Origin of the sequence: Tistlia sp. (assembly GCF_040905785.1) — a bacterium.
Lineage (GTDB): Bacteria > Pseudomonadota > Alphaproteobacteria > Kiloniellales > DSM-21159 > Tistlia.
The window spans coordinates 1-57671 of record NZ_JBBDQW010000073.1; the positions used below are offsets into that span (position 1 = coordinate 1).

Here is a 57671-nt window from a genome sequence, read left to right on the forward strand (position 1 = left end):
GCATCTCGATGGTGACGAACAGCACCTTGTAGAGCGCGAAGAAGACCGGGATCTGGATGATCACCGGCAGGCAGCCGCTGATCGGGTTGGCGCCCTCGCGCTTGTAGAGGGCCATGACCTCCTGGTTGAGGCGCTGCTTGTCGTCGCTGAAACGCTCGCGCAGCTTCATGATCTCCGGCTGCAGCTTCCGCATCCGCGCCATCGACTTGTAGGACTTGTTGGCGAGCGGGAAGAACAGCAGCTTGATGCCGACCGTCAGGATCAGGATCGCCACGCCGAAGTTGCCGATCACGCCGTACAGCCAGTGCAGCGCCAGGAAGATCGGCTTGGTCAGGAAGTAGAACCAGCCGAAGTCGACGGCCAGGTCGAACTTCTCGATGCCGTAGCGCTCGGCGTAGTCGTCGAGCAGCGTCGCCCGCTTGGCGCCGGCGTAAAGGCGGCTGGTCGTCTCCAGCGTGCCGCCCTCGACGAGGGAGTCGGTCTCGTAGAGGAAATCCGACTGGTACTTGTCGCGGCCGTTGGCGGCGCTGTGCACGAAGCGGCCGGTGACGGCGCGGCGCTGGTCGGGCACCAGGGTCGCCATCCAGTACTTGTCCGTGATGCCGAGCCAGCCGCCGGTGCTCTGGTAGGTCACCGTGCCCTCGTCCTGGGCGTCGTCGTAGTCGACCTCCTTCAGGGTCTCGTCGAGCACGCCGACCATGCCCTCGTGCAGCAGGTAGAAGCCCGCCGTCTCGGGGGTGCCGCTGCGCGAGACGAGGCCGAAGGGCGCGACCTGGAGCGTCGCGCCACTGCCGTTGCTGACCCGCTGGGTGACGGTGAAGAGGTAGTCCCGGTCGACCTCGAAGGTCTGCTCGAAGACCAGGCCCTGGCCGTTGTCCCAGCTGAGCGTCACCGGGCTCTCGGGCGTCAGCGTCTCGCCATCGGCCCGCCAGCGGGTATCGGGGCCGGGGAGCGCCGCCCCGCCGCCGCTCGCGGCCCAGCCGAACTCGGCGAAATAGGCGTCGGCCGTGCCGCTCGGATTGAGCAGGACGATGTTCGGGCTCTGAGGCTCGACGGTCTCGCGGTAGCGCTTCAGCACCAGGTCGTCGAGCTTGGCCCCGACCAGCGAGATCGAGCCGCGCAGCGTCGGCGTGTCGATCGCCACGCGCGGCGCCGCCTCCAGCGCCTGCTCGCGGCTCTGCACCGCGCCGGCCTCCGCGCCGATCGCAGCGTCGAGCGACCGGCTGGTCGCCGGCTCGCCGGTACCAACGTCGCCGGCGACGCCGGGTCGGGTGTCGAGCTCGCCGCTCTGCTGCGTCTCGACCGGCTGCTCGCGCTGCGGGCCTTCGAAGAAGACGTTGAATCCGACCAGAATGGCTACGGAGAGAGCGATCGCCAGAAGCAGATTGCGCTGGTTGCCACCGTCCATGGTTCGTCTCTCAAGCCTTCTGTTCGTGTACGGGCCGCGCCTCTGCGCCCCGGTCGGCGTGCCGAGGCGGGGTACCCTCCGGCGCGGGGTCGTGGCGAGGCGCGGGAACGGGATCGTAGCCGCTGCCCCCCAGGGGATGGCAGCGGGCGATCCGACGCAGCCCCAGGGCGAGCCCGACGACCGGGCCGCGCAGCCGGATCGCCTCGATCGTGTACTCCGAGCAGCTCGGCAGGAAACGGCAGCGCGGTCCGAGCAGCGGCGACAGGGTGTAGCGGTAGACCTGGATCGGGCCGATCAGCAGCCACTCCAGGGCCTGGCCGAGCAGGCCGGAGCCCCGCTTTTCGCCGCCCCTCACGACGACCGGGTCCGGGCGTCGTCCCGGCGGTCCGGCCGGCTGTCCGGGCCCCGGCGTTCCGGACGCGGCCGCGCGACCCGCTCCAGCGCGACCATGAGGTCCCGTTCCAGCGCATCGAACGGACGGGCCACCGTGGCCGCGCGCGCGATCAGGACGTAGTCGGTGTCACCCCTGCCGGCCTCCGGCAGCAGCCGCTCGGCGAGCGCCCGCAAGCGGCGCCGGGCGCGATTGCGCACCACTGCGCCGCCGACCTTTCGGCTGGCGGTCAGGCCGTAACGCAGGCCTTCGCGCGCCTCGGGACGATGCAGCGCCTGCAGCACCAAGCCGGGCGTGGCCCACTTGCGACCCTGCCCGGCGACCGTAAGGAACTCGCGCCGCTGCTTCAGCCGCTCGATGCCGGGCACCGGCCGGATTCCTCAGGCAGACAGACGCTTGCGGCCCCTGGCGCGGCGGCGTGCGATGACCCGTCGGCCGGCGACCGTCGCCATGCGGCTGCGGAAGCCGTGGCGACGCTTGCGGACGAGCACGCTGGGCTGATACGTGCGCTTCACGTTGTTTTCTCCGAAATTCAACCGTTTCGCGGAATGCGCGGCTGTATAGAAGTGGCGGGGGCCGCTGTCAACGCAAAGCGGCCCGTACGCCCGGCACCGGGCCGGCAAGGGACCGGGGCGGCGCCCCTGCCGACACCCGGCCGCACCGTACCACATGGGGACCGGCAAGCGCGCCGGAAAGCAGAGGATGGCCGAGAGCACCGAGAGGACGCCGAAGCGGGCGAGCGCCGAGACGGGCCGGGAGCCCGCGCGGGCCGACCTCTGCGTGATCGGCGCCGGCTCGGCCGGCCTCTCGATCGCCGCCGGCGCCAGCCAGCTCGGCGCCCGGGTCGTGCTGGTCGAACAGGGCGCGATGGGCGGCGACTGCCTGAACGTCGGCTGCGTGCCCTCGAAGGCCCTGCTGGCGGCGGCCCGCGCCGCCAGCCTGGGTGCCAGGGCGGCGCCCCTGGGCGTCGCCTACGCGGCACCGGAGATCGACTTCGCCGCGGTGATGCGCCACGTCCGCGGCGTCGTCGCCGGCATCGCGCCGATGGATTCCGAGGAGCGCTACGCCGCCCTGGGCCTGCGGGTGCTGCGCGGCCACGCCCGCTTCCTCGACCCGGGCAGCCTGGTCGTCGAGGGCGGGGAGGCCGGCCCTGCCCCGCGCGTCGCCGCCCGGCGCTTCGTGCTGGCGACCGGCTCCCGCCCCGCGATACCGCCGGTGCCGGGCCTGGAGGGCGTCGCCTACCTGACCAACGAGACGGTCTTCCAGCTGAGCGCCCTGCCCCGCCGCCTTCTGGTGCTCGGCGGCGGCGCGGTCGGCTGCGAGCTCGGCCAGGCCTTCCGCCGACTCGGCGCCGAGGTCACCCTGGTCGAGCGCGACCGCCTCCTGACCGGCGAGGATCCCGAACTGGTCGAGCCGCTGCGCCGGCAGCTGCTGGCCGAGGGCGCCGGGCTGGTCGAGGGCGCCCGGGTCGTGCGGGTCGAACCGGACGGCGAGGGCCTGGCCCTGCTGCTGGACGGCGGGGCGAGGCTGGTCGGCAGCCACCTGCTGGTCGCGACCGCCCGCACCACGGACTTCGCCGGCCTCGGGCTGGAGGCCGCGGGCGTTGCGCTGGACGGCGGGCGCCTGCGTCTCGACGGCCGGCTGCGCACCACCAACCGCCGCATCTTCGCCGCCGGCGACGCGGCCGGCGGGCCCTGTCTCACGCACCTGGCCGGCCATCACGCCGGCGTGGTCCTGAAGAACGCGCTGTTCCGCCTGCCGGCGCGGCCCGAGCGCAGCGCCCTGCCGCGCGTCATCTACGGCGAGCCGGAGCTCGCCCAGGTCGGCCCGACCGAGGCGGAGGCGCGCGCGCGGAACCTGCGCTTCGAGATCCTGCGCGCGCCCTTCTTCGAGAACGACCGCGCCCGCTGCGAGGGCGAGACCGGCGGCCTGGTCAAGGCGCTGGTCTCGCCCAGTGGGCGTGTCCTGGGGGCCGGCATCGTCGGGGCCCAGGCCGGCGAGCTGATCCTGCCCTGGGTGCTGGCCGTCGGCGGCCGCCGCAGGATCGGCGAGCTGGCCCAGGCGATCGTGCCCTACCCGACCCGCTCCGAGGCGAGCAAGCGGGCGGCGGCCGGCTATTTGCTGCCGCGCCTCTTCTCGGAGCGCACGCGGCGCCTGGTGCGGCTGCTGTCCCGGCTGGGCTGAGACCTCGGCCCGCTGCGGGCGTCGCTTTCGGCTTTCTCGGTTTCGCCCTAGACTGACGCGCGATGCTACGCGCCAAAGTCGCCATGCCCTCACCGCTGCGCAGCCTCTCCGCGAAGCTGCTGCTGCTCACCGTGGCCTTCGTCATGGTGGCCGAGGTGCTGATCTTCGCGCCCTCGATCGGCCGCTTCCGCGAAGCCTTCCTGACCCAGCGCCTGGCCAGCGCGCACCTCGCGATCCTGGCGCTGCAGGGCGCGCCCGACCAGAACGTCGGCGCCGACCTGGAGGCCGAGCTGCTGAGGCACGTCGGTGCCTACCTGGTCGCGCTCGAGGACCCGCGGGTCGGCCGCCGCCTGCTGCTGACCCTGGACATGCCGCCGGCGATCGACTCGGTCAGCACCTTGGAGGAGGAGGACTTCCTCGATTCCATCGGCGCCGCCTTCGGCACGCTCCTGAGCTCCGGCGATCGCGTCCTGCGCATCATCGGCACCTCGCCCGAGGACGGGGTATCGACCGTCGATCTGCTGATCAACGAGGCGCCGATGCGCCGCGAGATGGTTAACTTCGGTTACCGGGTCCTGGCGCTGTCCCTGGCCATCTCCCTCTTCACCGCGGCCCTGATCTATCTCAGCCTGCACCTGCTGCTGGTCCGCCCGCTGCGCCGCATGACCGAGAGCATGGTCGCCTTCCGCGACGAGCCCGAGAACGCCGAGCGGCTGATCACGCCCTCGGGGCGCAGCGACGAGGTCGGCCTCGCCGAGGCCCAGCTGCGCGAGATGCAGGAGGCGCTCTGGGCCTCGCTGCACCAGAAGACCCGCCTCGCCGCGGTCGGCGTCGCCGTGACCAAGATAAGCCACGACCTGCGCAACATGCTGGCCACCGCCTCGCTGATCTCCGACCGCCTGGCCGCGAGCCAGGACCCTGACGTGCAGCGCTCCGCCGGCACCCTGATGACGACGCTGGACCGGGCGATCAACCTCTGCCGCCAGACCCTCAGCTTCACCCGCGAGGGGCCGGCGGTCCTGGAGCTGTCGAGCGTCGACCTCCACGCCCTCCTGAAGGAGGTCGGCGAGGAGCTGCCGGCCTCCCTGGCCGGCGCCGCGGAGTGGCACAACGCCGTGCCGCCGGGCACGCTGGTCGAGGCCGACCGCTCGCAGCTCTACCGGGTCTTCCACAACCTCGGCCTCAACGCGCTGCAGGCCGGCGCCGGCACCATCTGGATCGCCGCCGAGCGGCTCGACGGCAGCCTTGCGATTGAGCTGAGCGACAATGGGCCGGGACTGTCGCCGCGGGCGCGGGAGCGGCTGTTCCAGCCCTTCGTCGGCAGCGTCAAGAGCGGCGGCACCGGCCTCGGCCTGGCCATCGCCCGAGAGCTGGCCCGCGCCCACGGCGGCGAGCTGGAGCTGCGCCGCAGCGACGCCCAGGGCACCTGCTTCGGCCTCGTCCTGCCGGTCAGCCAGGCGCGGCCGAGACGACGCGGCGAGGCAGCCGAATGAGCGCCCGCGAGCGCCCCGCGGGATCGGCCGGATTGAGCCAGGTCAATGCCGCGACGGCGGCCGCCCTGGTAGCGACACCGCCGAGGGGACCGGGTCGGCCCGGCACCGGCACCGGCGCCGTTCGACGAGCGAGGAAGAGGGTGGAATGAGCGGTTCTGCGAGATTGATCATCGGCGCCGCGATCGGCGTGCTCGGCTTGGTCGGCCTGTTCCTGGCGGCGCGCGCGCCCCAGGCCGACGGCCTGCACGCCGCCGGCCTCTTCATGTTCGGCTTCGCCGTGCTCTACATCTACCTGCTGATGAAGCGCGCCTTCGATCTGGCCGACGAGGAGCGCCATCGGCGCTGAGCCCTTTCGGCGGCGACAAAAGGGTCGGCCGCGCTCAGCCTTCCGGGCCGAGCGCGCTGCGCAGCGAGTCGAGCTTGTGCAGGAAGTGGCTCTTCATGACCGCGCCCAGGCGCGCACCGTCGCGGGCTTCCAGCGCCTCGATGATCGAATCGTGCTCCTCGAGCGCCTCCTGCCAGCGCTCCAGCGCCAGGTTCGCCTGGTAGCGCGCCCAGCGGACCCGGTTGGCGACGGTCTGGTGCTGCTGGCGCAGCGTCGGGTTGCGCGAAGCGGCCAGGATCGCCCCGTGGATCTGCTGGTTCAGCTCGAAGTAGCGCGGGCGGTCGCCGGACCGGAAGGCCTCGCGCATCGCCTCGTGCAGCCGGCGCACGCTCGCGATCTCCTGGTCGCTGGCGCGCTGGGCGGCGAGCTCGCCGGCGATGCCCTCGAGCGCCGCGATCACCGGGAAGACCTCCTCGAGCTCGGCCAGGGTCGGTTCGGCGACGACCGCGCCGCGGTTCGGCACCAGCCGGACGTAGCCCTCGGCCGCCAACACCTTCAGGGCCTCGCGGACGGGCGTGCGCGAGACGCCGAAGCGCAGCGTCAGCGCCTTCTCCGGAACCTTGGCGCCGGGCCTCAGCTCGCCTTCCATGATCAGGCCGCGGATCAGGCCGGTCAGTTCGACCGCCAGCGCGGGCCGCGTCAGGGCCTCCGGTTGATCGACTGCGAACAAAGCTCCGCTCCACGCGACGCCATGAGCGCGGCAGGCACCCGGCCGAGGGTTCAGACGGTGCTTGACGCAATTATGAATTCATAATTCAATCGCTGCTCGATGAAAAGCGCTCCCGGCGCGCGCAGGCGGCGCGGCGGACATCCGCCGTCCCCCAGCTTCGCTTCGCAGCGGCCGGGCCGGCGGCGCCAGAGCTCAGGGAGATCGGCCGATGGCCACGTTGCAGGGACGCCATTTCCTCCAGATCCCGGGGCCGACCAATGTGCCGGACCGGGTGCTGCGGGCGATGGACCGGCCGACCATCGACCATCGCGGGCCGGAATTCCAGGCGCTGGCGACGCGCGTGCTGGCCGGCATCCGGACGATCTTCCAGACCGAGCAACCGGTCGTCATCTACCCGGCCTCCGGCACCGGGGCCTGGGAGGCGGCGCTGGTCAACACGCTCTCGCCGGGCGACCGCGTGCTGATGTTCGAGACCGGCCACTTCGCCAGCCTCTGGAAGACGCTCGCCGAGAAACTCGGGCTCCGGCCGGAGTTCCTCGAGGGCGACTGGCGCCAGGGCGCCGATCCGGCGGCCATCGAGGCGCGGCTGCGCGCCGACGAGGCCCACGAGATCAAGGCCGTCTGCATCGTCCACAACGAGACCTCGACGGGCTGCGTCTCCCCAATCGCTGACGTGCGCAAGGCGATCGACGCCGCCGGGCATCCCGCGCTGTACCTGGTCGACACCATCTCCTCCCTGGCCTCGCTCGACTACCGCCACGACGCCTGGGGCGTCGACGTCACGGTCGGCGGCTCCCAGAAAGGCCTGATGCTGCCCCCGGGCCTGTCCTTCAACGCGATATCGCAGAAGGCGCTGGCGGCCTCCAAGAGCGCCGGCCTGGCGCGCGCCTACTGGGACTGGGGCGAGATGCTGGCAATCAACGCCAAAGGCTTCTTCCCCTACACGCCGGCGACCAACCTGCTGTTCGGCCTCGAGGCGGCGCTCGAGATGCTGCACGAGGAGGGGCTGGAGCGGGTCTTCGAGCGCCACGCCCGCCACGGCGAGGCGACGCGCCGCGCGGTGCGGGCCTGGGGCCTTGAGGTGCTGTGCCGCGAGCCGGCGCACGCCTCCGGCTCGCTGACCGCGGTGATGATGCCGGACGGCCACGACGCCGACGGCTTCCGCGCGACGGTGCTGCAGAGCTTCAACATGTCGCTCGGCAACGGCCTTTCCAAGCTGGCCGGCCGGGTGTTCCGCATCGGCCATCTCGGCTTCTTCAACGACCTCTCGCTGATCGGCACCCTGGCCGGCGTCGAGATGGGCCTGAAGGCCGCGGGGGTGCCGCACGAGGCCGGGGGCGTCCAGGCGGCCATGGACGTCCTGGCGAAGCGCGGGGAGGCACCGGCCGCCTCGCACGCCGCCGAGTAGCAGGCGGACGGCCGTCCGGCGTGCAACGCCGGGCGGAACAACGAATGACGGGAGGATCGACACCATGAAGGCCACAGCACACCTGACCGGTATCGCGCTCGCGGCGCTCTGTGCGACCGCCGCAGCAACAGGCGCGCCGGGCGCCCAGGCACAGACCACCTTCAAGTTCGGCCACGTCGGCGAGCCGGGCTCGCTCTTCGAGACCTCGGCCAAGGAGTTCGCCCGCTGCGCCAACGAGGCCTTCGGCGACAAGGCGGAGGTCCAGGTGTTCGGGTCCTCGCAGCTCGGCAACGACCAGGAGCTGCTTCAGAAGCTGAAGCTGGGCCAGGTCCAGTTCTCGCTGCCCTCCTCGGTCATGAGCTCGGTTTCCGACACCTTCGGCGTCTTCGAGATGCCCTACATCATCCAGAACCGCGACCACATCCGGCGGGTCAGCCAGCAGATGGGCGACGTCTTCCAGGAAGCGGCTGGCTCGAAGGGTTACCGCATCCTGGCGTTCTGGGAGAACGGCTTCCGCAACATCACCAACAACACCCGCCCGATCGTGAAGCCCGAGGACCTGGAGGGGCTGAAGCTGCGCACGCCCAAGGGCGCCTGGCGCGTCAAGATGTTCCAGGCCTACGGCGCAAACCCCAGCCCGATGGCCTTCTCGGAGGTCTTCACGGCGCTTCAGACCGGCGTCATGGACGGCCAGGAGAACCCCCTGGCGCAGATCTGGTCGGCGAAGTTCCCGGAGGTGCAGAAGTACCTCTCGATGACCGGCCACGTTTACACGCCCGGCTACATCCTGACCACCCAGCAGCAGTACGACAGCTGGTCGGAGGAGCTGCGCGGCGCCATCGACGACTGCGCCGTCAGCACCCAGGAGTTCGTCTACGAGACCGCCGCCCAGCTCGACCGCGACCTGGTCGGCAAGATCGAGGAGATGGGCACCGAGGTGAACGAGGCCGACAAGCAGGCCTTCATCGACGCCTCGACCTCGATCTACGACGAGTTCGCCGCCTCGGTCGAGGGCGGCGAGGAGCTCGTCGAGAAGATCCAGGCGCTCGCCCAGGGTTCCTGAACCGACGGGGTTCCTGAACCGACGGGGCTCCTGAACCGACAGGGCTCCTGAACCGACAGGGGCCGCGGCGGCCGCCGCGGCCTCTTCTTCCTTGAACGACCGCTGACGGACCGGGCTCGGTCCGGGGGGAGCAGAGCTTGGGCAAGATCGGCCGGGTCCTCGGGGACCTGCTGTCCTGGGCGGTGATCGCGCTGATGATCGCGCTGACCGTCGTCGTGGTCGTCGCCGTGATCTACCGCAAGGCCGGCGCCTCCCTGTCCTGGTACGACGAGATCGCCTCGATCCTGCTGGCCTGGATCACCTACTACGGCTCGGCGCTCGCCGCGCTCAAGCGCAGCCATATCGGCGTCGACGACGTCCTGCGGCGGCTGCCCCTGGGCGCCCGCAAGGCGGCGGTGCTCGTCTCGGAGGTCCTGGTGGTCGGCTTCTTCCTGCTGCTCGCCTGGGCCGGCTGGAAGGTCCTCGTGGTGCTCGAGGGCATGTCCCTGATCAGCCTGACCTGGGTGCCGGTGCAGCTGACCCAGTCGGTGATCCCGATCGGCGCCCTGCTGTTCATCCTGACCGAGCTGCTCAGCCTGCCCCAGTACTGGCGCGACGTGATGGCCGGGCGCTCGACCGAGCACGCCGCCCTGGCCCACGGCGCCGTGCCCCAGGGCCCCGTTCCCCAGGGCCCCGTTCCCCAGGGCGCCGTCCCCAAGGGCGCTGACGACGACCGCAAGGGAGAGCGCTGAGCCATGGACCTGCTGGCGATCTTCCTGGCCCTGGTGGCGATGGTCCTGATCAACGTGCCGATCGCCATCGCCCTGGCGCTCTCGGCGGTGCTCGGGCTGTTCCTCTCCGAAGGCTTCTCGAGCCTGGTGACCGTCGCGCTCGACATGTACGACGGCGCCAACAAGTTCTCGCTGATCGCGATCCCGATGTTCGTGCTCGCCGGCGCGATCATGAACGCGACCGGCATCACCCGGCGCCTGATCGCCTTCGTCACGGCACTGGTCGGCTTCGTGCGCGGCGGGCTGGCCATGGTCTCGATCGGGGTCTCGCTGTTCTTCGCCGAGATCTCGGGCTCGGCGGTCGCCGACGTCGCGGCGACCGGCTCGATCCTAATCCCCGAGATGAAGAAGCGCGGCTACAGCGCGCCGCTGGCCGCCGCCGTCACCTCCTCCTCGGCCTCGCTGGCGATCATCATCCCGCCCTCGATCCCGATGATCCTCTACGCCGTCTCCGCCGGCACCTCGGTCGAGCAGCTGTTCGTCGCGGGCGTCGTGCCCGGCCTGATCGGCGCCGCCGGGCTGATGGGCGTCGCCTGGTGGCTGGCGCGCCGCTACAACCTGCCGGTCGAGGAGGCCTTCCGGTTCTCCCGGCTGCGCCGGACGCTCTTCGACTCGCTGCCGGCCTTCAGCCTGCCGGTGATCATCCTGGGCGGCATCTTCGGCGGCCTCGTCACGGCCACCGAGGGCGCCGGGCTGGCCGTCGTCGTGGCGATCGGCGTCGGCGTCTGGTACCGCGAGATCGACTGGCCGCAGCTCAAGGAGGCGATGCTGGAGGGCGGCATCCAGACCGCCGTGGTCATGCTGCTGGTCGCCGCCTCGGTGCTGATGGGCGGCTTCCTGACGCGCGCGCAGATCCCCCAGGAGATCGCCGCCGCGATCCTGGAGCTGACCGGCAACAAGTACGCGATCCTGCTGATCCTCAACGTCTTCTTCCTGATCATCGGGTTCTTCCTGCACTCGGCCGCGGCGATCATCCTGGTCGTGCCGATCGTCGTGCCGCTGATCCAGCAGGCCGGCATCGACCCGATCCACTTCGGCCTGGTCGTCACGCTCAACCTGGCGATCGGGCAGCAGACGCCGCCGGTCGCCAGCGTCCTGATCACCGCCTGCTCGATCGCCAAGGCGAACATCTGGGAGACCTCGAAGGTCAACCTGCCCTTCATCGCCGTGCTGCTCGTGGTATTGCTGCTCTGCACCTACGTGCCCGCGATCCCCCTGTTCCTGGTCGAACTCTTCTACAGATGAGCCGCCGATGACCGACGACAGCGACACCAAGGACGAGCTGCTCTACGAGGTGCGCGGCAGCACCGGCTGGGTCACGCTCAACCGGCCCGAGGCGCGCAACGCCCTGACCTTCGGCATGTACCGACGGCTGGCCGAGCTCTGCGCCGGCCTGCCCGCCCCCGGCGAGGCGCCGGACGCGGTCCGGGTGCTGGTGATCGCCGGCGCCGGCGGCCGGGCCTTCGCCGCCGGCACCGACATGCGCCAGTTCCGCGCCTTCGAGACGCCGCGCGACGCGCTCGACTACGAGCACAAGATCGACGAGGTGCTCGGCGCCGTCGAGGCCTGCCGCGTGCCCACCGTCGCGGCCCTGGCCGGCGCCTGCACCGGCGGCGGCGCCGGCATCGCCACGGCCTGCGACCTGCGGCTGGCGACCGCCGACCTGAAGTTCGGCTTCCCGATCGCGCGCACCCTGGGCAACACGCTCTCGATCGCCTCCCTGGCGCGGCTGTCGGCGCTGGCCGGCGCGGGGCGCGTCAAGGAGATGATCTTCACCGCCCGCCTGCTCGGCGCCGAGGAGGCGCTGGCCGCCGGCCTGGTCTCCGAGATCCTGCCCGACCAGGTGGCGCTGATGGCGCGCGCCGAGGCCCTGGCCGAGCAGCTCGCCGGGTACGCCCCGATCACCCTGCGCACGACCAAGGAGGCGCTGCGCCGCCTGCGCGTCGAGGGCGCGACGGCGAAGGACGAGGACCTCATCGTCGAGGCCTACATGAGCGCCGACTTCAAGGAGGGCATCGAGGCCTTCCTGGGCAAGCGCAAGCCGCAATGGAAGGGCCGCTGAGCGGGGCCCCGGAGGAGAGGACAGCGCCATGACCGAAGCCCTGACCCTGGACGCGGCGCGCCGCATCGTCGCCGCCGCCGCGCGCAAGGCCGGCGAGCTTGAGCTCAAGCCGCTGACCATCGCGGTGCTCGACGCCGGCGGCGCGATCCGGCTGCTGGAGCGCGCCGACGGCGCCAGCCCGATGCGCCCCGAGGTCGCCGTCGGCAAGGCCCACGGCGCCGTCGCCCTCGGCCTCGGCAGCCGGGCGCTGTTCAAGCGCGCCCAGGAGCAGCCCTACTTCATCCAGTCGATGAACGCGCTCGCCAAGGGCTCGCTGGTGCCGGTCCCGGGCGGCGTGCTGATCCGCGACGGCGCCGGCGGCGCGATCCTGGGCGCCGTCGGAATCACCGGCGACAGCTCGGACAACGACGAGGCCTGCGCGGTCGCCGGCATCGAGGCCGTGGGCCTGACCGCCGATCCGGGCTGATCCCTCGGCCGGCCCGCGGCCTGGGTCGCCGGAGGCTCAGTCCAGGGCGTAGAACAGGGCTTTGAGGTAGGCGCTCTCGGGCAGTGCCGGGTGGACCGGGTGGTCGGGCGCGGCACCGGCGGCGCGCAGCTGGCGGGCGTCGCGGCCGGCGTCGAACAGGCCGCGCCGGCACTGCTCGGCGAAGGCCGCCGCCTCGACGTGATGCGAGCAGGAGCAGAGCGTCAGGTAGCCGCCGGGCGCGACCACGCCGGCGGCGAGGCGCGCCAGCTTGCGGTAGGCGCGCAGCGCCTGGGGCAGGTCCTTCTTGCTCTTGGCGAAGGCCGGCGGGTCGGCGATCACCAGATCGAAGAGCTGCCCCTTGCGCTCCAGGAACTCCAGCGAAGCGAAGGCGTCAGACTTGCGGAACTCGATGCGGCCCTCGACGCCGTTCAGCGCCGCCGCCTGCTGGGCCAGGCGCAGGGCCGGGGCCGAGCGGTCGACCGCGACCACCTCGGCGGCGCCGGCCCGCGCCGCCTGGATCGCGAAGCCGCCGGCGAAGCTGTAGAGGTCGAGCACGCGCGCGCCCTTGCCGTCCGCCCCCTCGACGCCCCGCAGCAGGGCCGCGGCGAACTGCCGGTTGTCGCGCTGGTCGTAGAACCAGCCGGTCTTCTGGCCCTCGCCGAGGTCGGCCAGGAAGCGCGCGCCGTGCTCGTGGATCTCGACCGGCCCCTCGAGCCGCCCCTTGGCGGTGCGGCTGTAGCTCTCGACGCCCTCGAGCTGGCGCGCCGAGGAATCGTTGCGCAGCAGGATCACCCGCGGCGCCAGCAGCTCGTCGAGCGCGCCGAGCAGCAGGTCGAGGTGGGCGTCGATGCCTGCGACATTGACCTGCAGCACCAGATGGTCGCCGAAGCGGTCGATCACCGTGCCCGGCAGGCCGTCGGCCTCGGCGTGGACCAGGCGATAGAAGGGTCCCTCGACCAGGCTCTCGCGGATCGCCAGGGCGCGCCGCAGCCGGTCGCGGAACCAGCCGCCGTCGAGCACCACCTCCGGATCGCGCGACAGGCGGCGCGCCGCGATCAACGGATGGCGGTTGTAGAGAAAGGCGCCGAGGCGCTCGCCGTTGGCCGTGGCGAAGCGCACGACGCTGCCCGGCGGCAAGGTCTTGGCCTCGCCCTCCATGACGATCTCGTTGGAATAGATCCAGGGGTGGCCGCCGCGCACCCGCTTCTCGGCCTGGGGCTTGAGCCGCAGGGTCGGGCGTTCGGCCAGGGACGGACCGCCGGTTGCTTCTGATGTCATCGGGCGCGGAGCATAGTCGCTGCCGCGCGCCTGTCTACAGCCGGCTAGGCCAGGCGCCAGACGATTTGGCGGCCAGGCGCCAGGCGATCAGGCGGCGGGCAGGCGCCGGACGATCAGGCGGTGGGCCAGCACGGCGACCAGGCCGGCGCCCGCGATCGCCGCCATCATGACCAGCGGGCCGCCGTCCTGGAAGCGCCCGACCAGGGCGCCAAGCACCGCCGCGCCGGCCATCTGCAGGAAGCCCATCAGCCCCGAGGCGGCGCCGGCCATGCGCGGGAAGGGGTTGATCGCGCCGGCCGTGGCGTTGGGCAGGGCGAAGCCGCTGCCGAAGAAGAAGAGCGCCGCCGGCGCGACGACGCTGGCGACGGTGAAGACGCCGGCCAGGGCGAGCGCCAGCCCGGCCAGGCCGCCGGCCAGCTGGAAAACGTTGCCGAGCGCGATGGTGCGGTCGATGCCGAGGCGGGTCGTCACCCGTCCGCCGCCGAAGCTGCCCGACATGTAGCCGAGCACCGCCGCGCTGAAGCAGTAACCGTACTGGTCGGGCCGCAGGCCCAGGCCGTCGATCAGGGCGAAGGAGGAACCGGAGATGAAGGCGAAGAGGCCGCCGTAGCTGCCGGCGATGACCAGCACGTAGCCGCGGAAACGCACCTCGCCCAGCAGGTGCCGGTAGTTCGAGGCCAGGCCGCGCGGCCGGATCGCCTGGAGGTCTGGGGCGAGATTGGTCTCGGGCAGCACCAGGACCACGCCGGCCAGGGCGACCAGGCCGAAGACGAGCAGCGCCAGGAAGGTCGCCTGCCAGCCGAAGTGGGTGGTCAGCCAGCCACCGAGGATCGGCGCCAGGGCCGGCGCGACCGCCATGGCCATGGCCAGGAAGGACATCACCCGCGCCGCCTCCTGCGGCCGGTAGACGTCGCGCACGATGGCCCGTCCGATCACGGCGCCCGCGCAGGCGCCGAGCGCCTGCAGGAAGCGGGCGAGGATCAGCAGCTCCATACTGGGCGCGAAGGCGCAGGCTAGGCTCGCCGCCAGGTAGACCGCCAGGGCGCCGAACAGCACCGGCCGGCGGCCGAAGCGGTCGCTGAGCGGCCCGTGCGCCAGCATCGCCAGCGCGAAGCCGAGCAGGAACACCGAGAGCGTCAGCTGGGCGGCGCCGGAATCGGCGCCGAAGGCGCGCGCGATCGACGGCAGCGCCGGCAGGTAGAGGTCGGTCGAGGCGGGGCCGAAGGCGACCAGCAGGATCAGCAGGATCGTCACCGGCCGCGAGCGCGGAGCGAAGGCCATCGCCGGCTTATAGAGGATCGGCGGCGCGTCGCCAGTGGGTCGCGTCCACGGCGTTGCGGTCGGACTGGGAGGGGGCTGGGGGGTGGGCTGGCGCGGAGCCGCCGGCGACACCATACCTATGGCCATGAGCGACTCCGCCGAGCTGCCCCCGGCCACGGACTTCGCGGCGATCCCGCCGCCGAACCTGCCCGTCGACGCCTCGCTGGCACGCCGGGCGGTGCGCGGCGGCATCGAGCGCTACTGCGCCGAGCGGCGCGCCGCGATCGACCCCTTCGTTAAGCGCACCTTCGGGCTGCGCGGCGCCCTGGCGCTGCATCGCCACGCCTTCGGCTGGGACCTGCTGCGCGCGCCCGCGAACATGCTCCTGGCGATCCCGGTGCTGGCCGCGCGCAGCGGCGCCCACGCCGCGCGGCGCGGCGGCCTGGAGGGCCTGGCCGGGCGTCTGGAGCGCAATCCCAGCTTCCTGCGCACGGCCGTCGCCGGCGAGCTGGAGTGGCGCCTCTTCACCGAGTTCCTGGAGCTGCCCTATGCGCAGCACGGGCCCGACGGCGCGCCGCTGCGGAGCAGCGACAAGGATGCCCTGGCGCTGGCGATCCTCGCCGACGCCGACCTGGCGGCGGCACTCGAGGCGATGCTGAAGTCGATCGGCCGCAAGGCCGACGACCCCGCCTTCCGCGGCTGGCTGACCGACTCGCTGGAGACCTACGTCGACAGCCGCACCGCGGCGGCGGAGCTGACCAACGCGCTGCTGTCGGCCGGCATCGGCGCGCTGGTCGCCAAGCAGTGGACGCCGGGCGCCCTGACCCTGGGGCCGGTGCTCGCCCACATGGTGGCGCAGCAGATGGCGATCGCCAGCTTCCCCCTCGGCGCCTGGGCCGGCGGCCTGTGGTACGGCCTGTTCCCGGCGGCCGCGCCCTTTGTCGCCGGCGCCTCGGCGGTCGGCGGCGTACTGGTGCTCGGCGCCGCCGCGACAGCCTTCTCCGGCGTTGTCGCCGACCCCCTGCAGGCCCGGCTCGGCCTGCACCAGCGCCGCCTGCGCCGCTTCGTCGATGCCCTGGAGGGGCGCCTGACCGAGGAGCGCGGCGACTTCGCCCTGCGCGACCACTATCTCGCGCGCCTGTTCGACCTGCTCGACCTGATCGGCGCCGCGGCCAAGTTCGCCCGCTGACCTCCCTTAACGGCCTGAAATCCCGACTCTTTCTTAACCTACGTTAGACGCTCGGCTCGCCGGCGTGGGATACAAACCGGTTTTCGCCGCAACGGTGGGGACCGGATGCCACGCTATCTGATCCGCAAGCTCGAGCAGGTCGCCCTGCTGTCGCCGGAGGACAGGCGGCTGATCGAGGAGCTCGCCCACAGGCGCACCTTCAGGCTTGCCGCCGGCGAGGAGCTGGCCGCCGAAGGCGATCGGCCGGCCGCCCCTCGCCTGTTCCTCGAGGGCTGGGCCTGCCGCAGCAAGTCCTTCGCCGACGGACGGCGCCAGATCGTCGGCCTGCTGCTGCCGGGCGACTTCTTCGACCTGAACCTGGACTTGCTCCAGGCGATGGACCACTCGGTGGCCGCGGTGACCCCGGTCCTGCTGGCCGAGATCCGGCGCGACGCGCTGGAGGGGCTGGCCGAGCGGCGGCCCGCCCTCGCCCGCGCCCTCGCCTGGGACACCCTGGTCCAGGCCTCGATCCAGCGCGAGTGGACGCTGAACGTCGGCCGGCGCACGGCGCTCGAGCGGGTCGCCCACCTGCTCTGCGAGATATTCCGGCGCCTCGAGGCGGTCGGCCTGACCGAGGGCGCGGCCTGCGAGCTGCCGCTGAACCAGACCGAGCTGGCCGACGCGACCGGCCTGTCGGTGGTCCACGTCAACCGCGTGCTGCGGCGGCTGCGCATCGCCGGCCTGCTGCGCCTGCGCGGCCGACAGATGGAGCTGCCGGACCTGCCGGCGCTGAACCGCCTCGCCCTGTTCAGCCCGGGCTACCTGCACCTGGCGCGTCCGAAACCGGAGGCCTCGATCCGCTGATTCGGCGGGCCGCCGGCGCCGAGCGGGCGCTCGCCGGCGGCTGGACCAGCGACGCGTTCGGCCTCGAGGCCGTCGGGCGGACCGCCGCCCTGCTCGCCGGACTCAGCCTGCTGCTGGCCCTCGCCCTGGCCCGTGGCGGCGGGCGCGGCGGCGGGCGCGGCGACGGCCGAACCCTGGTTACCGCCCCGACGAAGCGCTATATGCGCTCGGTGACCCAGCAGCCTCCCTCCTCCACGCCCGCGACCGCCGGGCCGCCCGCGATCGAGGTCCGCGACCTGTCGAAGCGCTTCGGCGATGCCCTGGCGGTCGACGGGCTGAGCTTCTCGGTCGTCGCCGGCGAAACCGTCGCCCTGCTCGGCGGCAACGGCGCCGGCAAGACCACGACGATCTCGATGCTGCTCGGCCTGCTGCTGCCGAGCGGCGGCAGCGTCGAGCTGCTCGGCTGCGACATGGCGCGCCATCCGCACCGGGTGCTGCACCGGATCAACTTCTCCAGCCCCTACGTCGACCTGCCGCGACGCCTGACCGTCGGCCAGAACCTGCGCTTCTTCGCGCGGCTCTACGGCGTGCCCGACGCCAGGGCGCGCCTGGAGCAGCTCGGCCGCGAGCTCGACCTCAAGCCGCTCTGGCAGAAGCGCACCGGCCAGCTCTCGGCCGGCCAGAAGACCCGCGTCTCGGTCGCCAAGGCGATGATCAACCGGCCCGAGGTGCTGCTGCTCGACGAGCCGACCGCCTCGCTCGATCCCGACACCGCCGACTGGCTGCGCAGCTACCTGGAGCGCTACCAGGCCGAGCGCCGGGTCGCGATCCTGCTGGCCAGCCACAACATGGCCGAGGTCGAGCGCCTGTGCGACCGGGTCGTCATGATGAAGGCCGGCCGCCTGGTCGACGAGGCGACGCCAGCGGCCCTCCTCAAGAAGTACGGCCGCGACAATCTCGAGGAGGTCTTCCTCGACATCGCCCGCGACCGCCGCGCCGAGCCGCGCGCCGGGGATTCCGCCGGCCGGGCCCTCGGCGACAGCGAGGCGGCGCGATGATCGACGACAGCGTCGCCCCCAATAGCTCCGTCGCCGGCCGCATCGGCGCGATGGTGCTGCGCCATCTCTTCCTGATGCGCAGCTCCTGGCCGCGCGTGCTCGAGCTGATGTACTGGCCGACCATCCAGATGATCCTCTGGGGCTTCGTCACGCTCTACCTGCTGCAGCATTCCACGGTGATCGCCAACGCCGCAGGCATCCTGGTCACGGCCGTGCTGCTCTGGGACGTGCTGTTCCGCGGCCAGCTCGGCTTCTCGCTGTCCTTCCTCGAGGAGATCTGGTCGCGCAACCTCGGCAACCTGGCGGTCAGCCCGCTCAGGCCCCACGAGCTGCTGGCGGCCCTGATGGTCATGTCGGTGCTGCGCACCCTGGTCGGCATCCTGCCGGCGACCGGTCTCGCGATCCTGTTCTACGGCGTCTCGGTCTACGAGCTGGGCCTGCCGCTGGTCGCCTTCTTCTCCTGCCTGCTGATCATGGGCTGGGCGCTCGGCATGCTGGTCTCGGCGCTGATCCTGCGGGTCGGGCAGGGTGCGGAGTCCGTGGCCTGGCTGGCGATCTTCCTGCTCGCGCCGATCTCCTCGATCTACTACCCGGTCGCCGTGCTGCCCGAGTGGCTGCAGTGGATCGCCTGGTGCTTTCCGATGACGCCGACCTTCGAGGGCATGCGCGCGATCCTGATCGAGGGCAGCTTCCGTCCCGACCTGCTGGTCCACGCCCTGGCGCTCAACGTCGTCTACCTGGTGATCGGCGCCGCCGTCTTCCTCTATTCCTTCCGCGTCGCGCGGCGGCACGGCCTGCTGCTGCAGCAGGGGGAATAGCGCTTTCACGCCCCTCGACAGGCTCGGGACGAAGCGGACGTAAGCACAAACCTTCGCTTCGTCCCGAGCCTGTCGAGGGGCGTGAAAGCGCCTACCCTAAGCCTTGCCGCTGACTCCGGCTTCCTCGAAGGTTCGCATGCCGTTGTGGCAGGCGCAGGCGGCCTGCAGCAGGCCGAGGGCGAGGACCGCGCCGCTGGCCTCGCCGAGGCGCATGTCCAGGTCGAGCAGCGGCGTCTTGCCGAGCGCGCCCAGCAGGCGGGCGTGGCCCGGCTCGACCGAGCGGTGGGCGACCAGGCAGTGGTCGAGGGCGTGGCGGTCGAGGCGCTGCAGCACCGCCGCCGCCGCCGTCGCGGCGAAGCCGTCGAGCACCACCGGGATGCGCGCCAGGCGGCAGGCCATGACCGCGCCGGCGATCGCCGCCAGCTCGTAGCCGCCCAGGCGCCGCAGCGCCTCGAAGGGGTCCTCGCGCGCTTCGGGATTGGCCGCGAGGCCGGCCTCGACGGCGGCGACCTTGCGGGCCAGCCCGGCCTCGTCGACGCCGCTGCCGCGGCCGACCCAGTCGGCCGCCTCGCCGCCGAACAGCGCCAGGCAGAGGGCGGCGGCGCTGGTCGTGTTGGCGATGCCCATCTCGCCCAGCGCCATGGCGTCGAAGCCCTCCTCGACCGACATCATGCCGTAGGCCAGGGCGCGCGCGCAGTCGGCCTCCTCCATCGCCGGGCCGGCGGCGAAGTCGGCGGTCGGCTGGTCGAGCGCCATCTCGTAGATGCGCAGATCGGCGCCGACCCAGGCGGCGAGCTGGTTGACCGCGGCGCCGCCCTCGATGAAGTTGGCGACCATCTGCGCCGTGACCTCGGCCGGGTAGGCCGAGACGCCGCGCGCCGCGACGCCGTGGTTGCCGGCGAAGACCGCGACCCGGGGCCGCTCCATGGCCGGGTCCGGACGGCCCTGCCAGGAGGCCAGCCAGACCGCCAGCTCCTCGAGCCGGCCGAGCGAGCCGGCCGGCTTGGTCAGCTGCGCCTGGCGCGCGGCGGCGGCCGCGCCGGCCTCGGCGTCGGCCAGCGGGAACTCGCCGATCAGGGCGCGGATCTCCTCGAGGTTCGGCTCGGCAATCTCGCTCATGGTGTTCGCTCCGCTTGCGCTGCGCCCCTTCCGCGATCGCTCCCGCGGCAGCCCCCGCGGCAGCCCCCCGGCAAGCTATCGCTTCCGTCGCGGGGCGCGACTGTCCTATAGCTCGCGAGTCGAGACCAGCCCCGAATCCCCCACCTGCCAGGAAAGACCCGGTCATGTCCGCCTTCCTCGCCGACTTCCTCAACGCCGCCCGCCTGCTGACCCGCCTGCCCCTGCCGGCCGCCGAGGCGAGCCGCAGCCCGGGCCGCAGCGCGCGGGCCTACCCTCTCGTCGGCCTGCTGATCGGCGCCCTCGCCGCGCTCGCCTTCACGATCTTCGAGGGCCTCGAGCTGGGCACCTGGCTGGCCGGCTTCCTGACCCTGGGGGTCACCATCCTGCTGACCGGCGCCCTGCACGAGGACGGCCTGGCCGATACGGCCGACGGCTTCGGCGGCGGCGGCGACCGCGAGGCCAAGCTGGCGATCCTGCGCGACAGCCGGATCGGCACCTACGGCGTGCTGGCGCTCGGCCTGTCGCTGGCGCTGCGCGGCCTCGCCCTCGGCCTGCTCGGCGAGCTGGAGCTGGCGGCGGCGGCGCTGGTCGCCGCCCACGCCCTGTCGCGCGGCCTGCTGCCGGTGCTGATGGTGTTCCAGCCGCTCGCCCGCGCCGACGGGCTGGCGGTCGCCGCCGGCCGCAGCCTGGGCGGCGACGCCTGGGCGGCTCTCGCCCTGGGCGCGGTGATCGCCTGGGCGGCGCTGTCGTTCGGGGCCGCGCTGCTGGCCCTGGTCCTGGGCCTGATCGCGGTCTTCGGCCTCGGGCGGCTGGCCGAGCGCCAGATCGGCGGCTATACCGGCGACGTCCTGGGCGCCCTGCAGCAGGCGCTGGAGATCCTGGTGCTGCTGGTCGTGGTCGCCCTGGCCTGAGAGCCGCCTTCAAGGGAGCGAGCATGACCGACACGACGCGCTGGTGGTGGATCCGCCACGCCCCGGTGGACTCCGGGGGCCTGATCTACGGCCAGGAGGACCTGGACTGCGACTGCGGGCAGCAGGAGGTCTTCACCGGCCTGGCGACTCGCCTGCCCGGCGAGGCGCTCTGGGTGACCAGCCACCTGAAGCGCACCCACCAGACCGCCGAAGCCATCCGCGCCCACCTGCCGGCGCCGCCGGCCGAGACGCTGGTCGAGCCGCGTTTCGCGGAGCAGCACTTCGGCGAGTGGCAGGGCCTCAGCCACGAGGCGCTGCGCGAGCGGCGCGCGCCGGAGTGGCACCGCTTCTGGCACGCGCCGGCCCACGAGCGGCCCCCGGGCGGCGAGTCCTTCGACGATCTGGTCGCGCGCACCGCCGCGGCGGTGGAGGAGATCTCCGAGCGCCACGCCGGCGGGGACATCATCTGCGTCGCCCACGGCGGGACGATCCGCGCCGCCCTGGCGATCGCGCTGGGCGGCCAGAGCGAGGCGGTTCTCTCCTTCGCCGTCGCCAACTGCTCGCTGACCCGCATCGACCGCATCGTCGGCGCCGCCGGCAGCCACGATCCGGGGGCCGCGGTCGCCTGGCGCATCGGCCTGGTCAACTTCCCGCCCCACGGCGTGCTGGGGGCCTAGCTCGGCCGGGCGGCCGATGAACTTACCGGCAGGCGGGGCGTTCCCTCGCGGCACTGCGCGCCCCACATTCGGGGACAGGGGCCGCTGCAGGGGCGGCCCCCCGCCACCATCTGAGAAGGATCATCCATGAGCCTCACTCTCGCACGCCGCTCCGCGCTCCGGCTCGGCCTCGCCGCCCTGGCGCTGGGCACCGTCGCGACCGCCAGCCTGCCGGCCCTCGCCGACGATCTCGCCGAGGCGCGCGACGTGCTCGCACGCTCGACCTCGGTGTACCAGAAGCTGAAGACCGATCCCGGCCTGCCGGAGCTGTCGCGCTACGTGCAGGACGCCCGCGCCGTCATGATCTTCCCGCGCCTGATCAAGGGCGGCTTCATCCTCGGCGGCGAGGGCGGCGACGGCGTGCTGCTGGTCAAGGACGACGCCGGCAACTGGAGCGCCCCGGCCTTCTATTCCCTGGCCGCGGCCAGCCTGGGCCTGCAGATCGGCGGCCAGGTCTCCGAGGTCGTGCTGACGATCATGAGCGACGGCGCGCTCGACGCCGTCCTGCGCAACAACTTCAAGCTCGGCGCCGACGCCTCGATCGCGGTCGGTCCGATCGGCAAGGGCGTCGAGGCGAGCACGACCTCGAACTTCGAGGCGGACGTCTATGCCTTCTCGAAGAACCAGGGGCTCTACGGCGGCGCCTCCGCGGAGGGTGCCGCGCTGGTCGAATCCAAGGGCTACAACTCGGCCTTCTACGGCACCGGTGCCCGCGCCGAGGGCATCGTCCTCGACCGCCAGTACAGCACCGCCGAAGCCGACGTCCTGCGCCAGTCCCTGAAGTAGCGCCGGACGACGAGGGACTTCGCCCGAAGAGCCCGCGTCCCGCGGGTCCGGGCGTCAATCCGGCCCGTCCTCCCCGGTGCCCCGGCCCTGGCGACGGTCGAACAGGCGGCGCTCGAGGAAGCCGAGGCCGGTGAGCACCAGGATCGCCATCGTCGTGCCGACCACGGCCATCTCGTAGAAACCGCCGCCGGCGGCGACGCCGACCGCGCCGACCAGCCAGATCGAGGCGCCGGTGGTCACGCCCTCGAGCCGGCGCGAAGCCTGGATGATCGTGCCGGCACCCAGGAAGGCGACGCCGGTCAGCACGGCCTCGACGACGCGCACGGGATCGGCGCGCGAGGAGTCCGAAGCCTCCTCGGCCATCAGGAACAGCTCGAAGCTCAGCATCGTGAAGAGCGCCGAAGCGAGCGACACCAGGATGTGCGTGCGCAGGCCGGCGGGGCGGTCGTGCCACTCCCGGTCGAGGCCGATCACCCCGCCCAGCAGGACGGCGATGCCCAGGCGCTCGGCGAGCTGGAGCAGGTCGAAGACGGCGGTCGGATTGTCCGGCATGGCGACGCTCCGGCTGGCAGAACCTGTCATGACAACGCGGAGGCTCTCGCGCGGTTGCCTGCCCTGGGCCGCGCCGCCCGTCCGAGGGCGTCAGGCGACCTGGCCGCGCAGCAGCAGGCGCGCGACGACCAGCAGCACCAGCGAGCCGCCGAGCAGCAGGCCGGCCAGGACGTGGCGGTCGAGCGCCGCGGCGAGAGCATCGAGCGGGGCGGCCGGCCTGCGGTGGCTGCGCAGGCTGCCCGCCAGCGCCAGCAGGAGGTCGGCGAGTCGAGCGGCCGGCCAGCGAAGGAGCCGCTGAATCCGGGCCAGGGGCCGGCCGAAGGCGCCGCTGACCGGGCCGCGGGCGGCGGCGACGGACGGTCCGCTCAACACCAGGCAGGCCCGCTGCACCGCCGCCCAGGCGAACAGCCCGGGCAGCCCGAGCAGGCCGAACCACAGGGCGGGCGCCACCGCGCCGTCGGCGAAGCGGCGCTCGAGCAGCGTGACGGCGGTCACCGCCAGGCCCTGGCGCGGCAGCGCCTCGACCGCCTGCGGCGCGAGCTCGGCGGCACCCAGGCGGACCAAGGCCTCGCGCGCCGCCGCGCCGCCGTCGCGCTCCAGGGCGGCCAGCACCGAGCGCGCGCGGCGATGGCTGCGCCGCAGCCCGAGCGCGCCGAACAGCAGCAGCAGCTCGAGCGCCCAGGCGAAGGGATAGTGGCGGGTGAACAGGCCGAGCAGCGCGCCCGCGGCCAGCGCCCCGGCGAGAACCAGGGCCGCGACCAGGGCACCGCGCCAGGCCAGCGTGACCGCGCCCCGCTCGGGCCGGTCGAGCCGCTGCTCCAGCGCGCGCAGCAGCTCGGCGAAGCGGCGCCACGGCCAGGACCAGCCTTTCAGTCCCCAGTCGAGCCCGCCGAGATAGGCTTCGGCGGCGAGGGCGGCGAGCAGCAGCAGCAGGGGATCGGCGGCGCCGTAGGCTCCGGGCAAGACGGGGGCTCCTCGAGGGCTCGGGCCGGGGAGCGGCAGCATGGCCGCCGAGCCGCCGGGCAGCAAGGGGAAGGGGCGCCGCCGCCCCCAAGGAAGTTCGCGCTAGTCGGCGAGCTCGAGGCCACCCTCCGCCAGCGCCTCGACGAAGCCCGCGAGCTGGCAGCGGTAGGCGCGCCAGCGGCCGACGGCGGCGCGGTCGATCGGCTGGCGAACCTGCCAGGCGCTGGCCGTGCGGACCGGGCGATCGGCGTCCTGGAAGTTCAGGCAGGCGGGGTCCCAGGCCAGGCCGCAGTGGGCGACCAGGCGGCGCGATTCGCCCTCCTGGTCGGCGACCAGCCGCTCGTGCTCGACCTCGAGGATCATGCCCGGGGGCAGCACGGACTGCCAGTGGTCCATCAGCCGGCGGTGCGCCAGCACCTGCTGCGCAAGATCGAGGAGGTCGTGGCTGAAGGTGTGGCCGCGGCCGAAGAACTCGAAGAAGTTGGAGAGGGCGACGTCGCGGGGATCGCGGCGGCAGGACAGGATGCGCGCGCCCGGCAGCGCCAGGGCGGCGAGGCCGAGGTAGTGGTAGTTGCCCGGCAGCTTGTCGGTGACACGCGCCGCGCCGGCCGCCGCCGCCGGCCAGCGCGCCCGGTAGTCGGCGGCGAGGCCGGCCAGGGCGGCGGCGTCCAGCTCGGCGGCGCAGGCCGGCCAGGCCGCTGCCGATCCCAGGCGCGCCGGCAGGGCCCGCGCCAGGGCCGGCAGCACGGTCAGTTCGCCGGCGCCGTGGACGCGAGGGTGGCTGGCCAGGATCTGCTCGACCAGCGTCGTGCCGGAGCGCGGCAGGCCGACGATGAAGACCGGCCCGGCAGCGGCCTCCCCGGCCCCGGCAAGGCGCTCGAAGAGGCTCGCGGGAAAGGCCGCCAGCAGCGCCTCGACATAGGTCGCATAGGCGGCTGCGTCGTGCGGCCGGAGCAGGCGTGCGAGCGCGTTGGCCCGCTCGGCGGCGGCGAAGGCGGCGTCGTGGGCCTCGCCAAGCCGCAGCGCCCGGGCCAGCGCGAAGCCTGCGACGGCGCGCTCGCTCTCCGGCTTAGCCGAATTCTCCAGGATCGCCTGCAGCCGTCCGGCCAGAGCGTCGCCGGGCGCCAGGGCGCGGCCCTGGACCAGGGCGGCCAGCGCGTCGGCGTCCTCCGGTGCCAGCTCGATCGCCTGGCGCAGGGGCGCCTGGGCTTCCGCGAAGCGGCCGAGCAGCTGCAGGGCGTGGCCAAGACCGCCGTGGAGCTCGGCATCGGCGGGCGCCAGCTCCAGGCCGCGCCGGAAGGTCTCGATGGCCGCCTCGACCTCGCCGACCCGCTCCTGGGCCTGTCCGAGCGCCTTGAGGGCGGCCAGCGAGCTCGGCACCAGGGCCAGCGCCCGGCGCAGCGGCTCGAGGGCCCAGGCCTCGCGACCGAGCCGGAGCAGGGCCTCGCCGCGACCGATCAGGGCCGGCGCCAGGTCCGGCTGCAGCGCCAGCGCCTGGTCGAAGGCGTCCAGGGCTTCCTCGGCGTGCTCGAGCCGGATCAGCGCGGCGCCCAGGTTGTTCAGCACCGACGGCACCGCCGGCTCGATCTCCAGCGCCCGCCGGTAGGCGGCGGCGGCAGCGGCATAGTCGCGGCCGCCCGCCTCGAGGTCGCCGAGCAGCGCCCACAGTCCGGCGTCGCCCGGCAGGACCGCCAAGGCCGCCTGCAGGGTCGCCAGCGACCCCGACCGGTCGCCGAGGGCGCGCTGCGTCGCAGCCAGGCTGCGCCGAAAGGCGGGATTGTCCGGTGCGGCCTCGACGGCGCGTCGAAGCGGAGCCAGGGCCGCGCGGCCCGGGCCGCCCTGGTGCAGCGCCAGGCCGTAGAGGTGCAGCGTGTCGGGGTGGCGGGGCGCCGCCTGCAGCAGGCGCCGATAGAGCGGCAGGGCCTCGGCGGGGCGGCCGGCCCGGTGCAGCGCGACGGCCTGCTCCAGCAAGGCCTGGAGCTGGGCTGGGCCCGGTCTGCCCGGCCCGGCCCCCGCGGTCATCCCGTCGCCTGGGCGGTCATGCCCGCTCGACGACCAGCTGGGCGGCGACCAGGTCCTCGAGGGCGGTGCCGACCGACTTGAACAGCGTGATCTCCTCCTCGGTGCGGCGGCCGGTGCGCTCGCCGCGGGCGAGCTCGAACAGGTCGCCGGCGATGTCCTGCTCGCTCAGCGCCCCACTCTTCAGGGGCTGGACGATGTCGCCGCCCTCCTTGGTGGCGCCGGCGCGGGTATCGACGAAGACGCTCGCACGGCGGATCGCCTGGTCGTCGGTCTCGCGCATCTCCGGCGTGAAGGCGCCGACCAGGTCGAGGTGGACCCCCGGCTGCAGCCAGTCGCCGCGGACCAGCGGCTCGCGGCTCAGGGTCGCGCAGCTGATGACGTCGGCGCCGCGCGCCGCGCCCTCCAGGTCCTCGGTGAAGCCGACCTCGAGGTCGCTGCGGTCGAGCGAGCGGGCCAGGGCCTCGGCCTTGGCCGCCGAGCGGCCCCAGACCGTCACGCTGCGGATCGGCCGCACCGCGGCGTGCGCCTCGATCAGGTGCGGCGCCAGGGCGCCGGTGCCGACCATCAGCAGCCGCTCGGAGTCCTGGCGGGCCAGGTAGCTGGCACCGAGCGCCGAGGCGGCCGCGGTCCGCCGCAGGGTCAGCATGGGGCCGTCGATCAGGGCCAGCGGCTGGCCGGTCGTCCAGTCGTTGAGCAGGTAGATGCCCATGACCGCCGGCAGCGAGCGCTCGGCGTTGCCCGGCGTCACCGTGACGATCTTGATGCCGACGTGGCGGCCCGACTGCCAGGCCGGCATCAGCAGCAGCGTCGCATCGGGCTCGCCGGTCCTCGGGATGCTGTGGTGGTGGCGGACGGGCGCGGCGACGTCGCCGCGGAAGCCCTCGCGCAGGGTCTCGACCAGGGAAGGGAAATCCAGGGCGGCCTGAACCTCCTTGGCGGCGACGGTACGCATAGGCAGGCTACTCTTCGTGTTCAGCGGTTGGAATTGCCGGGCAGCGCCGGGCTGGCGGGCGCCGGCAGCGCCGGCCGCGGGCCTTCCGCGGGACGCTCGCCCTGCGGCGCGCGGGCCGCGCGCTCGGCCTCGGCCTGGCGCAGCTTGCTCAGCTCGCGCTCCGTGGCCGCCGTCCGGCGCCGCTCGCTGCGCAGGGCCGAGCGATTGCGGCCCTCGAAGACCCATTCCAGGAACAGGCCGAGCAGGACGCCGACGGCGAGGCTGCCGAGCACGACCAGGAACAGCGGCAGCGCGATCTCGTAGCGCAGCGGCCAGAGGTCGAGCGCCACCGCCGCCCGGTTGTTCACCGAGAAGACGACCAGCAGGAGCAGGAGAGGCAGGGCGATCAGAAGCCAGAGCAACCGCTTCACTGGGTGGGTCTCCCTTGCAGGCCGATCCGGTGCGGGGGCGCTGCCCGGCGGGCCGGCCGACGGACTTGCGTCACTCGACGTTCAGGCGCTCGCGCAGCTGCTTGCCGGTCTTGAAGAAGGGCACGGCCTTGGCCGCGACCGGCACGGCCTCGCCGGTCCTGGGGTTCCGGCCGATCCGCGACTCACGCTGCTTGACCGAGAAGGCGCCGAAGCCGCGCAGCTCGACCCGGTCGCCGCGGGCCAGCGCCTCGGCGATCTCGTCGAAGATCGTCGAGACGATGCGGTCGACGTCGCGGTGGTAGAGATGCGGATTGAGCTCGGCAATCCGCTGGATCAGCTCGGACTTGGTCATGGTTCCCCGATTCTCGATCCAGGCCGGACCCTCGGAGGGCCCGAAGGCTCGCCGGCAAGGCCCCGGCGGGGACAGGTTCGCGCACGAACCCGGTCCAGCCTGCCAGAGGTCTCCGGAACGGTCAAGGAAGCGCCTTTCATAACAAGGAGATAACCGGCGAGCCGCGCGGTGGTTCCCGGCTCGAAGCAAAGCGGACAAGAAAACGGCCCGGCCCTGGTGGGCCCGGCCGTGTCTCTATGCAGCGAGCGGCGCGGCTACTTCTCGTCGCCCTCGGGCTCCTGCTTCTTCTGCTGCTGCTTCAGCGCGGCGCCCAGGATGTCGCCCAGGCTGGCGCCCGAGTCGGTGTTGCCGTACTCGGCCATGGCCTGCTTCTCCTCCTCCATCTGCAGCTGCTTGATGGAGAGCGAGATCTTGCGGGTCTTGCGGTCGACGCTGGTGATCTTGGCGTCGACGCGCTCGCCCACCGCATAGCGCTCCGGGCGCTGCTCGGAGCGCTCGCGGGCCAGATCGGTCTTGCGGATGAAGCCGGTGATGCCCTCGGCGAGCTGCAGCTCGACGCCGCCGTCGTTGACCTCGGAGACCGTGCCGGTGACGGCCGCGCCCTTCTTGAAGCGGTCGGCGGTGTCCTCGAAGGGATCGGAGCCGAGCTGCTTGATGCCGAGCGAGATGCGCTCCTTCTCGACGTCGATGTCGAGCAGCTTGACCTTGACCATCTGGCCCTTCTGGTAATCCTTCACGGCCTCCTCGCCGGAACGCTCCCAGTCGAGGTCCGAGAGGTGGACCATGCCGTCGATCTCGCCGGGCAGGCCGACGAACAGGCCGAACTCGGTGATGTTCTTGACCTCGCCTTCCAGCTCGGTGCCGATCGGGAAGCGCTCGACCAGATCCTCCCAGGGGTTCGCCTGGACCTGCTTGAGGCCGAGCGAGATGCGGCGCTTCTGCTCGTCGACGTCGAGGATCATCACCTCGACCTCCTGGGAGGTCGAGACGATCTTGCCCGGGTGGATGTTCTTCTTGGTCCAGCTCATCTCCGAGACGTGGACCAGGCCCTCGATGCCCGGCTCCAGCTCGACGAAGGCGCCGTAGTCGGTGATGTTGGTCACGCGGCCCAGGAACTTGGCGCCGGTCGGGTACTTGGCCGAGACGCCTTCCCAGGGATCGGCCTCGAGCTGCTTCATGCCGAGGCTGATGCGCTGGGTCTCCGGGTTGAAGCGGATGACCTGGACCTGGACCTGCTGGCCGATCGAGAGCGCCTCGGTCGGGTGGTTGATGCGGCGCCAGGAGATGTCGGTGACGTGGAGCAGGCCGTCGACGCCGCCGAGGTCGACGAAGGCGCCGTAGTCGGTGATGTTCTTGACGACGCCCGGCAGGACCTGGCCTTCCTTGAGGTTGGCGACCAGCTCGCTGCGCTGCTCTGCGCGGTCCTCTTCCAGGACGGCGCGGCGCGAGACCACGATGTTGCCGCGCGAGCGGTCCATCTTGAGGATCTGGAAGGGCTGCGGGGTGTGCATCAGCGGCGTGACGTCGCGCACCGGGCGGATGTCGACCTGGCTGCCCGGCAGGAAGGCCACGGCGCCCGACAGGTCGACGGTGAAGCCGCCCTTGACCCGGCCGAAGATGTGGCCGGTGACGCGGGCGTTGTCGGCATAGGCCTTCTCGAGCTGGTTCCAGCTCTCCTCGCGCCGGGCCTTCTCGCGGCTCAGCATGGCCTCGCCGTTCTTGTCCTCCATGCGCTCCAGGAACACCTCGACGGTGTTGCCGGGCACGATGTCGGCCTCCTCGCCGCCCTTGACGAATTCCTTCAGCGCGACGCGGCCCTCGGACTTCAGGCCGACGTCGATCAGGACGCTGTCGCCCTCGACGCGGATGATGCGTCCGCGCAGGACCGTACCCTCGAGGCTTTCCTCGGTGCCGAGGGATTCGTCCAGCAACGCGGCGAAGGATTCCTTGTTCTGGGTCTGCTCAGAGACGGCGGTGGTGTCGCTCATGACTGTCTGTAGTCCTTTCGCATATTCAGGGTTATCCAGGCCGGCCGGTTTTTCCGGCGGTCTTCCCGACGCCGCCCCCGCGCCGCTGCGCGGTCGAGGGGGTGGAGCGTCAGGCTCGTTTGGTCGCGGCGAGGCCAGTTTTCCGTTCGACGAAGCGAAGCGCCGTTTCCAGCGCCTCCTCGATGCCGAGATCCGTCGTGTCGAGGAGCTCGGCGTCGTCCGCCGGCTTCAGGGGAGCGTCCGCGCGAGTGCGATCACGCGCATCGCGCTCCTTCAGGTCTGCCAGGACGGCCGCGTATATAACCCCGCTGCCGCCCTGCCGCAACTCTTCCATGCGCCGGCGCGCACGGATCTCGACGCTGGCGTCGACGAAGAGCTTGGCCGGGGCGTCGGGGCAGACCACCGTGCCGATGTCCCGGCCGTCGAGCACGGCCCCTGCCCGGCCGTCCGGCGGATGCGCCGCGAAGCCCCGCTGGAAGTCGAGCAGCGCCGCCCGCACCCGCGGGTTGGCGGCGACCCGCGAGGCCGCCGCACCGACCGCCTCGCTGCGCAGGTCGGGGCGCGCCAGGTCGGCCGGGGTCAGCCGCTCGGCGGCCCGGGCCGCGGCCGCGGCGTCGCCCGGATCGCCGTCCTCGGCCAGCACCTTGGCGCCGACCGCCCGGTAGAGCGCGCCGGTGTCCAGGTAGGCCAGCCCCAGGCGCGCCGCCAGGCCGCGCGCCAGCGTGCCCTTGCCGGCCGCCGCCGGCCCGTCGATGGCGATCACCAGGGGCCGCGCGGACTCGTCGCGGGCTGGTTCGCGGTGCGTGCCGGGGGGCGGGTCGGGGCGCGGGTCGCTCATCGGGCTCCACCCCGGGGGCTCAGCCGATGTCCGCCCCGAGGCCGCGCAGCAGGGCCGCGAAGCCGGGGAAGGAGGTGTCGATCGGGCTGGCGTCGTCGATCTCGACCGGGGCCGCCGCGCCCAGCCCGAGCACCAGGAAGGTCATGGCGATGCGATGGTCGAGGTCGGCCTCGATGCGCGCGCCGCCGGCCGGCGGCCTGCCGCCCCGGCCCTGCACGACCAGCCAGTCCTCGCCCTCCTCGACCTCGACGCCGCAGGCCGCCAGGCCGCGCGCCGTGGCGCTGAGGCGGTCGCTCTCCTTGACGCGCAGCTCGCCGAGCCCGCGCAGCTCCGTGCGGCCCTCGGCGAAGGCCGCGGCGACCGCCAGGACCGGGTACTCGTCGATCATCGAGGGCGCGCGCGCCGCCGGCACCGCGATGCCCTTGAGCGGCCCGGCCTCGACCGCGAGATCGGCGACCGGCTCGCCGGCCTGCTCGCGGCGGTTCTGCAGGGTCAGGCGCGCGCCCATCTCGAGCAGGCAGTCGAGCAGGCCGGTGCGCAGCGGGTTGATGCCGACGTTCTCGACGACGACCGAGGAGCCGGGCCGGATCAGCGCCGCGACCAGGGGAAAGGCCGCCGAGGAGATGTCGCCCGGCACGGCGACCGGCCCGCCGGTCAGGCGCGCCGGCCCCCGCAGCCGGACGTGGCGGCCGTCGGCCTCGTCGGCGACCGTCACCTCGGCGCCGAAGGCGCGCAGCATGTTTTCCGTGTGGTCGCGCGTCGCCTCCGGCTCGATCACCTCGGTCGTGCCGGCGGCGGCAAGTCCGGCCAACAGCAGCGCCGACTTCACCTGGGCCGAGGCGACCGGCAGGCGGTAGGCCACCGGCTGCGGCCGCTCGGCGCCCTGCACCGCGAGGGGCAGCCGCCCGCCGGCGCGCGACAGGAAGCGGGCGCCGGTCAACGCCAGGGGCTCGGTGACCCGGCCCATCGGCCGGCGGCTCAGCGAGGCGTCGCCGACCAGTACGGCGAAGATCGGCTGCTGGACGAGCAGGCCGAGGCAGAGCCGCGCGCCGGTACCGGCATTGCCGAAGTCGAGCGGCCGCTCGGGCTCGGCCAGCCGGCCGACGCCGCGGCCGGCGACCCGCCAGCGGCCGGGTCCGAGACGCTCGACCTCGGCCCCGAGCGCGGCCATGGCGGCGGCGGTCGCCAGCACGTCCTCGCCCTCGAGCAGGCCCTCGATGCGGGTCTCGCCCTCGGCCAGGGCGCCGAGCATCAGCGCGCGGTGCGAGATCGACTTGTCGCCCGGCACCGTCAGGCGACCGCTCAGGGGACCGCCCGGGCGCGCGGTCATGGCGCGGGGTGCGGTGGTGCGGGCCTCGGTGCGGTCCTCGGGGCGGTCCTCGGGGCTGTGTCCTGGCTTCACGGCTGCTTTCCGGCGGCTCGGGCGGACCCGGGGGCGGGGCCGCCGGCGCGAAGCCGCGGCGCCCGGCGTCCCGGCAGGCGACGCCCGGGGGCTTAGCGGCGCGAGAAGGGTTTGACAAGCCCGGCAGGCCGTGGCAAACGCGCCGCCTCATTCCAGCCCTGAAAATCCGCGGTCAGCAGAGACGGGAGAACCGACGTGGCGAAGCCTGAGTGGGGCAGCAAGCGCATCTGCCAGAGTTGCGGCGCGAAGTTCTACGACTTCGACAAGAACCCGATCGTCTGCCCGGCCTGCAGCGCCACCTTCGATCCCGAGGCGATCCTGAAGAGCCGGCGCGGCAAGGCGCCGGTCTCGAAGGAGAAGGCCAAGCCGGTCAAGTCCAAGGTCGACGAGGCGCGCGACGACGCGATCATGGACGACGACGAGGTCGAGCTCGACGAGGACGCCGAGGAGGAATCCGAGGACGAGGAGGTCGTCGAGGACGCCTCGGACCTGGGTGACGACGACCTCGAGGTCGATGTCGCGGAGGACGAGAAGGAGAACTGACGGCCCGGGCGGGGCCTGCGGGAGCGCGATTTTCCGGCTTGCATTGGCGGGACGCGCTACCTAATTTCCGCCTTCCCGGCGCGCCCGAGGCGCCGCGAGACGAGGTTCTGGGGCCGTAGCTCAGTCGGGAGAGCGCTACAATGGCATTGTAGAGGTCGTCGGTTCGATTCCGTCCGGCTCCACCAAATGACCCCCTGGGAAACCAGGGGGTTTTTGGTTTGTGGGGTGCCGGGCAGCGGCCACCCGCCGAGCCACCTTAGCGCGCGGCGCGCGGCGTCGTCCCGCCGGAGAGCGGGCGATCGGCGCTGCCGGCTGCGGGCCGCGGCTGCCCGTCGGGCGGCGCGCCGAACAGCGCGTCCAGCATGCCGGTCACGGCGTCGGCGAGGCCGCGGCCGAAGGACTTGCCCACCGGGACATTCTGTCGAGGCGGCGCCTCGGCCGCCGCCAGGCTCTGCAGCAGCGCCTCGTCGAGGATGCCGTCCTCGGGCAGACCGCTGCGTTGCTGGTAGAGCCGGACCGCCTGGCTCGTCCTGGGGCCCTCCAGCCCGTCGACGGGCCCCGGATCGAGGCCCTGCCTGTGCAGCGCCCGCTGGACCTCGGCGACCAGCCGGCGATGCGGCGCACCCTCGTCCGCCCTGGCGCTCGACGTTGGCGCCGCCTTCCGGGGCGGCGCCTCCGCCTCGGGCGCCCCCGCCAGCGCCTCTGCCTCGGCCAGGGAATCGAAGGTCTCGGCCGGCGAGGCCTCGGGCGGCGGGATCGCTGCGAGCTGTTCGGAGGGGCCCGCCGGCACCAGGGTCGTGGGCGACGCCTCGACCGGCACGGCGACCGACCCGGCAGGCCGGACCGGCGCCAGGTCCGGCGTGGCGGCCGGCACGGCGAGCGCGAGGTGCGCGCCCGGTTCGGCCGCACGCGGCGGAGCCTCCGCCGCGGCCCGCGTCACCAGCGGCAGGGACTCGCTCGCTGGCCGCGGCGAGGCCGCCGCCTGCGGCACCCGGCCGGCGGGGCCCGCATCCGGCAGGATGGGACCCGTGACGAGCAACCCGGCAAGCGCCGGCGCAGGCGAGTCGACGGGCGACGGCAGGTCGAGCGATGGTGCCGCCCGCAGTCCGGCCACCTCCGCTCCGGCCTCGGCCGGGCTCTCGGCGAGGCGCAGCTCGACCACCTGCCAGCCTCCCAAGGTCTCGGGCTGCGGCGGGTGCGCCGGCGCCAGCGTCGCCGGCCGAGGCGCGGGGACGGTCGCCGGGACGGTCGCGGGGGCGGCAGCCGCTTCGGCTGGGCGTGCCGTCGGCACCGCGAGCGCCGCTTGCAGGCTACCGGCAGCTTGTCGCGCCGGCTGGACCGCCGGCTGGACCGCCGGCCGCGCCGGATCGGGCGACACCGTCTCGCCGGCCGGCAGCAGCGAGACGGCTGCCAGGGCGAGGCCGGCCGAGCCGACGAGCCCGAAGGCGGCGAGGCGTGCCCGTCCCCTCCGCGGCTCACGGGTCGGAGCCCGATAGCTCTCGACGATCGGCTGCGACCGCTCGACCCGGCTCGGCCAGGCGCTGAGCTGCGCTGGCACCGTACGGCGGTCCCGGCGCCTCGGGCGCTCGCGCGCTCCGGTTGTCGCGGTCGGGGACAGCCCCGGTGGGGCGAGCAGCTCGGGCGTCCCGTCCGCCTTGGCGCGCGGGATCGGGGGAGAGCCGCCGTCGCTGGCCGCGCGGGACGCCGCGGGTCCGGGATCGGCCGCGCGCGGTCTCTCCACGGCGCCGCTTCCGGCGGTGCTCGCCTCCGCAGGGACGGCGGGCCGGTCTCCGGAATCCGTAGGATCTTTCGGGTCCGCCCTTGGCGAGCCCTTCTTGCGTCGAGGTGCGATCCACTTGAGGCGACGCAACGTACCTGCTCCGTCTCCGGGCGTCGGCGCCCGGTCCCGCCCGGCTGGAAGGGCTTTCTCCAAAGTCGGAAATGCGCAGCGGGCGGGAAATGTTCCTGTCACCACGCGCGTCCGGTGCGGGAACCCGTCCGGGGTGCCGGGGGCTTCTAGGGGGTGACGCCGCGGCCTGCGGCCCGTTTCCCGCCCCGATCGCCCTGACAGCACAACTGGAGTACAGAGCCCATGAACCTGCCCTACAGCGTCACCACGCGCAGCGGCACCACCATCGACTTCTCCTTCCCGCTGCACGAGGAGACGGGCTCGCCGGTCCAGGTCAACCACCTGGTGACCCGCCTGCTCGGTGCCCTGGACGGCGAGATCAGGACTCTCGGCGAGGTCTCGAACGGCGACGTGCTGCAGGCCCTGACGATCGCGACGGCGGCGCGGGCCGCCATGATCGAGGCGCCGATCGACAGCAGCGTGCGCCTGCTCGAGCAGCTCCTCGGCAAGGCCCTGGCCGCGGCGGCGCAGGGCCGCCGGCAGGAACCGACCAGCGGGCACGCCTGATCCGGTCCGCTTGACGCCGGCCACCGCCTCGCCGAGGCTCCGGGCGCCGCGCCGCGCTTCGCAGTCACTTCGAGGAAGGAACAGCCATGGTCCTACCGCTCGGGCCGCGCCACTGCCGCCCGCCTCTTCCGGCCCTGCTGCTTGCGGCGCTGGCCCTCATGATGGCGGGCGCCGCGCTCCTGCCGGGTACGGCGCTGGCCCTGCCCCCGGTTGGCGAGACGCCCTACAGCGGTCGCTTCACCATGGACATCGCCGGCCAGCCGGTAACCGGCACCCTGTACCACAGCCCGGACGCCGAGCGCCGAGAGATGACGGTCGAGGGCACCGGGCAGGTTTTCATCCTGCGCCCCGCCGCCGGCGAGGCGCTGATGATCCTGCCCGCGGCCAAGATGGCGATGCGCATACCGCTGCCGCCCGACCCCGGCCTGGCCGCCGCCGAGGCCTTCGCCCGGCTCGACCCCCAGGCCGAGGGCGAGGAGACGGTGGCGGGCGAGGCGACGACGATCTACCGGACCAGCGGCGAGATCGAGGGGCGCTTCTGGATCACCGACGACGGCGTCGTCATGCGCATGGAGACCGACACCGACCGCGGCCGCTACACCATGGAGCTGCTCGACCTTGAGCGCGGCGCCCAGGATCCGGCGCTGTTCGAGCTGCCGCCGGGGGTCCAGGTCATGGAAGGCATGGCGCCGCCCCGGCAGTAACCGGCAGCAACAGCCTCAGCGTTCGTGGAAGGCGCTGTTGAAGACCTTGAGAACCGGCTTCAGCAGGTACTCCAGCACGGTGTGCTTGCCGGTCAGGACGTCGACCGAGGCGGTCATGCCGGGGATGATCGGCAGTTCCTCGCCGCGCGCGTCGCGCATCTCGGTCTCGGTGGTGCGCACCCGCACCAGGTAGTGGCTCTCGCCGGTCTTCTCGTCGAGGATCGAGTCGGCGCTGATGTGCTCCAGCTCGGCCTCCAGGATGCCGTAGATCGTGTAGTCGTAGGCCGTGATCTTGACCCGCGCCGGCAGGCCCGGGTGCAGGAAGGCGATGTCGGCGGGCTTGACCTGGGCCTCGACCAGCAGGGCGTCCTCGGCCGGCACGATCTCGATCAGATCCTGGCCGGGCTGGACCACCCCGCCGACCGTGTTGACCAGGACCTGCTTGACCGTGCCGGCGACCGGCGCGCGCACCACCGTGCGGCGCACCCGGTCGCTGCGCGAGGACAGCAGCTGCTCGAGCGCCTCGGCGTTGACCTGCGCCTCGTTGAGCTCCTGCAGGGCCCGCGAGCGGAACTGCGCGCGGACCTCGGCGATGCCCTGCTCCGACTCGGCGATCGCCGAGCCGATGCGCTCCATGGAGTGGCGCGTCGCCTCCAGCTCGCCGACGTACTGGTTCTCCTCGCGGCGCAGGCGGATCAGCTCGACCGGGGCGTTGATGCCGCGGTCGACGAGCGGCTTCAGGATGCCGATCTCCTGGCGCGCCAGGGCGATTGAACGCTCCAGCTGGTCGATCTTGGCCTGGGTCTCCTCGAGCTCGCGGCGCCGCTGGTTGATCGACTGCTCCAGCTGCCCGACGGCGGAGTCGAGCTCGCGGGCCCGCGAGTCGAAGAGCTCGTGCTCGGTCGCGACGACCCGCGGCAGGGCCTCCCGGATATCGCCGGGGAAGACCGGCACGACGCCGCCCAGCTCCGCCGTCAGCCGCGCGATCACCGCCTGCAGCCCGAGCAGCTTGACCCGGTTCTCCATGAAGTCCGACAGGAACTGGGTGTTGTCGAGCTGCATCACGACCTGTCCCTCGTCCACGCGCTGGCCGGCGCGGACCAGGATCTCCGACAGGATGCCGCCCTCCAGGTTCTGCACGACCTGGACTTGGCGCGAGGGGATCACCTTGCCCTGGCCGTTGCTGACCTGGTCGATCTCGGCCCAGCCGGCCCAGACCACCGCCCAGACCAGAAAACCAAGGATCGCGAACAGCAGCAGGTGAGCGGTCAGGCTGGGCCGGCGGCTGACCGCGCCGCGCAGGCTCGACATGAACAGCTGGTCCTCGTCGCGGGCCATGCGGCTCATCCCGTGGCGATTCGGCCGCTCGACAGGCGCGCCAGGACCTCCTCGCGCGGCCCGTCGGCGACGACCTTGCCCTTGTCGAGCACGATCAGGCGGTCGACCAGCTTGAGCAGCGACAGGCGGTGGGTGATCAGCAGGATCGTGCGCTCCTGCAGCAGCCGCTCGAGGTTGGCGACGACCAGCTCCTCTGTGCGCGTGTCCATCGAGCTGGTCGGCTCGTCGAGGATCATCAGGTTGGGACCCTTGAGCAGGGCCCGCGCCAGGGCGACCGCCTGGCGCTGGCCGCCCGACAGGCCGTCGCCGCGCTCGCCGACCTGCAGGTCGTAGCCGGCCGGATGCTGGGTGATGAAGTCGTGCAGGCCGACCGCCCGGGCGATCTCGAGGACGTCGAGGTCGCTGGCGGAGGGCGCGGCGATGACCAGGTTCTCGCGGATCGTGCCCCGGAACAGGAACAGCTCCTGCGGCACGAAGCCGAGGTTGGCCCGAAGGTCGCTCGGCTCGATCTGGCGCACGTCGGTGCCGTCCAGGCGCACCGACCCCTTGGCCGGCTCGTAGAGTCCGCCGGCCAGCTTGGCGATCGTGCTCTTACCCGAGCCGACCCGCCCGACGATGCCGACGCGCTCGCCGGCGGCGATCTGGAAGCTGACGTCGCGCAGCACCTCGCTGCTGCTGTTCGGGTAGACGAAGGAGACGTTCTCGAAGGTCAGCGCGCCGCTCAGGTAGGGCCGGTTGAGCAGCTGCGCCGAGGGCGGCCGCTCGACGGGCAGGCGCATGATCGCGTCGAGCGAGCGCAGCGAGGCACGGGCCTGGTGGAAGCGCATGGTCAGCTGCGCGACCTGGGCCATCGGCCCCGTCGCGCGGCCCGAGAGGATCACGCAGGCGATCAGGCCGCCGGCCGAGAGGCTGCCGTCGCCGACCAGGAAGATGCCGAGCAGCACGACCCCGACCATGGCCATCTGCTGGGCCATCTGGACGAAGTGGACGCCCAGGCTGCTGTAGAGGCGGCTGCGCTGGCCGAGCGAGGCGGTGTGCCCGACCAGGTCCTCCCAGAGCAGGCGCATGCGGCCCTCGGCGCCGACCATCTTCAGGGTCTCCAGGCCGGTCAGGCTCTCGATCAGGACGCCGTGCTTGTGCTCGCCCTGCTTCTGGTTGCGCGAGACCAGGCGCGCCATCGGGATCTGGATGAGCGCGCCCCAGACCAGGACCAGAAGCACGACGCCGAGCAGCAGCAGCCCGATCGGCGGGCTGATCAGGGCGATCACCCCGACGAATAGGAAAGCGAAGGGCAGGTCGATGAAGGTCGCGAGTGTCGCCGAGGTGAAGAAGTCGCGCACCGATTCGAACTCGCGCACGATGGCGGCGAAGGCACCGGCAGAGGCAGGCCGGTGGGCGATCTTGATGTCGAGGACCTGGTCGAAGATCCGGCAGGCCAGGACGACGTCGGCGCGCCGCCCGACGAAGTCGATGAACCAGGCGCGCAGGTTGCGCAGCAGGAAGTCGAAGAGGAACACCGAGATGGCGCCGATCGCGAGGGCGATGCCGGTCTCGACCGCGTCGTTGGGCAGCACGCGGTCGTAGACGTTCATGGTGAACAGCGGGTTGGCGAGCGCGAAGAGATTGATGACGATCGAGGCCAGGGCGACCTGGAGGTAGGTCCACCAGTTCTCCATCAGGATGCCCCAGAACCAGGCGCGCGGCCGAGGCAGGTCGCGCTCGCCGCTGGCCGCCGCGAAGCGGTGCTCGGGCCGGGCGAGCAGCGCGTAGCCGCTGTAGCGTGCCGCCAGCTCCTCGACCGAGACCAGGGCCTCGCCGCCGCCGCCGCTGCCCGGGATGATCAGGCAGCTGCCGTCGGGGCGCCGCTCGACCAGCACCGCCGCGTCGCCCTCCTCGAGGATCAGCACGGCCGGCAGCGTCCAGGGATGGATTCTGTCGAGGCGGCGCCGCACCGCCTGGGCGACCAGGCCGGCGCGGCCGGCCGCGCGGACGAAGAGGTCGGGCGTCAGGCGCGCGCCGCTCAGCGGCAGGCCGGAGAGCAGCACCTGGGCCGAGCGCGGCCGCCCGTGGTAGCGGCACAGGAAGACCAGGCAGGTGATCAAGGGATCGTCCTGCGGCAGCGAGCCCAGCGGCTGCCCCTCGGCGCGAGCGCCCTCCGGCTCCGGCGAGGCCGCGTCGGGGCCGTCGGCGGAGGCCGCGTCCTGGATCATCGGTCGAACCGTTCCAGCCTGCATGGCCGGCCTACCCCCGGCGTCCCCGCAGGAAGGGGGGACGCGCCCCCTATTCGCGTGCCGGAACCGGCGACAGCTCCGGGGCGCTGGCGACGTCCTGGACCTCGAGCCCGACGTCGAGAGACGGCAGCACGAGGCCGATCAGAGTCAGGATCTCGTAGGCGGCGAGCACCTGGTCGAGTTCGGTGCGCGCCAGGTCGACCCGCGCCACGAAGAGCTCGTTGCCGGAGTCGACCAGGTCCAGGATCGAGCGCTGGCGCAGGCGGAACTGCTCGCGGTAGGCGACGGTGACGTTCTCTGCGGTCGCGACCCGGTCGCGCAGCAGCTCGACCTGGTCGGTCGCGACCCGGTAGTTGGTGTAGGCGGTCTCGAGCCGCTGCTCGAGCCGGCGGTCGATCTCGTAGACCTGGAGCCGCGCCTGGTTCTCCTCCTCCAGGGCGCGCCGGCGCGCCGCGGTGTCGGCGCCGCCGTTGAAGAGGTTCCAGTTCAGCCGCAGCAGCGCCGTGCTGTCGGTCTCGAAGTCCGGCTCGCCGCTGACGCCATCACGGCCCTCGTGGGCCAGCTCGACGTCGAGCCTGGGGAAGAAGGTGCCGCTCGCGGCCTCGGCGGTGAAGCCGGCGGCCCGCGACTGCGCGACCGCGGTGCGACGCTGCGGGTCGTTCTTCCAGGCGACCTGCAGCGCCTCCTCCAGGCTCGCGGGCAACTGCCCGGCGGGCACCGCGGGGCGCTCCAGGCTGGCCGGCAGCGCGCCGACCGCCTCGCGGTAAGCCGCCTGGGCGTTGATCAGGTCGCCCTCGAGCCGGCGCAGCTGCGACTCGGCGAAGGCGCGCCGGGTACGGACCTGGCTGACGTCGGCATTGGAGCCGCCGCCGACCCTGGCGGCCTCCTCGACGTCGCCGAAGATGCGCTGGTGCAGCCCGACGTTCTCGCGGGCGTACTCGACCAGCTCGCGGCCCTGGACCACCGCCACGTGGGCCTCGACGGCGCGCAACGCGACCTCGTTGGCGGCGCCGCGCAGCTCCCAGAGCGAGGCTTCCGAGCGGCTCTCGGCGGCGTCCACGCGGTTGCCGGTCGCGAAGCCGTCGAACAGCAGCTGCGTCACGGCGCCACGATAGCGCTTGCGCCAGAGGTCGCCGTCGATCTCGTCCTCGGTGTCGGAGCCGCGGGTCGCGTGCTGGTAGCCGGTGTCACCCGAGACCTCGACCGACGGCAGGAAGGCGCCCGCCTCGACCTCGACCGCGCGCTCGCTGGCGCGGAAGCCGGCCTCGGCGCCGCGCACCTGCGGATGGCCGGTCACGGCCAGCGCGACGCTGTCGGCGAGGCTCTCGGCCTGAGCCGAGGCCGCCGAGAACAGCAGCCCGAGCGCCAGCGCGCAGGCAGCGCCTGCCGTCCGGGCGCCGAGATCCGGCCGACGCCGCGCGCTGCGCGCGCCGGAGTCCGGCGCCAGCAACATCCTAGCTCTCATGTCGATCCCCCAAACCCCATTGTGTTTCCGCCTGCGACGCCCGTCGCAGGGGAACAGCCTTCCCGTGGGAAGGCCGCCAACCCCGCACGGACCTTAACACTTTCCGGTCGAAAATTCATCAGGCTGCGGACAGCGTCACGTTACCGTCGCCATCGAGGCTCAGCGACGCCGGCTGGACGTTCTCCACGACCACGATCGGCGTCGCCGAGGCGGCCGGAACCGAGACGGTCGTTCCGCCCGCGCCGTCGTCGGCGAAGACGATCTGCTCCGGATCGTCGCCGTCGAGCAGGTCGCCGAGGTCGAGGGTGTCGCCCGCGCCGAAGTCGGTGATCGTGTCGGTGCCGCTCTCGCCGTCCCGGAAGACGAAGCGGTCGGCGCCTTCGCCGCCGGTGAGCTCGTCATCGCCGGAGCCGCCGTAGAGCAGGTCGTCGCCCGCCCCGCCGAACAGCACGTCGTCGCCGTCGCCACCGAGGATCAGGTCGTTTCCGCCGCCGCCGGTGAGGTCGTCGTCGCCGGAGCCGCCGATCAGCGCCTCCGCCTCCGCGCCGCCGGCCAGCACGTCCGCACCGTCGGTGCCGACTTCGAGCGCCAGGGTCTGCACCGTGTCCGACCCCTCGAGCCTGACCACCAGGGACTCGGCGCCCGCGAGCTCCGACAGCTCGAAGCTCTCCGCCGAGGGGCGGATCGCCAGCGAGGGCGCGGTCGGCGTCACCGGGGTGCCGTCCGGCAGCATCGGCCCGTAAGCGCCGCCGTAGCTGCCGACCACCGGCTCGCCGGCGGCATCGACGCCGTAGGCGTAGGCCGGCACCTGGTTGGCGGCGAGCAGCGCCTCGACGAATGCCTTGTCCGGGAAGTCCTGGCCGGCCTCGCCGCGCACCCAGAGGATGCCGCCGCCGTCGGTCGCGAAGTCGTTGCCCGAAACCTCCGTCGGCAGCGCCGCCGGTGCCAGCCTCCAGCCGATTTCGGGGTCCTGACCGGTGATCAGGATGCCGTTGTTGAGCCAGAAGGGATCGTCGTCGGTGACGTTCTCGAAGACGTTGCCGACGATGCGCATGTCAAGGTCGGCGGGGTCGTGCCCGGTGCCGGGGCCGCTGGCCACCTCGACCGAGCCGAGCAACCGCGAGTTCAGGATCGCATAGCTGTCAATCGCTGACTGCCAACCCTCCAGGTCGGCGGGCACGCTCGCATACCAGTCGCCGATGTAGACGGCCGACAGCATCTGAGTCTGGGTTTCCCAGCTGCCGCCCAGATTGGAGGCCTCGCTCGGCTGCGTGTGCAGGTCGGCGAAGTCGACGGCGCCAACCACGCTGGAGTCCAGCGTAAAGCCGTTGGCGATGACCTCGAACACCTTGTTGACGTAGGGCTGGTTGGGGCTGCCGTTGCCGAGCAGCTGCAGGCCCTGGATCGTCACGTCGTCGGCAGTGACCAGGAAGCTCGTGCCGAAGTTCGACTGCCGCGTGGCGGCGATGGTCGCCTCGACCGCGTCGGCGTCCGTGACCGGTACGCCGTCGGCGTCGACGCCCTGGATCGTCACGCTCTTAGAGATGACCAGGCCAAGCGGATTGTTGCCGCCGGCGACGCTCGGGTCGTTGAGCCCGGTGTTGGGGTTGTAGTTCGCCGACTCGCTATAGCTGCCCGGGTAGACCGAGATGGTCGCCCCCTCGGGGGCCGCGTCGATCGCCGCCTGCAGGGAGCCGTAAACCGTATCGCCGAAGGGGCTGCCGTCGCCGTTGTGGATCACGATGATGCCGGTGTTGCCGGCGGCGAGATCGGCCTCGTAGTGGTTGTCGCCGGCATCGATGATCGCCACCCCGCCGTCGGCCGTGAAGTCGTTGCCGGTGACCTCGGCGCCCGCGCCCCAGAGCTCGAGCATCGCGTAGCTGCTCTCGCCGTCGAAGCTGTTGTCGGAGATCTCCGCGCCCTCGGCCTCGACGCCCAGCAGCAGGCCGGCATCGGCGCCGCCCGTGAAGCTGTTGCCGGTGAAGGTGACGTTGGAGGAGGCGTTGGCGGCGCCGAGGCTGGCCTCGCCGTTGTTGTAGGCGACCGCCGCCGGGCCGTCCCCGGTCAGGCTGTTGCCGGTGACCAGCAGGTCGGACATGCCGCCGCCGGTCAGCAGGGCGAAGCCGCTGCCGCCGCTCAGCAGGTTGCCCTCGACGACCGCGCCGTCGTTGTTGCCGACCAGATAGAGCGCCGCCAGGTCGCCGGCGCCGGCCTCGACCGTGAAGCCGTGGCCCTCGCCGCCGATGGTGACGTCGTCGACGTTCGCCGCGACCCGGATGCCCCAGCCCTGGGAGACGCCGTTGCCCTGGATGACTACGTTCTCGGCGCCGTTCTGGCTGAGCAGGGTCAGCGACTTGTCGATGACGAAGCGCCCGTAGGTACCGTCGGCGACCAGGATGACGTCGCCGTCCTGAGCCGCGCCGATGGCCGCCTGGATCGTCAGGAAGTTGCCGCTGCCGTCCGCGGCGACCAGGTGGATGCCGACGGTCTCGTCGTCGAAGCGCAGGCTCTCGATGTTGCGCAGGGTGTCGGTGCCGACGCCGGGACCGGCCACCGTCAGGTCGCCGCCGGCGCCGGCGCCGATCGCGTAGTCGGCGCGGTTGCCGGCGAAGACCGCCGTGTCGGAGCCGGCGCCGCCGTCGAGCAGGTTGTCGCCGCCATCGCCCGTCAGGACGTCGTCGTGGGCCGAGCCGATGACGTTCTCGATGCTCACCAGCGTGTCGCCCTCGGCGTCGCCGCCCGAAGCGGCGCCGGCGAGCAGGTCGACGGTCACCCCGGCGTCGGAGCGCGCGTAGCTGACCGTGTCGTTGCCCTCGCCGCCGTCGAGCAGGTCGGCGCCCAGGCCGCCGACCAGCAGGTCGTCGCCCGCGCCGCCGTAGAGGGTGTCGTTGCCGACCGCGTCCTCGGCCGGGTTGCCCGGCTTGTCGGCGCCGTAGAGCTCGTCGTCGCCGCCGCCGCCGTAGAGCACGTCGTCGCCGGCCTTGCCCATCAGGCGCTCGTTGGCGTCGGTGCCCCTGATCGTGGTGTCGGTATCGCTCTGGTCCGGCACCTCGCCCTGGAGCTCGGCGACGATGGCGTCGCCCTCGGGGTATAGGATGACGTACTGCGTCGCGTCGATGTCGCCCTCGACGCCGTCGATGTTGAACAGCGGGCCCCAGTTGGTCTCGGCGCCCGAGAGGTCGAGGCCGGCGATCTCGAGGCCGTCGATCAGGCCGTAGTTGTAGATCGCGACGGCGTTCTTGTGGAAGGCGCCCTCGACCGTGACGTCGGTGAAGGTGACCGTGCCGAGGTCGGGCGAGGGGTCGCCGTTCGCGAGGTTGGGGTTGGAGACGCCGGTCAGCTCGATGCCGTAGTCCGGCCGGTCGTTCTGCGCCGTGGCCTCGCTCGCGCCGACCAGCACCACGCCCGCGAAGGCCGCGGCGCCGGCGAACTCGTAGAGCTTCACGTGGGCCGAGCCGTTGAGGCCGGTCTCGAAGCCGTTGTTCTCGAAGCGGCCGCCGGAGACCACCAGATCGGCCAGGGCGTTGGCATTGCTGCGCAGGCCGTAGTCGCTGTTGCCCTCGACGGTGACGCCGTCGAGCGTCAGCGTCCCGACGTCGGCGTCGGCGTTCAGCCAGATGCCGCTCTCGCCGCCGGCCAGGGTCAGGCCCTTGAGCGTGACGTCGGCGCCGGCGAGGTCGCCGCCGATGGTCAGGGCGTTGCCCGAGACCGGGTCGACGATGACCTCGGCGCCGCTCTCGGCGACCAGGGTCAGGCCCTTGGTCAGCGTGAGGGACTCGGCGTAGGTGCCCTCCTTGACCAGGATCGTGGCGCCGGCATCGGCGGCGTCGATGGCCTCCTGGATCGTCAGGAAGTCCCCCTCGCCGCCGGCGTCGACGACGATGTTCGGCCCGACCTCGACCCGGATGTTCGACTCGCCGACGGTCTGCCCGGTCGCCTTGTCGGTCACCGTCAGCGTCAGCTCGTAGCTGCCGACGGCGCCGGGATCGAAACCCTCGGCGTACCAGCCGATGTTCTGCGAGTTCTGCAGGCCCTGGGTCTCGTCGGTCGGATCCTCGTAGTAGTCCTCGCCGGTCAGATCGCGGTGCTGCACTGGGTCGAAGACCATGACGTCGCTGGTCCGGTTGCCGTCCTGGTCGACGAAGTCCGCGACGATGCGGATGTCGAAGTCCGAGAGGTCCCGGCTCTCGTAGCTCACGATCGAGTAGTCGAAGTTCCAGCGGCCGGCGCTGCCGGAGCTCACGCCGGTCTCGGTCTGGTAGGTCGCGCCCTCCGCCTCCAGGTCGCCGGCGTAGCGACCCTTGGCCTTGAGCGCGACCTCGAGGCCGAGGTCGGTGTTGTCGTGGACGACGAAGTTGACGTCCGAGTTGCCGCTGCCCGGATGGAAGCCGTCGTCGCCGCCCTCGCCTTCCGGCGCCGCGTGCTGCAGCTGGGCACCGAAGCCGAGGGTTCCGTCGCTGAAGGCAAGCGTCTCGACGCCGCTCAGGGTATCCGTACCCTCGTCGCCGTCGGCCAAGTTGCCGTCGGCGACCAGGACGCCGCCGTCGGCCAGGGCCGAGACCTCGAAGTCGGCGCGGCTGCCGAGGTAGCCGGCGACGTCGTCGCCTGCACCGCCGACCAGCAGGTCGTCGCCCTCGCCGCCGTAGAGCGTGTCGTTGCCGACCGCGTCCTCGGCCGGGTTGCCCGGCTTGTCGGCGCCGTAGAGCTCGTCGTCGCCGCCGCCGCCGTAGAGCACGTCGTCGCCGGCCTTGCCCATCAGGCGCTCGTTGGCGTCGGTGCCCCTGATCGTGGTGTCGGTATCGCTCTGGTCCGGCACCTCGCCCTGGAGCTCGGCGACGATGGCGTCGCCCTCGGGGTATAGGATGACGTACTGCGTCGCGTCGATGTCGCCCTCGACGCCGTCGATGTTGAACAGCGGGCCCCAGTTGGTCTCGGCGCCCGAGAGGTCGAGGCCGGCGATCTCGAGGCCGTCGATCAGGCCGTAGTTGTAGATCGCGACGGCGTTCTTGTGGAAGGCGCCCTCGACCGTGACGTCGGTGAAGGTGACCGTGCCGAGGTCGGGCGAGGGGTCGCCGTTCGCGAGGTTGGGGTTGGAGACGCCGGTCAGCTCGATGCCGTAGTCCGGCCGGTCGTTCTGCGCCGTGGCCTCGCTCGCGCCGACCAGCACCACGCCCGCGAAGGCCGCGGCGCCGGCGAACTCGTAGAGCTTCACGTGGGCCGAGCCGTTGAGGCCGGTCTCGAAGCCGTTGTTCTCGAAGCGGCCGCCGGAGACCACCAGATCGGCCAGGGCGTTGGCATTGCTGCGCAGGCCGTAGTCGCTGTTGCCCTCGACGGTGACGCCGTCGAGCGTCAGCGTCCCGACGTCGGCGTCGGCGTTCAGCCAGATGCCGCTCTCGCCGCCGGCCAGGGTCAGGCCCTTGAGCGTGACGTCGGCGCCGGCGAGGTCGCCGCCGATGGTCAGGGCGTTGCCCGAGACCGGGTCGACGATGACCTCGGCGCCGCTCTCGGCGACCAGGGTCAGGCCCTTGGTCAGCGTGAGGGACTCGGCGTAGGTGCCCTCCTTGACCAGGATCGTGGCGCCGGCATCGGCGGCGTCGATGGCCTCCTGGATCGTCAGGAAGTCCCCCTCGCCGCCGGCGTCGACGACGATGTTCGGCCCGACCTCGACCCGGATGTTCGACTCGCCGACCACGGTGCCGCTGGCGATCTCGGTGACGGTGAGGCTGAGCTCGTAGCTGCCGATCGCGCTGGGATCGAAGCCGGCCGACTGCCAGCCGATGTTCTGCGAGTTCTGGATGCCCGAGGTCTGGTCGCTCTCGTCGCTGTAGTAGTTCTCGCCGGGGTGGGCGAGCAGGTGCGCGACCGGATCGAAGGTCATCACGCCTTCCGTGCGGTTGCCGTCGGCATCGACGAAGTCGGCCGTGATCAGGATCTGGAAGTCGCTGAGCGGCCGGCCCTCGTAGCTGACGACGCTGAAGTCGAAGTTCCAAAGCGCCGCCGTACCGGAGCTGATGCCGGTCTCGGTCTCGTAGGTGGCACCCTCCGCCTCGAGGTCGCCGGTGTGGCGGCCCTTGGCCTTGAGCGCGACCTCGAGACCCGCCTCGCTGTTGTCGTGGACGACGAAGTTGGTGTCGGAGTTGCCGCTGCCCGGGTGGAAGCGGTCGTCGTCGCCTCCGTCACCGACCTCGGCAGCCGCCTGCCGCAGCTGGGCGCCGAAGGAGACCGTGCCGTCGGTGAAGGCCAGCGTCTCGACGCCCGTCAGGTCGTCGGTGCCCTCGTCGCCGTTGGCGAGGTTGCCGTCGGCGACCGTGACGCCGCCGTCGGCCTGGGCCGAGATCTCGAAGTCGGCGCGATTGCCGCGGTAGCCCGCGACGTCGTCGCCGGCACCGCCGATCAGCACGTCGTCGTCGCCGCCGCCGAAGAAGTAGTCGGTGCCGGCCGTGCCGTTCAGGTTGTTGGCGCCCTCGAGCACACCGTAGGGCTCGGGGAGGGTCTCGGGATAGAAGACGCCGTTCAGAAGATCCCAGCCGATCACCGCCGAGGCCTTGGCGACGTTGCTGTAGTGGTCGTCGCCGTCGACCATGCCCTCGTGATAGGGGCGGTCGCCGTAAGCTTGGGCCGCCTCGCTGCGCGGGTCGTCGGCCGGATCGCTGCCGAAGCGCTGGACGATCGCGCCGTCGCCGAGGTTGCCGAGCAGGTTGTCGTGCAGGCTCTGCTGGCGCGCCTCGAAGTCCGCGATGCCGCCGACCTTGGTCTGCACGGCGTCGAGGATCGGCGCGCCGCCGGCCGCCAGGTAGGCGACGTAGAGATTGGCGAGCTCGACGTTGGCTTCGTTGACCGAAACGCCCGCGTCGGGCCAGTTCTCGTAGTACTTGGCGTCGCCGTTCGCCCAGAACAGCTTGAACTTGTCGACCTCGCCGCCGGTCACCGTGACGTTGTCCCAGACGGCTTCCGGGCTGTTGCTGCCGTCGACGAAGATCCCGGCGATGTCGATCAGCGGCAGCGCCTGGTTCTCCGCGCCGAGCGGCTCGAAGGCCGCCTCGATGGTCAGGATGCTGTCCGGGTGGACCGCGATCTGCATCCCGTCGACCGCCTCGGCCGAGATCGAGAGGTCGAGGCCCTCGAGCGTGGTCAGCGACGTGAGGCTCCCGGCCTCGATAACCCGCACGTCCATGCCCTCGGGCAGGATGGTCAGGTCGAGCGTGGCGAGCGTCAGCTTGCTGCCGTCGATCTCCAGCACGCCCTCGACCAGCTCGAAGGCGCCGACGATGTCGCCGTAGGGTGCCTCGGCGGTCTCGGGATAGTCGATGCCGTGGGCGACGTCCCACATCACGCTGTTGGTCAGCTTGACCGCGTTGCTGTAGTCGCCCTCGGCGTCGACCATGCCCTCGTGGTAGGCGCGCTCGCCGTAGGCCTGGGCGGCCTCGCTGCGCGGGTCGTCGGCCGGATCGCTGCCGAAGCGCTGGACGATCGCGCCGTCGCCGAGGTTGCCGAGCAGGTTGTCGTGCAGGCTCTGCTGGCGCGCCTCGAAGTCCGCGATGCCGCCGACCTTGGTCTGCACGGCGTCGAGGATCGGCGCGCCGCCGGCCGCCAGGTAGGCGACGTAGAGATTGGCGAGCTCGACGTTGGCTTCGTTGACCGAAACGCCCGCGTCGGGCCAGTTCTCGTAGTACTTGGCGTCGCCGTTCGCCCAGAACAGCTTGAACTTGTCGACGAGGCTGTCGACCTCAATGGAGTTCCAGACAGCCGCCGGGCTGTTCGTCGGGCCCTCCGCCGTGACGACGGTGATGCCCGCGATGTCGTAGGCCGTCAGCGCTTGGTTGTCCGCGCTCAGCTCGGCGTAGGAAAACTCGACATGAAGCCTCGAAGTCGCGTCGGCCAGGCCGATCGAGGCGCCGTCGATCTGCTCGCCGGTCATCGTCAGCTCGGCCGCCGCGGCTACCGCCAGGGTGCCGCCGACGAAGGTGAGCGCGGTGCCGATGCCGCTGAGGTCGACCGAGCCGGTGACCTCGCCCTCGATGCCGACGCTGCCCTCGCCGGTGACGGTCAGGCCGTCGGCCTGCTCGACGGTCAGGGTCAGAACCTGGTCGGGGCCGGTGACGAAGCCGGTCAGGCCGCCGAGGTCGGCGACCGCGACCTCGAAGCCGTCGGGCAGGACCGAGAGGTCGAGGGTGGCGAGCGTCAGCTTGCTGCCGTCGACCACCAGCACGCCCTCGGCCAGGGCGAAGGCCTCGCCGAGCTCGCCGTAGGCCGGCGGCAGGTCGGCGGGGTAGTCGTAGCCGTGGGCGACGTCCCACATGACGACCGAGGTCGCGGTGGCCTGGTTCAGGAAGAGGCCGTCGCCGTCGACCCTGCCGTCGTGCAACGGCCGGTCCCCGAAGCTCTCGCCGGCCGACGTGCGCGGGTCGGGCTGGTCCAGGTTGGTGAAGCGGCTCGAAATCGGCCCGTCGCCGAGGTTGCCGAGCAGGTTGTCGTGCAGGCTCTGCAGGCGCGGCGAGTCGCCGCCCACGACCTTGACGATGTCGACCAGCGGCGCGCCGCCGTCGAGCAGGTAGGCGGCGTAGTCGTTGCCGAGGTAAGCGAAGGAGCCGTTGATCGTCAGGTCGTAGTAGTCGCCCGAGCCGACGTAGAGCTGGTCGAGCTGGATCCAGAAGGCGGTGATGGCATCGGTGTGACTGCCCTCGACCGTCAGGTTGTCCGGGATCAGCGACTTCTCCGGCAGGCCCGCGAATTCGAGGGCCAGCAGATTGGCGACGCTCGGCGGCGCGTCGCCTGGTACGCTGAGGCCGGCGTTGACGATGTCGACCGCGGCGCCGCCGGCGATGGTCAGGCTCCCGCTCTCCCCGGAGATGACGTCGAGCTGCTGGCCGTCGAGCGTGACCGTCTGGTCGTCCGCAGTGATCAGCGCGGTGAGGCCGCCGATCTCGACGACCCGCACATCGACGCCCTCGGGCAGGATCGTCAGGTCGAGCGAGTCGACCAGCAGCTTGCTGCCGTCGATCTCGAGCACGCCCTCGGCCAGGGCGAAGGCCTCGCCGAGGGTGCCGTAGGCGAAGGGCAGCTCGGCCGGATACTCGAGGCCGTGGGAGATGTCCCACATCACCGAGGCGGTGGCCGCCGGCTGGTTGCTGTAGAGGCCGGTCCCGCTGTCGACGTAGCCCGGGTGCTCCGGACGGTCGCCGTAGAATTCGGCCAGCTCGCTGCGCGGGTCGTCCTCGCCGAAGCGGCTGTTGATGACGTTGTCCCGCAGGTTCGCCAGCAGGTTGTCGTGCAGCGACTGCTGGCGGTTCTCGAAGTCGGGCTCGCCGCCGACCTTGGTCTGGACGATGTCCAGGATCGGCACGAAGCTCTCGGTCTCGAGGTAGGCGGCGTAGATGTTGCCGATCTCGACGTTCGCCTGGTTGACCGAGACGCCGGCGTCCGGCCAGTTCGCGTAGTAGGCTTTGTCGCCGCTCGCCCAGAACAGCTTGAACTTGTCGACGAGGCTCTCGACCTGGATGAGGTTCCAGACCGCCTCCGGGCTGTTCGTGGGGCCATCGGCCGTGCCGACCGTGATGCCGGCGATGTCGTAGGCCGGCAGCGCTTGGTTGTCCGCGCTCAGCTCGGCGTAGGAAACCTCGACATGCAGGCTCGAGGACGGGTCGGCGAGGCCGATCGAGGCGCCGTCGACCTGCTCGCCGGTCATCGTCAGCTCGGCCGCCGCGGCGACCGCCAGGGTGCCGCCGACGAAGCTCAGGCCGGCGGAGATGCCGCTGAGGTCGACCGAGCCGGTGACCTCGCCCTCGATGCTGACGCTGCCCTCGCCGGCGATGGTGCGGCCGTCGGCCTGCTCGACGGTCAGGGCCAGGGTCGCGCCCTCGGCCACGAAGACCGTGCCGTCGCCGCGGAAGGCCAGCGTGCCCTCGATGTCGGTGAGGTCGGTGTCCTGGGCGATGTAGACCGCCGGCCCGGCCTCCAGGTTGTCCCAGAGGATCTCGTAGCCGTGGCCCGCGGTCGTGTCGGTCGGGTCCTGGTTGTAGCCCTGGAGGATGATCTGGTCGATCTCGACCGCGTCGTAGGTCCCGGTCGAGGTGAAGCTGAGGTCGCCGATCTGGTAGAGGACCGTGCCGTCGTCCTGCAGCGTCATGGTCAGCGTCACGAAGTCGCCGAAGTCGAAGCCGTTGGGCAGCCCGACGTCGTGCCAGACACCGCCGCCGACGCTCTCCCAGACGCGGAAGCCCGGCGTGCCGCCCAGGGTCGTGAACTCGACGATCGGATAGTTGACGATGTCGCTCGCGGCGTCGGTCGCCACGCCCCAGAAGCCGGCCCAGCGGAAGCCTTCCTCGCCCGTCGGCTCCCAGGTCGGATCGATGTAGAGGTCGATCGAGGTCGTGGTCGTGCCGTCGTGCAGGTCGAACTTGCGGCCCTGGGTCTGATAGAAGGCCGCGACGTCATCGACGGCCTCGATGGTCTGCCGGAGCACCGACTCGCCGTCCACAGTCGCGATCTCGAAGCCGCCCGGCTCGCTGCGATCGACCGCCCAGTCGTCGAGGTCGAGGCTGTCGAAGTCGTCGGCGAAGCCGCCGGTGACGAAGACCGTGCCCTCGGCCATCGACAGGCCGTCGGCCTGCTCGGCCGTCAGGATCAGCGACTGCACCTCGCTGAGCTCGGGCAGCGTCACGCGGGTCAGGGTCGCGCCGCTGATGTCGAGGTTGGCGGCGATCTCCGAGAGGTCGGCGATCTCGAGGGTTCCGGTCAGCACCAGGGTGCCGGGGCCGGCCAGCGTCAGGCCGTCGGCCTGGGCGGCCGTCAGGATCAGGCTGCTGGAGATGCCCAAGTCGAGGCTGTCGGCGATCACGTTGCTCAGCTGTTCGAAGGTCGAGATTCCGTCGCCGCGCAGGAGCAGGGTGCCCTCGCCCTCGATGGCGGTGTAGGCGCTCGCCTCCACCACCGACAGCGAGACCGTCTGGCCGGCCGCGATGGTCAGAGTCTCGCCGGTCTCCGGCAGGTCCAGCGTCAGCGTCCCGGCGACGCCGCCGAGGTTGATGCCCGTAATGTCGCCGGTGACGACGACCGTGCCGGTGCCGGCGATGACGCGGCCGTCGACCTGCTCGGCCGTAAGGGTCAGGATGCTGCCCGACCCGACGCTGAGGGCGAGCGGGCCAAGGTCGCTGCCGGCGGCCAGCGTGAGGTTGCCGGTGACGGTCGCGACGACCGTGCCGCCGACCGTGATGGCGCCGAAGTCGACGACGCCGGCGCCGAGGCCGGAGATCGTGACGTTGCCGGCGCCCGCGATCGCCTCGCCGTCGGCCTGGGCGGCGCTCAGGGTCAGCGTGCGACCGCCCTGGACCTGGTAGCTGTCGACCGCGTCGAGGTTGGTCCCGGCGGCGACGATGCTGGTGTTCGCCGTCACCACCGCGACGACGACGCCGGCGACCACGAGGCCGGAGAGGTCGGTGGTGGCCGTGATGCCGGTCACGGTGACGCCGCCGGCGCCGCCGATCGAGGCGCCGCCGGCCTGGCCGGCGGAAAGGGTCAGGGTCTGGCCGGTCGCGACCTGGAGCGCGAAGTCGCCGAGGTCGGTGCCCGCCGCCAGGGTCGCGGTCTGCGGCACCAGGGCCGTCTTGGCGCCCTCGACCAGGATCGTCGAGAGGTCGATCTCGGCCGCGCCGAGGCCGGTCACCGTGACGCCGCCGGCGCCGGAGGCGAGCAGGCCGTCGGCCTGGCCGGCGGCCAGGGTCAGGGTCTGGCCGCTCGCGACGGTCACGGCGAAGTCGCCGAGGTCGGCGCCCGAGGCCAGGGTCGTCGAGACGGCAACGTCCAGCACCTTGTCGCCCGCGGCCGTGACGCCGGACAGATCGACTGCGCCCGCGCCGAGCCCGGTCACCGTGACGCCGCCGTCGCCGGCGATCGCCCGGCCGTCGGCCTGCGCCGCCGAGAGCGTTAGGACGTGGCCGGCGGCGACCTCGAGCGAGGCGTCGCCGAGGTCGGTCCCGGAGGCCAGGGTCACCGTGGCATCGACCTCGGCGGTCGTGCCGCCCTCGACGTCGATGCCGGAGAGGTCGACCGCCTCGTCGATGAGATTCGTCAAGACGACGCTGCCCGCGCCGGTGATCGCCAGCCCGTCGGCCACCCCGGCGGGCAGGGTGAAGGTCGCGCCTTCGGCGACGGTGACCGCGAAGTCGCCGAGGTAGCTGCCCCTGGGCAGCGTGGCGTCGGCCGGCACGTCGACCGTCAGCCCGCCGGTCGCGTGGATACCGGACAAATCCACGGCATCGTCGCCGAGCCCGGTGACGGCGACGCCGCCGGCGCCGGTGGCGGCCAGGCCGTCCGCCTGGGCGGCGCCCAGCGTCAGGGTCGCGCCGCTCGCCACGGTGACGGCGACTTCGCCGAGATCGGTGTTCGCATGCAGCGTCGCCGAGGTCGGCACGTTGGCCGACAGGATCCCGGGCACCGTGATGCCGGACAGGTCGACCTCGGCGCCGCCGAGCTGCTTCAGGTAGAGGTTGCTGCCGGCCTCGCCGGTGATGTCGCGGCCGTTCGCCTGTGCCACGGTCAGCGTGAGGGTGCGGCCGGCGGCGACCTGGAAATCGACCCCCGCCGCGACGCCGGTCAAGTCGATCGCGGTCGCGTCGCCGCCGATCACGAGGGTTCCCTCGTCGTTGGGAAGTGCGCGGCCGTCGAGTTGGGCGCGGCTGATCGTCAGGCTGGCTCCCTCCGCGAGCATCAGGGCGACGCTGCCGAGGTTGATCAGGCTGCTGAGCTGGACCGAACCGGCGATCTCGGCCCAGGCTTCGGCCGCGATGCCGGAGAGGTCGACGGCCTCGATGCCGAGCTCTTCGATCTCGACCGTGCCGTCGCCGCTGATGGTCATGCCGTCGGCCTGGGCCGCCGTCAGGGTGACTGCGCCCCCCGGGCCAACCACCAGCTCCAGGTCGCCGAAGTCGAGGTCCGTCAGGCCGGTCAGGTCTTCCATCCCGTCGACCGCGAGGGTGGTCGCGACCGCGATGCCCGAGAGGTCGAGCCCGTCGGTCGCGCCGCTGAGATCCGTGATCACCAGGGCGCCGGCGCCGGTGACGGTGCCACCGTTGGCCTGGGCCCCTGTCAACGTCAGCGTGACGCCCGCAGCGACCTCGATGGCGTAGCCTTGGTAGGCGATGCCAACGTCGTCAAGCGCGTCGGTCGTGAGGTCCAGGTCTCCCGAGACCAGGATCGGTCCTCCGAGACGAATCGTTTCGACATCGGCGATATCTGCGCCATCGGCCGTGACGACGGCCGCGAGCTGCTCGCCGTTGAAGACGGTTGTCACTTCCTCGAAGAAGACACGACCCTCTGCGAATCCGCCGAGGGCTTCATCGCTCCCGGCCGGCCCAAACAGGATGATGACGGGGGTCACACCCGGGTCGCCGTCCGGCAGGGTGATCGTGAAGGTCGGCTTCGTCGCATGCGCAAGCGTGACGGTGCCGTCTGAATCGCTCTGGACCGTATAGCCGTCGGCGAGCACCCGCACGGTCGGAGGCGTGCCGCCGCCCGGCAGGAGGTTCGCGCCGAAGACGGAGAGGTCGAGGGGCGAGGTCGCATCTACGAAGGCGTCGTCGACCCGGACCACGATCTCGCCGGCGCCGGCGAGCGCATCGAGGTCCTCGAGGTCGGCGAACTGGGTCGCCGACATGGCGATGGTTGAATTGATCTCCAGGTTCTCGACGCCAGCGACGACCGCGGCCGAGATGTCGAGCGTGCCGTTGCTGGACTCGAGCGTGTCGTTGCCCTGGCCCAGGTCAATCGTGCTGTCGCCACTCAGAACGATCGTGTTGCCGGCCTGCGCGCCGAAGTCGAAGACGATGCGGTCGTTGCCGCCGAGCGTACCGAGATCCAGGTCGATGGTCGCTTGGTCGCCGGAGTCGTAGGTCACGCCGCCGGTCGCTTCGCTGACGTCGACGACGAGAGTGTTCGCCTGCTCGTTGCCCGTGATCGTGGCCAGCGCGTTGACCTGCGCGTAGGTCAGGTGGAACTCCGAGGTGTTCGGCAGCGCGAGCTCGGTGACGCCGGGATCGATCGTCGCGCCGGTCAGGTCGACCGTGGCCGCGCCCCAGGCGGAGAAATCGACCGTCCCGTCGAAGGCGCCGGTGATCGCCAGCGTGCCGCCGCCGACGATGGTCACGCCGCTGGCCTGCTCGGCCGTCATGGTCACGGTGCGGCCGGCGGGGATCGAGAGGGTCACGGCGCCGAGGTCGGTCTCGGCGGAGAGCGTCACGCTGCCGCTCGGCGTGACCGTCGCAGTGCCGGAGACGTCGATGTCCGAGAAGTCGACCGCGGTGGCGCCGAGGCCGGTGATGGTGACGTTGCCGGCGCCGCCGAGGGCGAACTCGTCGGCCTGCGCGGCGGTCACGGTCAGCGCGCCGCCGGCCGGCACCGTAAGGGAGGCCGAGACGTAGCCGCCCAGGCTGCCCAGGCTGGTCGCGTTGCCGGTCAGGGCGACGCTGCCCTCGCCACCGATCGGGCGGGCGCCGCTGTCGAGCTCGGCGAGCTGTGCCGTGGTCATGGTCAGGGTCTGACCGCCCGGCACCTCGATGTCGGCCGTGATGCTGCCGAGGTCGGCGCCGGCGGCGTCGCCGGACAGGGCCAGGGTGCCGTCGCCGGTGATTGCCTTGTCGCCGGCCTGGCCGGCCGCCAGCGTCAGGGTCTGGCCCTCGGCGATCTCGATAGTGTTGCCGGGGAACAGCAGCGTGGCGGCGACGCCGCTGAGGTCGGCGCTGGAGTCGACGTCGCCGGTGACCAGCAGGCTGCCGGTGCCGCTGATCGAGGCGCCGTCGGCCTGCGCCACGGTCAGGGTCAGGGTGCCCGCATTGACGGCGAGGGTGCCGGTCAGCGCCGAGCCGACCGCCGTCAGGTTGGCGTCGGCCATGACCGGGCCGGACAGCGCGAGGCTGCCGCCGGTGATCGTGACGCCGTCGGCCTGCGCCGCGCTCAGCGTCAGGGTCTGCCCGGTGGCGACCCGGACCTCGAACTGGCCGAGGTCGGTGGCGGGATCGAGGGTGGTCGAGGCCGCGATCTGGACGATCTGCGTGGCGCTCGAGGCGAAGCCGGAGAGGTCGGCTGCCGTCCCGGCGAGGCCGGTCACCGTGACGGCGCCGGCGCCGGTGAGCGCGAGGCCGTCGGCCTGGGCGGCGGTCAGCGTCAGCGTCTGGCCCGTGGCCGTGACGATGCTGGCGAGCGCGCCGATGTCGGTGAAGCGCAGGGCGTTCGAGCCGGCGAGACCGGAGAGGTCGAGCGTCGTGGTGCCCGGCAGCAGGCTGCCGTCGACGACCAGGGCGCCGTCGCTGGCGATGCTGACCGAGGGGTTCTCGCCGGCCTCCTGGATGCTGACGCGCTTGGACAGCGAGAGCGTGCCCGGCACGCTCGCCGCGCCGACCAGCAGGATGCGCTCCCCGGACGAGGCAGCCGACAGGGCCGAGGCGAAGGTCGTGTACTCGCTGTTGCCGCCGGCGACGCGCAGGGTCAGGTCGGCGAACTTCAGGATCTCGATGGTGTCGAGCGTATCGCTGAGGCCGCTGCCGACGACCTTCAGGATTCCGGGCGTCGTCGCCGAGACCTGGTAGTCGGCGAACTTGCCGTCGTACTGGGCGGTGTCGATGCCGCTGCCGCCGTTGAGGATGTTCGTGCCGCTGCCGCCGAGCAGGGTGTCGTCGCCGCCGTCGCCGGAGAGCTGGTCGTTGCCGGCGCCGCCCAGCAGGATGTCGTTGCCGGCCCCGCCGGCGATGATGTCGTTGCCGCCGAGGCCGTCGATGACGTCGTTGCCCGCCGTGCCGTCGATGACGTCGTCGCCGGCGGTCGCCGTCGAGGTCGTGGTGCCGACGGTGCCGAGCTGGGAGGCGGCGTTGGCGACCGAGGTCGTCAGGCCGGCGCCGGTGTAGGAGGTCGTGGCGCTCGACAGGTCGGCGGTGCCGCCGGTGCCCTGGACCGCGTCGAAGGCGCCGAACAGCGCCTGGGCTGCAGTGTTCTGGGCGACGTAGGCGTACTGGGCCAGCTCCGTCAGCAGCGTCGTGCCACTGCTCGCCAGCGCCTCGATGCCGTCGTTGCTCTCGTCGATGATCTGGACGATGTCGCCGATCTTGGCGCTGATCTGGTTCTGCGCCGCGCTCGAGAGCCCGAGCGTCGAGGAGGCCATCGCCTCGGTGATCAGCGAGGTGACGTCGTCGAGCGGGTCGGCGTTCGGGTCGTCGGCGAGCGCCGCCGCGATCTGGGCGTAGAGCGCATCCGTCGCGCTCGCCAGCGTCACGGTCGGCCCGCCGGCGCCCTGCAGCGCCGAGGCGGCCTGGATCACGGTGTTCTGCAGCTTGATGCCGGCGGCCAGCACGTCGGCGGCGCCGGCGGTGCCGTTCTCGACCTCGGCGACCGGGTCGAAGGTCTTGAGGTCGATCCCGCTCGACAGCCCGAAGGCGGTCTTGACCGCCTGCTCGGCGGCGGCGACGCTCTGGCCGTTCGCGACCAGCGACTGGATCGCCGTGGTCAGCGGCGTCACCACCGTCGCGCCGGCCGGCGCGGTCAGGGTGCCCTTGAAGAACTGGCCGGTCGAGACGTCGATGCCACCGGTCAGGACCAGCGGGCCGCTGCCGCCGGTCAGCGTGAAGGCGCCGTTGGCGCCGGTGACCGCGAAGGCCTCGCCGCTGTCGAGGATGGCGTTGCCGTTGGCGTCGGCGAAGATCGTGGCGCCGACGATGTAGCCGTCGATCGCCTGGCCGGACAGGACGATCGGCGCGGTGTCACCGCCGCCACCGCCGGATCCGCCGGATCCGCCCGAGGCGCCGCCCGCGGACCCCGCGCCGGAGCCGTCGGGCCCGGCGCTCGGGTCGTCGCGACCGCCGCGGTTCGCGGCGTTGCGGGCCTCGGCAAGGGTATTTGTCGCGAATCCGCCAGATCCGGGCTGGCCGAAGCCGCCGCCCGGGCCGCCCAGGCCGTCGCCCTGGGCGCCGCCGAACAGCCCGCCGCTGCCGTCCTCGCCGCCCAGGCTGCCGGGGCGGAAGCTCTGACCGTCGGCCGTGACGCCGCGGACGTCGCCCGGGTTGACGAAGGAGCCGGACTGGAGGGGCGGCGGCGAGCCTTCGCCCGGGCCCGCCGCGGGTGCCATCTCGGCAAACTCGGCGGCCAGCTCGGCCATCAGGCCCTCGCCGTCCTCGATGACGCGCTCGGTGCCGGCCGCGTCGGCCAGGGCCAGCTCGGCCTCGCCGGCAAGGAGGTAGAGCGCGAGCTTCTCGAAGG

41 protein-coding genes and 1 tRNA gene (1 of these 42 running past the window's edge) are annotated in these 57671 nt (G+C 72.3%); 20 read left to right on the forward strand and 22 right to left on the reverse strand.

The window, feature by feature from the left end; translation table 11 throughout:
- From yidC to rpmH, 4 genes are all read right to left on the reverse strand, one after another.
- On the reverse strand, positions 1-1408 hold a 1408-nt coding region (gene yidC, locus WD341_RS17000; protein WP_368426675.1), incomplete at its 3' end, for a membrane protein insertase YidC.
- Between the two features lie 10 nt (positions 1409-1418).
- Positions 1419-1763, reverse strand: coding sequence for a membrane protein insertion efficiency factor YidD (gene yidD / locus WD341_RS17005; RefSeq protein ID WP_368426676.1), 345 nt, complete (start codon positions 1761-1763; stop codon positions 1419-1421).
- Positions 1760-2167, reverse strand: coding sequence for a ribonuclease P protein component (gene rnpA / locus WD341_RS17010; protein WP_368426677.1), 408 nt, complete (start codon positions 2165-2167; stop codon positions 1760-1762). The genes yidD and rnpA overlap by 4 nt, the downstream gene beginning before the upstream one ends.
- A gap of 12 nt (positions 2168-2179) precedes the next feature.
- Positions 2180-2314, reverse strand: coding sequence for a 50S ribosomal protein L34 (rpmH, locus tag WD341_RS17015; protein WP_368426678.1), 135 nt, complete (start codon positions 2312-2314; stop codon positions 2180-2182).
- 187 nt (positions 2315-2501) lie between these two features.
- Between rpmH and WD341_RS17020 the strand changes: the two genes are divergently transcribed.
- The 3 genes from WD341_RS17020 (at position 2502) to WD341_RS17030 (ending at position 5822) form a co-directional block, all read left to right on the forward strand.
- Positions 2502-3983, forward strand: coding sequence for an NAD(P)/FAD-dependent oxidoreductase (locus tag WD341_RS17020; RefSeq protein ID WP_368426679.1), 1482 nt, complete (start codon positions 2502-2504; stop codon positions 3981-3983).
- 62 nt (positions 3984-4045) lie between these two features.
- On the forward strand, positions 4046-5476 hold the full coding sequence (locus WD341_RS17025; RefSeq protein ID WP_368426680.1) for a PAS domain-containing sensor histidine kinase: 1431 nt from the start codon (positions 4046-4048) through the stop codon (positions 5474-5476).
- Positions 5477-5621: 145 nt separating this feature from the next.
- Positions 5622-5822, forward strand: coding sequence for a hypothetical protein (locus WD341_RS17030; protein ID WP_368426681.1), 201 nt, complete (start codon positions 5622-5624; stop codon positions 5820-5822).
- 34 nt (positions 5823-5856) lie between these two features.
- Here the strand turns inward: WD341_RS17030 and WD341_RS17035 are convergent, their stop codons facing one another.
- Complete coding sequence (locus tag WD341_RS17035; RefSeq protein WP_368426682.1) at positions 5857-6531, reverse strand: GntR family transcriptional regulator; 675 nt, start codon at positions 6529-6531, stop codon at positions 5857-5859.
- A gap of 208 nt (positions 6532-6739) precedes the next feature.
- Here WD341_RS17035 and WD341_RS17040 point away from each other — a divergent pair, with 208 nt between their 5' ends.
- The 6 genes from WD341_RS17040 to WD341_RS17065 all read left to right on the forward strand — a co-directional run bounded on the left by WD341_RS17040 (position 6740) and on the right by WD341_RS17065 (position 12300).
- A complete protein-coding gene (locus WD341_RS17040) occupies positions 6740-7939 on the forward strand; it encodes an alanine--glyoxylate aminotransferase family protein (protein WP_368426683.1) in 1200 nt (399 codons plus the stop codon).
- Positions 7940-8003: 64 nt separating this feature from the next.
- Positions 8004-9002 (forward strand): TRAP transporter substrate-binding protein, encoded by a 999-nt coding sequence (locus WD341_RS17045; RefSeq protein WP_368426684.1) that lies wholly within the window; start codon positions 8004-8006, stop codon positions 9000-9002.
- 137 nt (positions 9003-9139) lie between these two features.
- Entirely contained in the window at positions 9140-9733 is a 594-nt protein-coding gene (locus WD341_RS17050) for a TRAP transporter small permease (RefSeq protein ID WP_368426685.1), read from the forward strand.
- A gap of 3 nt (positions 9734-9736) precedes the next feature.
- Positions 9737-11017 carry a TRAP transporter large permease gene (locus tag WD341_RS17055; protein WP_368426686.1) on the forward strand — a complete coding sequence of 427 codons (1281 nt, stop codon included), beginning with the start codon at positions 9737-9739 and terminating at the stop codon, positions 11015-11017.
- Positions 11018-11024: 7 nt separating this feature from the next.
- Entirely contained in the window at positions 11025-11834 is an 810-nt protein-coding gene (locus WD341_RS17060; RefSeq protein WP_368426687.1) for an enoyl-CoA hydratase, read from the forward strand.
- 28 nt (positions 11835-11862) lie between these two features.
- Entirely contained in the window at positions 11863-12300 is a 438-nt protein-coding gene (locus WD341_RS17065) for a heme-binding protein (RefSeq protein WP_368426688.1), read from the forward strand.
- A gap of 36 nt (positions 12301-12336) precedes the next feature.
- Here WD341_RS17065 and WD341_RS17070 read toward each other — a convergent pair whose 3' ends face one another.
- Positions 12337-13578, reverse strand: a complete 1242-nt coding sequence (locus WD341_RS17070; protein WP_368426689.1) for a class I SAM-dependent rRNA methyltransferase — start codon at positions 13576-13578, stop codon at positions 12337-12339.
- 87 nt (positions 13579-13665) lie between these two features.
- Positions 13666-14859, reverse strand: coding sequence for a multidrug effflux MFS transporter (locus WD341_RS17075; RefSeq protein WP_368426690.1), 1194 nt, complete (start codon positions 14857-14859; stop codon positions 13666-13668).
- Between the two features lie 124 nt (positions 14860-14983).
- On the opposite strand from WD341_RS17075, the gene WD341_RS17080 reads away from it, so the two are divergent.
- The 4 genes from WD341_RS17080 (at position 14984) to WD341_RS17095 (ending at position 18725) form a co-directional block, all read left to right on the forward strand.
- Positions 14984-16027 carry a DUF6635 family protein gene (locus WD341_RS17080; protein ID WP_368426691.1) on the forward strand — a complete coding sequence of 348 codons (1044 nt, stop codon included), beginning with the start codon at positions 14984-14986 and terminating at the stop codon, positions 16025-16027.
- A 105-nt stretch (positions 16028-16132) separates the two neighbouring features.
- On the forward strand, positions 16133-16870 hold the full coding sequence (locus WD341_RS17085) for a Crp/Fnr family transcriptional regulator (RefSeq protein ID WP_368426692.1): 738 nt from the start codon (positions 16133-16135) through the stop codon (positions 16868-16870).
- 209 nt (positions 16871-17079) lie between these two features.
- Entirely contained in the window at positions 17080-17907 is an 828-nt protein-coding gene (locus WD341_RS17090; RefSeq protein WP_368426693.1) for an ABC transporter ATP-binding protein, read from the forward strand.
- Complete coding sequence (locus WD341_RS17095; protein WP_368426694.1) at positions 17904-18725, forward strand: ABC transporter permease; 822 nt, start codon at positions 17904-17906, stop codon at positions 18723-18725. The genes WD341_RS17090 and WD341_RS17095 overlap by 4 nt, the downstream gene beginning before the upstream one ends.
- A gap of 96 nt (positions 18726-18821) precedes the next feature.
- Here WD341_RS17095 and cobT read toward each other — a convergent pair whose 3' ends face one another.
- On the reverse strand, positions 18822-19844 hold the full coding sequence (cobT, locus tag WD341_RS17100) for a nicotinate-nucleotide--dimethylbenzimidazole phosphoribosyltransferase (RefSeq protein ID WP_368426695.1): 1023 nt from the start codon (positions 19842-19844) through the stop codon (positions 18822-18824).
- A gap of 164 nt (positions 19845-20008) precedes the next feature.
- Between cobT and WD341_RS17105 the strand changes: the two genes are divergently transcribed.
- The 3 genes from WD341_RS17105 (at position 20009) to WD341_RS17115 (ending at position 22257) form a co-directional block, all read left to right on the forward strand.
- Positions 20009-20755 carry an adenosylcobinamide-GDP ribazoletransferase gene (locus WD341_RS17105; RefSeq protein WP_368426696.1) on the forward strand — a complete coding sequence of 249 codons (747 nt, stop codon included), beginning with the start codon at positions 20009-20011 and terminating at the stop codon, positions 20753-20755.
- A gap of 23 nt (positions 20756-20778) precedes the next feature.
- Complete coding sequence (locus tag WD341_RS17110; RefSeq protein WP_368426697.1) at positions 20779-21432, forward strand: histidine phosphatase family protein; 654 nt, start codon at positions 20779-20781, stop codon at positions 21430-21432.
- Positions 21433-21558: 126 nt separating this feature from the next.
- Positions 21559-22257, forward strand: a complete 699-nt coding sequence (locus WD341_RS17115; protein ID WP_368426698.1) for a lipid-binding SYLF domain-containing protein — start codon at positions 21559-21561, stop codon at positions 22255-22257.
- A 54-nt stretch (positions 22258-22311) separates the two neighbouring features.
- Here the strand turns inward: WD341_RS17115 and WD341_RS17120 are convergent, their stop codons facing one another.
- The 9 genes from WD341_RS17120 to aroA form a co-directional block, all read right to left on the reverse strand.
- Positions 22312-22809, reverse strand: coding sequence for an MgtC/SapB family protein (locus tag WD341_RS17120; protein WP_368426699.1), 498 nt, complete (start codon positions 22807-22809; stop codon positions 22312-22314).
- Positions 22810-22899: 90 nt separating this feature from the next.
- Complete coding sequence (locus WD341_RS17125) at positions 22900-23772, reverse strand: cobalamin biosynthesis protein (RefSeq protein WP_368426700.1); 873 nt, start codon at positions 23770-23772, stop codon at positions 22900-22902.
- Between the two features lie 102 nt (positions 23773-23874).
- Positions 23875-25794 carry a sulfotransferase gene (locus tag WD341_RS17130; RefSeq protein ID WP_368426701.1) on the reverse strand — a complete coding sequence of 640 codons (1920 nt, stop codon included), beginning with the start codon at positions 25792-25794 and terminating at the stop codon, positions 23875-23877.
- Positions 25795-25810: 16 nt separating this feature from the next.
- Positions 25811-26746 (reverse strand): ornithine cyclodeaminase family protein, encoded by a 936-nt coding sequence (locus WD341_RS17135; RefSeq protein ID WP_368426702.1) that lies wholly within the window; start codon positions 26744-26746, stop codon positions 25811-25813.
- A gap of 20 nt (positions 26747-26766) precedes the next feature.
- Positions 26767-27156 carry a LapA family protein gene (locus WD341_RS17140; protein ID WP_368426703.1) on the reverse strand — a complete coding sequence of 130 codons (390 nt, stop codon included), beginning with the start codon at positions 27154-27156 and terminating at the stop codon, positions 26767-26769.
- Positions 27157-27226: 70 nt separating this feature from the next.
- The gene (locus tag WD341_RS17145; protein ID WP_368426747.1) at positions 27227-27526 is read right to left on the reverse strand and encodes an integration host factor subunit beta; all 300 of its coding nucleotides are present in this window, start codon (positions 27524-27526) and stop codon (positions 27227-27229) included.
- A gap of 236 nt (positions 27527-27762) precedes the next feature.
- Entirely contained in the window at positions 27763-29496 is a 1734-nt protein-coding gene (rpsA, locus tag WD341_RS17150; RefSeq protein WP_368426704.1) for a 30S ribosomal protein S1, read from the reverse strand.
- A 109-nt stretch (positions 29497-29605) separates the two neighbouring features.
- Complete coding sequence (cmk, locus tag WD341_RS17155) at positions 29606-30334, reverse strand: (d)CMP kinase (protein ID WP_368426705.1); 729 nt, start codon at positions 30332-30334, stop codon at positions 29606-29608.
- 19 nt (positions 30335-30353) lie between these two features.
- On the reverse strand, positions 30354-31664 hold the full coding sequence (gene aroA / locus WD341_RS17160; RefSeq protein ID WP_368426748.1) for a 3-phosphoshikimate 1-carboxyvinyltransferase: 1311 nt from the start codon (positions 31662-31664) through the stop codon (positions 30354-30356).
- Positions 31665-31931: 267 nt separating this feature from the next.
- On the opposite strand from aroA, the gene WD341_RS17165 reads away from it, so the two are divergent.
- Positions 31932-32279 (forward strand): TIGR02300 family protein, encoded by a 348-nt coding sequence (locus WD341_RS17165; protein ID WP_368426706.1) that lies wholly within the window; start codon positions 31932-31934, stop codon positions 32277-32279.
- A gap of 109 nt (positions 32280-32388) precedes the next feature.
- Positions 32389-32464 (forward strand) — tRNA-Ala (locus WD341_RS17170).
- A 71-nt stretch (positions 32465-32535) separates the two neighbouring features.
- On the opposite strand, the gene WD341_RS17175 is transcribed toward WD341_RS17170, so the two are convergent.
- Entirely contained in the window at positions 32536-33837 is a 1302-nt protein-coding gene (locus WD341_RS17175) for a peptidoglycan-binding protein (protein WP_368426707.1), read from the reverse strand.
- Positions 33838-34371: 534 nt separating this feature from the next.
- Between WD341_RS17175 and WD341_RS17180 the strand changes: the two genes are divergently transcribed.
- Together WD341_RS17180 and WD341_RS17185 are read left to right on the forward strand one after the other, a co-directional pair.
- Complete coding sequence (locus WD341_RS17180; RefSeq protein ID WP_368426708.1) at positions 34372-34695, forward strand: hypothetical protein; 324 nt, start codon at positions 34372-34374, stop codon at positions 34693-34695.
- Between the two features lie 86 nt (positions 34696-34781).
- The gene (locus tag WD341_RS17185; protein WP_368426709.1) at positions 34782-35399 is read left to right on the forward strand and encodes a hypothetical protein; all 618 of its coding nucleotides are present in this window, start codon (positions 34782-34784) and stop codon (positions 35397-35399) included.
- A 15-nt stretch (positions 35400-35414) separates the two neighbouring features.
- Here WD341_RS17185 and WD341_RS17190 read toward each other — a convergent pair whose 3' ends face one another.
- From WD341_RS17190 to WD341_RS17205, 4 genes are all read right to left on the reverse strand, one after another.
- Entirely contained in the window at positions 35415-36737 is a 1323-nt protein-coding gene (locus WD341_RS17190; protein ID WP_368426710.1) for an HlyD family type I secretion periplasmic adaptor subunit, read from the reverse strand.
- 5 nt (positions 36738-36742) lie between these two features.
- Positions 36743-38947 carry a type I secretion system permease/ATPase gene (locus tag WD341_RS17195; RefSeq protein ID WP_368426711.1) on the reverse strand — a complete coding sequence of 735 codons (2205 nt, stop codon included), beginning with the start codon at positions 38945-38947 and terminating at the stop codon, positions 36743-36745.
- A 70-nt stretch (positions 38948-39017) separates the two neighbouring features.
- Positions 39018-40421, reverse strand: coding sequence for a TolC family outer membrane protein (locus WD341_RS17200; protein ID WP_368426712.1), 1404 nt, complete (start codon positions 40419-40421; stop codon positions 39018-39020).
- A 130-nt stretch (positions 40422-40551) separates the two neighbouring features.
- Positions 40552-57671, reverse strand: the 3' portion of a protein-coding gene (locus WD341_RS17205) for a hypothetical protein (protein WP_368426713.1). Its footprint extends 199 nt past the window's final position; only the last 17120 of its 17319 coding nucleotides appear in the window; the start codon falls outside the window, past its right edge; the stop codon is at positions 40552-40554.

Coding starts and splice junctions, on each gene's coding strand:
- WD341_RS17020 (WP_368426679.1), top strand. CDS start 2,502: ATGGCCGAGAGCACCGAGAGGACGCCGAAGCGGGCGAGCGCCGAGACG.
- WD341_RS17025 (WP_368426680.1), top strand. CDS start 4,046: ATGCTACGCGCCAAAGTCGCCATGCCCTCACCGCTGCGCAGCCTCTCC.
- WD341_RS17030 (WP_368426681.1), top strand. CDS start 5,622: ATGAGCGGTTCTGCGAGATTGATCATCGGCGCCGCGATCGGCGTGCTC.
- WD341_RS17040 (WP_368426683.1), top strand. CDS start 6,740: ATGGCCACGTTGCAGGGACGCCATTTCCTCCAGATCCCGGGGCCGACC.
- WD341_RS17045 (WP_368426684.1), top strand. CDS start 8,004: ATGAAGGCCACAGCACACCTGACCGGTATCGCGCTCGCGGCGCTCTGT.
- WD341_RS17055 (WP_368426686.1), top strand. CDS start 9,737: ATGGACCTGCTGGCGATCTTCCTGGCCCTGGTGGCGATGGTCCTGATC.
- WD341_RS17060 (WP_368426687.1), top strand. CDS start 11,025: ATGACCGACGACAGCGACACCAAGGACGAGCTGCTCTACGAGGTGCGC.
- WD341_RS17065 (WP_368426688.1), top strand. CDS start 11,863: ATGACCGAAGCCCTGACCCTGGACGCGGCGCGCCGCATCGTCGCCGCC.
- WD341_RS17070 (WP_368426689.1), bottom strand. CDS start 13,578: ATGACATCAGAAGCAACCGGCGGTCCGTCCCTGGCCGAACGCCCGACC.
- WD341_RS17075 (WP_368426690.1), bottom strand. CDS start 14,859: ATGGCCTTCGCTCCGCGCTCGCGGCCGGTGACGATCCTGCTGATCCTG.
- WD341_RS17080 (WP_368426691.1), top strand. CDS start 14,984: ATGAGCGACTCCGCCGAGCTGCCCCCGGCCACGGACTTCGCGGCGATC.
- WD341_RS17085 (WP_368426692.1), top strand. CDS start 16,133: ATGCCACGCTATCTGATCCGCAAGCTCGAGCAGGTCGCCCTGCTGTCG.
- WD341_RS17095 (WP_368426694.1), top strand. CDS start 17,904: ATGATCGACGACAGCGTCGCCCCCAATAGCTCCGTCGCCGGCCGCATC.
- cobT (WP_368426695.1), bottom strand. CDS start 19,844: ATGAGCGAGATTGCCGAGCCGAACCTCGAGGAGATCCGCGCCCTGATC.
- WD341_RS17105 (WP_368426696.1), top strand. CDS start 20,009: ATGTCCGCCTTCCTCGCCGACTTCCTCAACGCCGCCCGCCTGCTGACC.
- WD341_RS17110 (WP_368426697.1), top strand. CDS start 20,779: ATGACCGACACGACGCGCTGGTGGTGGATCCGCCACGCCCCGGTGGAC.
- WD341_RS17115 (WP_368426698.1), top strand. CDS start 21,559: ATGAGCCTCACTCTCGCACGCCGCTCCGCGCTCCGGCTCGGCCTCGCC.
- WD341_RS17120 (WP_368426699.1), bottom strand. CDS start 22,809: ATGCCGGACAATCCGACCGCCGTCTTCGACCTGCTCCAGCTCGCCGAG.
- WD341_RS17130 (WP_368426701.1), bottom strand. CDS start 25,794: ATGACCGCGGGGGCCGGGCCGGGCAGACCGGGCCCAGCCCAGCTCCAG.
- WD341_RS17135 (WP_368426702.1), bottom strand. CDS start 26,746: ATGCGTACCGTCGCCGCCAAGGAGGTTCAGGCCGCCCTGGATTTCCCT.
- rpsA (WP_368426704.1), bottom strand. CDS start 29,496: ATGAGCGACACCACCGCCGTCTCTGAGCAGACCCAGAACAAGGAATCC.
- cmk (WP_368426705.1), bottom strand. CDS start 30,334: ATGAGCGACCCGCGCCCCGACCCGCCCCCCGGCACGCACCGCGAACCA.
- aroA (WP_368426748.1), bottom strand. CDS start 31,664: ATGACCGCGCGCCCGGGCGGTCCCCTGAGCGGTCGCCTGACGGTGCCG.
- WD341_RS17180 (WP_368426708.1), top strand. CDS start 34,372: ATGAACCTGCCCTACAGCGTCACCACGCGCAGCGGCACCACCATCGAC.
- WD341_RS17185 (WP_368426709.1), top strand. CDS start 34,782: ATGGTCCTACCGCTCGGGCCGCGCCACTGCCGCCCGCCTCTTCCGGCC.
- WD341_RS17190 (WP_368426710.1), bottom strand. CDS start 36,737: ATGGCCCGCGACGAGGACCAGCTGTTCATGTCGAGCCTGCGCGGCGCG.
- WD341_RS17195 (WP_368426711.1), bottom strand. CDS start 38,947: ATGATCCAGGACGCGGCCTCCGCCGACGGCCCCGACGCGGCCTCGCCG.
- WD341_RS17200 (WP_368426712.1), bottom strand. CDS start 40,421: ATGTTGCTGGCGCCGGACTCCGGCGCGCGCAGCGCGCGGCGTCGGCCG.